The following is a 57,671-nucleotide window of genomic DNA, read 5'->3' as shown; positions in this document are numbered from 1 at the left end:
ACTCATACGTGCCGCCTTCACCATAACTCAGCATACGCACAGCCAAACTATCTTTCACCTCCTGAGACAAGGGATTCCAGAATATCTCCGGAGCCATCATAAACGACAAAGCTAGTCCACCCAATTCCACAAGCCGCTGTCCACCATTCTTTTTAGGAGGATTCATCGGTACATAGACAGGAGTGCCGGGCTGAAGCATCAATTCCAACTGTCGGCGATAATAATCCCCCAACAGTATTCCGTTCACCCTCAATTCCGGATCTTCCTTCAATAAAGGCCCCGCAAGAAACATCGTCCGGCATAAAGCCTCCAGACGGGCCACAGGTTCTTGAGAAGGCGTCCGAGGATAACTTTTTCCCGGCTGTTTTGGAAAATCCAAAGGATCTTCCGGTGACTTCACATAACTGAATGCCCCTTCCAACAAATAAAGAGCGGCCTCTTTCCAATGCTCCCGTGTCATACCCGTATAAGGACTCAAGCTCATATTCTTATTTTTCAACACAAAAACCGTCTCTGAGGTTTCGGTTGCACCAAGGCCAAAACATGATAAGCTCATCAGAGCAATTCCTATTATAAAAACATGTATTCTCATTTGATTAAATTTCAGATTACTTTCTTGATTTTATTTTTCTTCTTTCTCACAAGAATCTTTCCGAAAAGTAAAGGTAATATAAAAAATTTCTCCGACTCTATATTCCATTAAAAACAGAAAAATCAGAGAGTCATTTAAAATTTAGGATAGCCCTTCCGATTGTTGTTTTTATGGAATCTGTTTAGAATGAAAAAGTCGAAGTTCCCCTTCCATCCTGAGAAAAAAGAGAAACTTCAACTTTTTTATTTCACGGTCTTATCGAAATATTATAGTCATTATCAATATCCCGTATTCTGCTCAATCTTCGCATCCTTATTCAACTGAATTACACTCAATGGAATAGGAAGCAATACATTAAAATCTTTAAATCCCGTAATAACTTTTGACTCTGGAGCAGCAGGAACCACATCTCCATTTTTAGCTATACGTTCTTTCAAGGTATTTGTACGAACCAAAGTCATACGTCTATTCTCTTCACCAATCAATTCACGAGCACGTTCATCCAGAATAAAGTCAATATCAATTTGGTTTTCAGAAACTTTACCAGCATTAGGATTGCCTGAACTTGCACGATATTCCTTGAATGCACGATCACGCAATTTATTAATATCATCCGCAGCACCAGCTAAATTTCCTTGACGGAAACGTGCTTCTGCTCGTAACAAATAAGTCTCTCCTAAACGCATTATAGGCCAATCTTTTACTCCTGCATAACCAAAATCATCCGTTTCATCATAACAACCCCATTTGGTTGTATGCGGGAAGTAAACATTTAAAGAGTCACTTGGACCAGGAATAACTTGATCACCTGTACGAACAACCTTAGTTGATACTATATCAGGATTACTAATTTTCTGACCATCAACTTCTATTTCTTTCGGGATACTATAACCATTCGCATCTAAATACAAGGTTTCTTCATAACCCGGCCTATTATACCATAACACGCGACGAATATTAAAGTTAGAGTTACGAATATCTCCTTTTTCATATAACCCATACTTCATGAAGTTACTTAAACGCAAACGGCCATTTCCACGACCACCAATAGAATCGGCATTCTGCATTCCTGCATACTTATGGAAAGCAGGAGTCCAAACACGACGATGCTGTGGGTTATCAATTGTACCTCCAGTTACATTTCTATTATATTCCATTTCAAAAGTCCAAATTGCTTCTGTATTGCCCTCTGAACGGCGTTGATTATGCCAACGGAACATATCATGATAATAATCTCCTGCCTCACTTAAATACTTACCATATCGTGCTTCGATCAAGCGATAGGATGCATTAGCAATAATTGGGTCCAACGATTTTTCCGCTTTTTCAAAGAAAGAAGCATCTCTCATACCCATACGCAAATAGGCCTCTCCAGCTAACTGACGAGCGAAATCTTTATTAGCACGACTTTCTGTCACAGCTTTACCCATATCAGGTAAATTAGTCATCGCATACTGCAAATCACTATCTATTAACTCATCTACTTTAGCAACTTTTTCACGCGTATAATCAGTCTTTGGTATATTTGTTGTTTCTGTAACCAAAGGCACGTCTCCCCAAAGAGTCACTAATGTATTATAAGCATATGCCCGGAAAAACTTTGCTTCTGCAATCTTTGCCTTATCACCGTTTTCCCCCAGCATCTCAATTATTTGATTTGCTTCATTAATAAATTCATAACATTTCTCCCACAACCATGACACTCCTGCATTTTCATCTGTTAATTGTGCATATTGATAAAATGGCGTTTCTACTCCTTCCACATCACCAGCAGACGCAACATCGGTACCAATTTGAAAACAACTCAAAAAGCCTTGACGTCCAGAATATCCCCACAAGCTAGCATACGTATAATATAATCCTACCAAACGATTATCTACACTAGCTCCTTCAGGAGAATATTTTGAATACATTTCTTCATCCAAAAAACTGTCACTACAAGACATTGTTCCCATCGACAAAACTGACACTGCCAGCGTGCCGAATAATATATTTTTCAATTTCATATTTATTAAGATTAGAAGGTTACATTAATACCAAATACGTAACTCTTTGTCATTGGATAGTTACTAGAATCATAAACAGTCTCACCACGAGTTGCATCCCATGAGCTACTACCACGAGCTATCTGACGAGACTCTGGATCCCAACCAATCCATTTTGTAAAAGTAAACAGATTTCTTCCGCTAGCATACACAGTCAATCCTCCAATTCCCATTTTTTTAATGAGCTGTGCGGGGAAGTTATAACTTAATGTTACATCCTTTATACGTGTATAATTAGCTTTGCAAGGGAAACCATAACCATGAGGATTTGAGTTCTTGCTTAAAGAACGCCATTCATTACTTTTATTTTCAGGTGTCCAATAACCAATCTCAGTTGCAGTATTTCGACGTCCCATTTCATCGCCAGCCATACCAATCAACGTATTATTTTTCATGACTCCCTGAACTGTTTGTATGAATACACTTAAAGTTAAATCCTTCCATGTAAATGTATTAGTCAATCCACCAATCCATTTTGGAGTAGTCTGTCCTAAGACTGAGCGGTCATCATCTGTAATCTTACCATCTTTATTTAAATCCAACAGCTTCAAATCTCCAGCTTTAGCCACCGGATCCCACTTCAGGTGTTCTCCTGCAGCAATTTCCTCTTCTTGCCAGATACCAACTTTAGTAAAATCATAAATTACTCCAATAGGTTGTCCAATAAACCAACGGTTAGCTATATCATCTTTTCCGTCACCATACAAATCCTTGATTTCATTCTTATTCCAAGAAAATACTAAATTAGTACTCCAAGTAAAATCTTTTGTAACAATATTACGAGAATTCAATGTCAGCTCAATACCTTTGTTAGCTGTTTCACCCATATTGGCATATACCTTATTAAATCCACTAACCGTAGGGAGGTTACGCTGCATCAACAAATCGGTAGTCCGAGAAAAATAAACATCCAAATTACCAGTCAAGCGATTATTCCAGAGTCCAAAATCCAATCCGACATTAAATGTCTTAGTTGTTTCCCAACTCAAATCTGCGTTTCCCATAAATTCATCAGGATATAATGCAAGATTAGCACTACCTCCCATAGCCAGCATATTATTTACCATCTTCATACGTGAATAATACACGCCAATAGCTTCATTTCCTGATTTACCATACGAAAGACGAAGTTTCAAATTGTTTAACCAATTTTGTGCAGGCTGCATAAACTCTTCGTTTGTTACATTCCATCCCAAAGCCACTGACGGAAATACTCCATATTTATTATTATCTCCAAAAACAGAAGATCCATCACGACGAACTGTGGCTGTAAACAAATAACGACTATCGTAAGAATAATTCAAACGTCCCATCTGAGAAACAGTTGTATACAACTCCGTATAAGAAGCAACCGTAGGAGTTGAAGCACTGCCTATATTATGCCATGTTTGATCATCACTAGGGAAATTCGTTGCTTTAGCCTGAGCCCACTGATACTTTTTACGAGAAGCTGCATACAATCCTGTCAAATCAAAATGATGCTTATTAAAATCACGTGCATATGTCACGATATTTTCAATCGTATAACTTTGAGTTTCTTCATTCTTAATTTCAGCAGAACCAGTATTATTATTTACAGACTTTCCCTCATAATTATTATACCGTTTAGGCATATACGCAAACCCAGCATTCAATTTATACTTCAATCCTTTAAGAGGAGCCCACAGTTTCTCAAAATCTAAATCAGCATATCCATTCAAGTTAATATTCCACTGACGACGTTCTGGAGAAGTTGTAGTCCACATCAACGGGTTTGTAAATAAACTTTCAGAATACATCGGATAAATGCAATATGAGCCATCATCCTCATATACTTTTCCATAAGGGCTCATAGCTTCTGCCATCAACAAGCTGGCACGTCCTCCATCCCGATTATGAGATACAATATAAGAATTAGTTCCTACCTTCAAATAATTAGTAACATTTACATCTATATTTGTACGGATAGAATATCGCTTATAATTAAACCCTTTGATAATACCTTTCTGACTCATATAGTCAGCAGAGATATAATATTGCACATTTTCAGCTCCACCACCTACGCTAATGTTATGATCCTGAATAATACCTGTCTGAGATACGGCATCAATCCAATCTGTCTCATATCCATTCTCATAGTTCTCCACTTCATTCTGATTTTTTACAAAACCATTGAACAGAGTTTCTCCTGGATTTTGTGCAACATAGTCTTTATATCTCTGTAAAATCTGAGCGCCATCACCGAATTTCAACTTATGTGAAAAATCTTCAAAACCGACATAACCACTATAACGAATATTAGGCTTACCAGATTTACCACGTTTAGTTGTTATCAAAATAACACCATTTGCTCCGTTTGTACCATAAATAGCTGTAGCTGAAGCATCTTTCAGGATTTCCATTGATTCAATATCATTCGGATTAATATCATTCAATGTTCCACCTGACTTACTAATAGGCACACCATCTACCACAATATAAGGACCTGAATTGGCATTAATGGAGTTTTGCCCACGAACCAATGCATCCGGAGCATCACCAGGAATAGAAGATGTCTGTGTAATAGTTACGCCTGCGGTAGCTCCTTGAATAGCCTGCAACACATTTGTAACCGGCAATTTAGATAAACGATCTTTAGGTACAGAAGTTACAGAGCCTGTTACATCCGACTTTTTCTGGACACCGTATCCTACCACAACCACTTCATCCAAAGTTTCAGTATCTTCCTGCAAAGTTACTCCCATATTAGGACTAGCTTTCGTTTCCAATGTCTTATAGCCAATATAAGAAATCTGCAACACTGCATTAGAAGATACCGATAATGTAAATTTACCATCCAAATCAGTAATAGTACCATTGGTTGTACCTTTTTCCAATACACTGGCACCAATGATAGGTTCCCCACTTGAGTCTTTCACAATACCAGATACAGTTTGTTTCTGCTGTACATTCTGAACAGAATAGTTTTCACTTTCCGCCATCACAGCCAACGGATGGGTTGCTATAAAACCCGAACAAAGCAGTAAGGCAAACAAAGCCTTTCGATTGTTTTTAAACGAATCTACTTTCATGTTTTTCTACATTTTAAATTAGACTATTAAGGATGTTTCTTATTTCTATAATTTTAAATACAGAAACCTTCTATAACTTAAGTTCCAACTTTCTGATTGCAAATTTATGTAATCATATATAAAATAATAGATAAAAAATAAGCAATATAGGAAAAAATTTAAGCGCTTTTAATTTATCTACTTTACCCTCAAAAAAATCAAATCACAAATGATGAAGATATTCATGATAAACGTTCAATAAGTCCCAACAAACGCATGATAAAAAATTCGTCACAGCACAAAAAATTCGTCTGTTTCCAAGTTTTTGACAGATTTTTAATAGCTAGGCGAGCCCGAATATTGAGTTTATTGTATTTTTGTCTAAAAATCATAAGTTATGAAAAACTGTATTATTCTCTTTTTACTTCTTCTAGGATGGTGCCAGTCTACCTTTTCACAATCTCCATATACATTTAAAAGATTACATATGGCTGACGGTATGGTCAGTAACTATATTGTCGACATTATTCAAGACAAACAAGGATACGTATGGATGGCCTCTGAATCAGGTCTCTGCAAATTTGACGGAAAAGATTTCACCACATATGACATAGGAAATTCTGCCATTGGAAGCAATGCACAAAATATATTGTACTATAACGAAGCCAGCAATACGGTATGGGTAGGGACTCAACGTGATGGCATTAGCATTTTCGATTGTGAAAAACAAACTTTCACCCCCAATGGAGTACCTGGTATAATCACAAAAGATATAACTGACTTAAGTCCTGCCACCGACGGAGGAGTTTGGATTACTCATTATCACTCAGGAATAGACTATTACAGCAACAAAACTAAAAAAATAATTCATTATAGAACTAAAGACATTAAAGGGTTATCAGGAAATTTCCGATGTGCAACTGATGACGGAAATGGTCATCTCTATGTCGGCCTCCACAAGGGAGGATTAGCCGTTGTAGATATACAACAAAAAACTGCAAAAATCTACCAGCACAATCCTGGAAATCCATATAGCCTGCCCGACAATACAGTACGTTGCATATTCATCAGCCCCACCAATGCTATTTGGATTGGAACCGATAAAGGATTAACATTATTCAACCCAAATAAAGAGCAATTTATCACCTTCCAAAACCAGCAGGGCAACCCCTACTCTCTTTTATCCAATGAAATCAATGACATAGGTGAAAGCAAAGATGGCAGATTGTGGGTATGTGCCCACATGGGAGGAGTAAGTATACTTGACTTAAATGATAATGTGTTTACAAGCCCCGAAAATATGCATTTTCAAAACATACAAGTCACCAATGACTTACATGGCATATCATCTCCGAACGCCAGGTGTTTTCTACAAGATTCTTTCGGCAATATTTGGCTAGGGAATTATCGAGGAGGAGTGGATTTTCTCAGCTATAACCAACCTGTATTTCAGACATTAGCATATAATACCCTAAAAGATGGCGCCTTAACAGAAAAACAAGTATGGGGACTTACCATTGACAATGAATCACGCATCTGGCTGGGAGGAGAAAATGAAATCGCAATATTCAGTGCCAACATGAAGCTTCAAAAAATTTTGTCTCTTGCTGGTAAAGCCAATCCACACACACATGCCTCTGTCATATTTAAAGATAAAAAAGGAATTATCTGGTTGGGATTATACAAGGATGGAATTCTAACTTGTGACCCACGTACTCAAAAGATCACACGAATTGAGTTAGAGGATAAAACTGCTGATATTTGTTGTTTTTTTGAAGAAAACAATAAAATATGGATTGGTACCCAAAATGGATTGTATTCCTGGGAGAATGGGAAAATAATCGAAGAAAAAGAAATAAACAAACAACTCCCAGACATTATGATACACGGTATCCAACGGGACCGTCAAGGGAAATTATGGTTAGGTACATTCGGTAAAGGACTTAATGTATTTTCTCCAGAAGGAAAAAGAATTATGCACTTCGATACCTCCAATGGAATGGAGTCAAATGCAGTCAACTCATTGTATATGGATTCAAAAGGAAGACTATGGGTAGCTACACGTGCAGGCATCGTCCACATCAATGATACGAGCAACCCTAAACTTGAAATATACAATCACAAGCAAGGACTAATCGATGAAAATGTCAGAAGTATCATAGAAGATAAAAAAGGAAATATTTGGCTCAGTACAAACGGAGGAATTGCCCAATGGAAAAGTGATGAAAAAAGATTTCTGAACTATACCTGGCACCAAGGAGTACCCAGAGGAGACTTCATGGATGGTGCAGTATGCAAAGACGACAACGGTAATTTGTTTTTCGGCTCACAGAATGGGGCCTGCTACTTTAACCCTGAACACATTATAGAAAATGTACAGATTGCTCCTGTAAAAATTACAAATATTAAAAGTTACGATAACTCCAATCCAAGTAGCAAAGGAACGATTGTCCCAATTACCAATAACAAGGTAGAATTATCTCACCAAAATAGCACTTTTACCATCTCTTTCAGTGTAATGGACTTCTCACAAACTCCCCAAGTGGAATATGCTTATACTATGGAAGGATTAGGTAAAACATGGTTTGAAACAGGTGATGAGAATCGAATTACATTCCGAAATCTAGAACCTGGAGAATATACATTTAAAGTAAAAGCCAAAATGAGAAACCAGCCATGGGGCAACAAATTTACTTCTCTCCAAATTATTATCGCTCCCCCTATCTGGCTCACTTGGTATGCAAAATTACTTTATGCTATACTCATTATCCTTATATTATTTGGCGTCTTACGCTTCTATAAACGCAAACTAGCATTGGAAAGTCGTCTGAACCTAGAACATCACCAGCACGAAAATGATCAAAAGCTCAATAATGAACGACTGCGTTTCTATACTAATATCACACATGAGTTGCGCACTCCTTTAACCCTAATTCTCGGACCATTAGAGGACTTATTAGCCGATAAAACATTGTCTCCACGACAAGCCAATAAAATCAGTATCATCCGCGACAGTGCCAACCGATTGCTCAACCTTATCAATCAGATTCTGGAGTTCAGAAAAACGGAAACAGAAAACAGAAAGCTAAAGGTAGGCTATCATAACCTGGCACTATTAGTACAGGAAATAGGTATAAAATACAAGGAACTAAACCAAAATGCAGAAGTAAACATTCATATCCAAGTTGATACGCAAGATACGAAGCTTTACTATGACCATGAGATTATCACCATCATCATTGATAATCTCATGTCGAATGCTGTTAAATATACCCCAAAAGGCGATATAACACTCACTTTAGCCAGCAATGAAGAAAACGGAGTTAAATATACCACTATCAGTGTGGAAGATACCGGCCACGGAATCTCCAAGGAATCTTTAAACCATATCTTCGAACGATATTATCAAGGCAAAGGAAAATATCAGGCTTCAGGTTCAGGAATTGGTCTGGCACTGGTAAAATCCCTGGCAGATTTGCACCAGGCAACCATTGAAGTGGAAAGTGAAGTGGAAAAAGGAAGTAAATTCACTTTGAAACTAATTACAGAAAATACATACCCAAATGCAGAGCATCAAGTTGTCAAAGAAGTTCATAAATCAGAAGAAAATAATGAACAAACAATTTCAATAGAAACCGAAGACGGAAAACCTATCATTTTGATTGTAGAAGATAATCGGGACATACGCGAATATGTAAGAAGTTCATTTGAGGAAATGTATGAAGTACTGACAGCTGCAGATGGGAAAGAAGGATGGGACATCGCACAAAACCAAATTCCAAACATCATCATCAGTGACATCATGATGCCGGTAATGGACGGGATTGAGCTATGCCGCCATATCAAAGAAGATATGCGTACCAGTCATATTCCAGTCATTTTGCTTACAGCCAAAGATACACTTCAGGATAAGGAAGAGGGATATGCTGCAGGAGCCGATTCCTTCATCACGAAACCGTTTAGTGCCCGTTTGCTAAACAGCCGTATCAATAACATTTTGGAAAACCGACGCAAAACAGCAGGAGTCATCACCTCAATTCCTGAAACAGAAAGTGAACAAGAAAACATCGAAAATGAACGAAAGAACTTAAACAAACTGGACCAGGAGTTTTTAGACAAGGTGACTGCCATCATTGAAGAAAATCTATGTATGGAAAAAATGGATGTAGCGTTCATTGCCGATAAAATGTGCATGAGTCATTCTACTCTCTACCGAAAAATCAAAGGATTAACCGAAATGACCGTCAATGAGTATGTCCGGAAAATCAAGATGAAAAAAGGCATGGAACTCATCAACGAAGGAAAGTATTCGTTGGCTGAAATTTCTGATTTAACAGGTTTCAGCAGTGTAGCTTACTTCCGCCAATGCTTTAAAGATGAGTATGGAATGGCTCCCACTGAATATCTGAAGAGAAAACAGAACTAATTTTATCTCTATACACAATAAAACCATCAATGCCTGCCGAGAAATATTCTCAACAGGCATTGATGATTTTGATCATTTCTTATCAAAGAAATCGAGTGTCCAGCTATCCATCCATTCGATATAAGGCACTCCATTTTCAAACTGTATGGGCAACCAGATATAACGGGCATCACTCGGATGCTTAGGCCGCCAGATATCTGCCATAAAGATAAAGGCGTCTTTCTTTCCCGATACCGGAAGGACATAGGTACTCTGCCCGCCAAAAGTGATTTCTGATTTCTTCCCACGGCAAGGATTTGGATGTTGTGTCCAAGGTCCCCAAATACTGGGAGCAGAGAACATGCGTGCTTCATTAGGATCCCATCCGGTACAGCCGGAAGTAATCATCCAGTATGTACCGTCACTCTTCTTGAATATGGCAGGTGCTTCATTGTGCCCGGCTGGAGCCATACGCACATACTTACCAGTATGAGTCAGGTAATCATCGCTCAATTCTGCAATCTGTAGTGTCAGATTGTCTTCTGACGAGTAAATATGATAGGCTTTTACATCTTCATCCACAAAAAGCTGCATATCACGTGCCATTTGTCCACCTTGCAGGTCACGTTTCACAAACAAGCCTTTGTGAATCGCTTCATACCACATCGGTGTCCACCATTCCTTATATTTTTCTGCATCCAATGTATCCAGCATGGCACGTTGTGTTTCATTCATATCAAAAGGAAGCACTCCCGGATTAATACGTTCCGAACGAATATACTTGAACGGCCCGGTAGGAGAATCTGAGACGGCCACCGCTGAACGGGCCGCTGCATAGCCTTTTCCTTTCAATTCCAAGTGGAACCACATGACAAACTTCTCCGTCTTTTCATTATAGATTACTTTGGGACGTTCCATTACACATCCCTGTACGATGTCACTGGTAGAATCGTTCAACACTACAGGTAAAACGGCTCCTTCGTTGTTCCAGTCTGTCAGGTTCTTTGAAGAGTAACACATAATTCCCACCATAGCACTGCTGGTAGAATCGGATTTATTCTCGCCATACCAGTAGTAAGTACCATCATGATACAATATACCACCTCCGTGGGCATTTACATGTACCCCCTGATTGTCAGGCCAGATTTCACCACTACAAATTTCTTTGGGAGGTTCGGCTGTACATGCCGTTAGCAAAAGAAAACAAAGCACACCCAAAAGACTAATCGATCTCAGTCTCATACATCAAATTTATTATATCTTTATTACAACAATTACGACTGAGATTCAGGAAGCAATCCGAAATAAGCCCCAAAATCTCAGTCGTAGTTTATTATCCCTTATTTACAAAACTCAATAGTTTCTTAGAACAAATCCCATGTACGGATTTCATCTCTCCAATGATGATCTTTCGGGAAAGGCTTTTCTCCCCAAGCACGTACGCTGGTCCATTCTTGTGGTGCATCGGTCCAGAATGGATGAGAAGCCGGAAGTCCTAAAGGCAAGAATGATAAAGAAGTCATATACAAACTTCCGTTGTTGGTATACCAGTCGGCTACATTCGGCTGACGTCCGGTAAATCCGATAGTCAGGAAACCACCTTCATTGAAATTGTGTCCGCTGGCAAACATACGCTTCATCACTGCTGTCAGCGCACAACGAACCTGTGCATTAGTCACTCCTGCAGGCAGTTCCTGATACCATGCCATCAAAGCCAATGGCTGCATAGTAGCCATACGATAAGGAATGGAGCGACCGAATACGGGGAAGGTTCCTTCCGGAGAGATGAAACGTTCCAAAATCAAGCTGAATTTCTGCGCACGTTTCAAGGCACGGTCATAATATTTTCCGTAGGCAATCCGTGTATATGCCTTTGCATCCTTCATAGCCTGAAGGGTTTCCAAATACATCGGATGGAATACGTAACTACTATAATAATCGAACGCAAAGGAAGGACCGTCAGCATACCAGCCATCTCCTGTATACCATTCTTCTACCTTACGAATAGCTGAATTCACACGATATTCATCGAATGAAGCTCCAGCTTTTGCCAGGAAACTTTCAATGGTAGATGAGAACAACAGCCAGTTAGTATAAGGAGGATCAACCCGACGCAACTGCTGGAATTCTTCCACATAGCGTTTCTTCGTAGTCTCATCCAACGGCAACCAGAGTTGTGCGTATGCACGAAGGAAGCTTTCCGCAATATAAGCAGCATCCACCAACGCCTGTCCATGACCACGCCACAACAGATAGTCCGGACTTTGCGGATCAACTGCATTGGCATAACTCTTCAAAGCCATTTCACGAAGTTCCTTACGCATCTTTCCTTCTTCAGTGTCGTCATCCGGTAAAGTCAGCCAAGGAGCAATACCCGCCATCAAACGTCCGAATGTTTCCATATAAGTCACCCGTTTGTCACGGCCATCCCAGTTAGGACTTACTTCTACCAGCATGTTTTTCTGCAATTCGCCTTTTGACATGTTACTCAATACCGGATAAGCCATCTGATAAGCCAATTTGCACCAGTAAGCACGATCGGCACTCTGAGAAGCTTCCAAATAACGCACATACTCGCAAGCTGCCAGCAAGAAAGCTCCTACACCAAAATTAGCGGTAGACTTCGCATTTATTACCTGTCCGGGGATTGCTTTTTCACCGATAGGCTGTACATAACCTACCGTTCCGTCTTTCTGAAGTGCTTTCTTTGACAAATAGTTCCATGCCTTCTGCACCACCGGCATGTATATATCTTTTTCCAAATACCCATTGTTTATACCCCATAAGAATCCGTATGTAAACAGAGCTGTTCCACTGGTTTCCGGTCCCGGTGCAAATTCCGGATCCATCATGCTGCGTGTCCAGTAACCTTCAGGCTGCTGGATAGCTGCGACGGCTTTTGCCATCTTCTGAAATTTATCCACAAAGAACTGATGATGCTTATATTCTTCCGGCAAGTCCTTCAACACTTTAGCCAGCCCGGCTAATACCCAGGCATCACCTCTGGCCCAGAAATCCTTCTTACCGTTTACCGTCTTGTGCTTCGGATAAATGTATTTTGCATCACGGTAATAAAGATTCTCTTCCTTATCGAACATGATGCTGTCAGAATACTGCAAATAAGCATACAATTTATCCAGATACAGCGTGTTATGAGTCACCTTGTAAAGTTTTGTCATTACCGGCATCGCCATATACAGCGCATCACTCCACCACCAATAGTCATTCTGCGAAGTACTCATCTGATATTCCATGACCTCACGCGCACGTTTGATTTTCTTATCATCCGGAGCTAAATTGTACAAATCGGTATAAGTCTGGAAACAAATCTGGTAGTCACCAAAAAGGACATACTGATCCGACTCTCCGTAAGAATATTTCCACTCCGCACGGTTATCACTCTTCGCTCCCTTCCACTGGTTATAGTTTGCCCAAGTTTCAGAATAAGCACGATAAGTCTCATTTCCCGTCAGGAAATAGGCTTCCATATTACCCGTATGATATACAGCATTATCCCAGAATGAACGTACTTCCGGTGAATTTTCTGCCTGCCAATGCTGATTTACCTTATCAATCATTTTCCGAACCTCTGTCGCTTCGGAATCTTTGGCCCCAACCGACATCGGCAATACTCCGACAGCGCAAGCCAGTAACAATTTGAATACCTGTTTCATAGTTTTATTTTGAGATTAATTTATTTCCAATACATACACAGGGGTTGCCTCTGAGGCCTTGACTTTTTCCCCGTCTCCCTGATGTGTTTCCTGCACAAATACATGCAGTTTCCGATGTGTTTTCCACAACTCCGTATCATAGCTGGGCTCCCAGGCATCTACAGAGAAATCGGTCAGGTCTTTCACCTGCCATTTACCCGACTTCACATCATCTGTATAAGCCATAGAAACCTTACTGCCACGTTCTGCATCACGGAACACAAAATAAGCCTTCCCTTTATCTACCGCAATACGTGGGCGTGAAATCGGAATCATTTTTGTACCTCCACCTTTTAAAGAGAATCCCAGCGATCGATTCATAATCTGACGGTTCTGCCATCCCTTCCCGTCGTTCCACACCAGCCTATATTGAGGGACCTCACTGTCTGCATCTCTCCAGTAGGTCACAATATAAGGATGTCCTTCCGCATCGGTACTCATACTCGTCTGGTTAATCAATTCACTATTTTGAGGTATGCGACAAGCATATTCTGCATTATCCTTACAAATAGGCAAGGTATATTTCTCACCTGTTGATTTGTACCACGTCTTTCCCTCATCAGGAGAATATGCATAACAAAGGTCATGATTCGTTTCCACCATCCAGGTCTCACGCCATACCCATGACAAATGAATCACTCCAGCCTTATCCATATATAGTTGCCAGTAGGCATTCCGTTGATTTTCTCCGTCAATCAACACATCTTGTACACGTGTCCATTTCCTGCTCTTCAAATCATAACGATTCAATACCAAATTACCTCTTCCGGAAGCTCCTGAACGGTATACAAACAGCAAATCACCATCTGGCATCCGATAGAACTCCGGATACGTCACGTCGTCCTCATCCTTACCGGTCATCGCTTCTTTTTCTCCTAACGTCAAAGCACCGGGTGCCGTACTCTTGCAATAATTTAATTTGTTACCGTGATGGTCAAAAGAAAGATGCAGATAACCGTCCCCATCTACCATCATACTGATGACATTGTGTGCATCGGCCACATTTCCCTTATACTGACTGCGCTGTAGTGTCCAGTCAGTAGTTCCCAAAGCACGTTTACCTACGGTCAAATACCCGTCGGCATCATAATAAGATATGTATTGTACTTCCCCGTCCGTAACCAGCGAACTGTTACGGAATACGGTCGTATTGACGGAAGTCGAGCTATATCCGTCGCCCACCTTAACAAGGCGTTGTGCAGAGATTCCAGTCCAAATGAAAAAGCCTATAAAAAATAGCAAAATGCGCTTCATAGTTTATCAATTAAGTATACTTTGCAAAAGTAGAATTTTCAGGCAAAAAAAGGTATAAAAATTTCGTCAAGGAGGGATAAAAAACGGGCAAGGAAAGCCGAATGGATAAAATCCTGCCCTTTTTGACCAAATCGTCACATATTTCTATTCAAATGTTTGAGATACGGATACAAAAAACAGTCCGTATTCAAAGCATCTACTTCAATACGGACTGTTTCGCAAAAATAATATTTCTTACAGACAAGCTGGAAGTTCACTCAACTTCATACTATTGGAGCCCTTTATCAGCACGCAACAATGCTGAACAGGATGAGCAGCCAGCATAGCTTCTACCTCCTTCACGTTCTCATAATGTTCAAACGAAGCAGAGAGTCCGGCAAACTCCGGCCCAACTAAAATCACGCGTTCAAACTGACATTCGTTCAGGAAGTCCACTACTTTCTGATGCTCTTCCCGACTTCCTTCACCCAGCTCTTTCATAGCACCCAGGATAGCTACCTTGTGCTCGGCTTCCATCTGACGGAAGTTAAGCAGCGCTGCCATCATACTGGTAGGATTTGCATTATACGCATCCACAATCAGCGTATTGGATTCCGTCTGAACCAGCTGTGAACGATTGTTCTGAGGCACATAAGAAGAAAGTGCATGACAGATTTTTGTATCTTCCACGCCGAAATAACGACCAATAGCAACCGCTGCCAGTGCATTATCCAAATTATAGGCACCTATCAGGTGTGTCTTCACCTCGTGTAACGCACCTCCAGCCGCCCACTCAAAATGCAGGAACGGAGAACAAGAAAGCACTGCTCCACTTACATCCAGCCCCGAAGTCTGTCCGTAACGAACACAATTCAGTCCTTCTGCGATTTTATTCAGATGAGGATTCTCATTCTGAATGAAGATAGTGGCATTTCCTTTTTCCCGAAGATAATCATAAAGTTCTCCCTTGGTACGGATGACTCCTTCAAAAGAACCGAATCCTTCCAGATGCGCCTTTCCCACATTGGTAATAATACCGCAATCGGGCTCAGCAATATGAACCAGCGTCTTGATTTCACCCGGATGATTGGCTCCCATTTCAATGACAGCCACCTCATGTTCCGGCTTCAGGCGCAACAAGGTCAAGGGCACGCCAATATGGTTATTGAAATTTCCCTGTGTATAGAGCACATTGAATTTCTCTTTCAATACGGCCGCAATCAGTTCCTTCGTAGTGGTTTTTCCATTGGTACCGGTTACCCCCACCATACGAGTTCCTAACTTACGACGATGGTAATTGGCCAGCTGCTGCAACGTCTGAAGGCAATTTTCCACCAGCAAGATACGCGGATTCTCCGGGGATGCATACTGTGGTTCATCGACCACAGCATAACGGCATCCCTGTGCCAGCGACTGTGCAGCAAACGCATTGCCATTAAATGTTTCTCCTTTCAGGGCCAGAAACATAGAACCCTCCGGACAATGACGGCTGTCGGTCGTCAGTCCGTTACACTCCGTAAACCGGCTGTATAGTTCTTCAATATCCATATTCTTATTGTTCTGAGAAGCGCTTTGCCTGCTCTTCAATCAATGCCGCATCTTCAAAATAGTTGATTTTCATGGCACGGCGCACTTCATCCATGGTCTGAGCGGCAGCTTCACGAGCCACTTCACAACCTTTCTTCAACATATCATATACGGCAGGAATGTCTTTTTCAAACTCCTTACGACGTGTACGGATCGGTTCCAACACCTCTTCCATGACAGCTCCCAGGAACTTCTTCACCTTCATATCACCCAATCCACCGCGAGTGTAATGTGCTTTCAGCTCGTCCAGGTTAGCATATTCCGGTAAATAACGTCCGAAATGTTCTGTCTGACAGAAAGCATCCAGGTAAGTGAACACACAGTTACCTTCCAGTTTACCCGGATCGCTGACCTTGATATGTGTCGGGTCAGTGTACATGCTCTTCACTTTCTTCAATACCTCATCTGCCGAATCAGACAAATAGATACAGTTGCCCAGCGACTTACTCATCTTAGCCTTTCCATCTGTACCCGGCAAACGCAGACAAGCCGCATTGTCCGGAAGAAGGATTTCCGGTTCTACCAGTGTTTCGCCATAGATATGGTTGAAACGGCGTACAATTTCACGCGTCTGTTCAATCATCGGTTCCTGGTCTTCTCCCACCGGAACGGTAGTAGCCTTGAATGCCGCAATATCGGCAGCCTGGCTGATAGGATAAGTAAAGAAACCTACCGGAATACTTGTTTCGAAGTTACGCATCTGGATTTCAGTCTTCACCGTAGGATTACGCTGCAAGCGCGATACGGTTACCAAATCCATAAAATAGAAACTCAATTCATAGAGTTCCGGAATCTGCGACTGAATAAAGATGGTTGACTTTGCAGGGTCAAGTCCAGCAGCCAAGTAGTCCAAAGCCACTTCAATCACGTTCTGACGTACTTTTTCCGGGTTTTCAATATTATCCGTCAAAGCCTGTCCGTCAGCTTCGAACACAAATATCTTATCATACAAACCCGAATTCTGCAATTCCACACGTCGGCGCAATGAACCTACATAGTGGCCGATATGTAATTTTCCGGTCGGACGGTCACCGGTCAAGATAATCTTTTCCTTTTTCATAATATAAGCTATTGTTCATTTTTAAATTGCAGCAAAGATAGCGAAAGGTGAGCGAAGCTCCAAGCCAAAAGCTTGCTTTTGAGTGAAAGAGCTTTCGAACCGCATCCTATCTTCTCTAAAGATATATAAATCCTTTGTTTTCTTCAAAATAAATCGTTTCTTTGCAAGAGGTCTCTGCAGACAACCATCTGCCTGACAGGGACTACCTTTAACGATACCACAACAAATTATCTATAACCATGAAGAAAGAACTCAAAAAAGTCCTGGTTCTCGGATCAGGCGCACTGAAAATCGGGCAAGCCGGAGAATTCGACTACTCAGGTTCACAAGCACTGAAAGCCTTACGCGAAGAAGGCATCCGCTCGGTACTTATCAACCCTAATATTGCTACTATTCAGACTTCGGAAGGAATTGCCGACCAAGTATATTTCCTGCCCGTTACACCTTATTTCGTAACTGAAATTATTAAGAAAGAACATCCGGACGGCATTCTGCTGGCCTTTGGAGGACAAACGGCCCTGAACTGCGGTACGGAACTTTACCAGAAAGGTATATTGAAAGAATACGGTGTGGAAGTGTTAGGAACTTCCGTAGACGCCATTATGTATACAGAAGACCGCGACCTCTTTGTCAAGAAGTTGAACGAGAAATCTCTGAAAACTCCGGTCAGCCGTGCGGTAGAAAACATGAAAGACGCACTGGAAGCAGCACGTACCATCGGCTATCCGGTGATGATCCGTTCGGCTTACGCATTAGGAGGATTGGGAAGTGGTATCTGCCCCGATGAAGAAAAATTTATCGAACTGGCTGAAAGCGCCTTTACCTTCTCTCCACAGATTCTGGTGGAAGAATCACTGAAAGGCTGGAAAGAAATTGAATTCGAAGTGATTCGCGATGCCAACGACCACTGTTTCACCGTGGCCAGCATGGAAAACTTCGACCCGCTGGGTATTCATACCGGTGAATCTATCGTAGTGGCTCCTACCTGCTCACTAAGCGAAGAACAAGTAACCATGTTGCAGGATTTGTCCAAACAATGTATCCGCCATTTGAACATTGTGGGTGAATGTAACATTCAGTATGCTTTCAATGCCGAAACCAACGATTACCGCATCATCGAGGTAAACGCCCGCCTGAGCCGTTCTTCTGCACTGGCTTCCAAAGCAACCGGTTATCCGTTGGCTTTCGTTGCAGCCAAGATTGCCTTGGGCTATACCTTGGATGAAATCGGAGAAATGGGTACACCGAACTCTGCTTACGTAGCTCCGCAACTAGATTACCTGATTTGCAAGATTCCGCGTTGGGACCTCAACAAGTTTGCCGGAGTTTCTCACCGCATCGGTTCAAGCATGAAGTCTGTGGGTGAAATCATGTCTATCGGACGTACGTTTGAAGAAATCATCCAGAAAGGTCTTCGTATGATTGGACAGGGTATGCACGGATTTGTAGGCAATGACCATACCCGCTTCACCAACCTGGATGATGAACTGGCCAATCCGACTGACTTGCGTATCTTTGCCATTGCACAGGCACTGGAAGAAGGTTACTCTATCGAACGCATCTATGAACTGACCAAGATTGACCCGTGGTTTATCGGCAAACTGAAAAATATCGTAGACTACAAGCATAAACTGTCAACCTACAACTCGCTTGAAGAACTTCCGGCAGAGGTACTTCGTGAAGCAAAAGTGATGGGATTCTCTGACTTCCAGATTGCCCGCTTCGTACTGAAGCCTCAGCAGGGTAACATGGAAAAGGAAAATCTGGCCGTTCGTTCTTACCGTAAGAAATTAGGTATCCTTCCGGCCGTGAAACGCATCAATACCGTAGCTTCCGAACATCCGGAACTGACTAACTACTTGTACATGACGTATGCCGTAGAAGGATACGATGTCAACTATTACAAGAATGAAAAGTCAGTCATCGTGCTGGGTTCAGGAGCTTACCGCATCGGTTCATCTGTGGAATTTGACTGGTGCTCGGTAAATGCCATCCAGACAGCCCGCAAGTTAGGCTACAAGTCTATCATGATTAACTACAACCCGGAAACAGTTTCTACCGACTACGACGTGTGCGACCGCCTATACTTCGACGAATTGTCATTCGAACGCGTACTTGACGTCATCGACCTGGAACAGCCGCGCGGCGTCATCGTTTCTGTAGGTGGTCAGATTCCGAACAACCTGGCCATGAAACTCTATCGCCAGTCGGTTCCGGTATTGGGTACCTCTCCTATTTCTATTGACCGTGCTGAAAACCGCAACAAGTTCTCGGCTATGCTTGACCAGTTGGGCATCGACCAGCCGGCTTGGCAGGAACTGACCAGCCTGGACGATGTGAAAGACTTTGTCAAGAAAGTAGGTTATCCGGTATTGGTTCGTCCGTCATACGTACTGAGTGGTGCAGCCATGAACGTATGCTACGACCAGGAAGAACTGGAACGCTTCCTGCAAATGGCCAGCGAGGTATCAAAAGAATATCCGGTAGTTGTATCACAATTCATGCAGGAAACCAAGGAAATAGAATTCGATGCTGTGGCACAGAACGGTGAAATCGTGGAATATGCCATTTCAGAACACATCGAATTTGCCGGTGTACACTCTGGTGATGCGACACTTGTCTTCCCGGCACAGCACATCTATTTTGCTACTGCCCGCCAGATTAAGAAAATCAGCCGCAAGATTGCCAAAGAACTCAATATCTCCGGTCCGTTCAACATCCAGTTCCTGGCTAAGAACAACGATGTGAAGGTAATCGAATGTAACCTGCGTGCTTCACGTAGCTTCCCGTTTGTATCAAAAGTATTGAAACGCAACTTTATCGAGACGGCTACCCGCATCATGCTGGATGCTCCTTACGTACGTCCTGACAAGCTGGCGTTTGACATTGACTGGATTGGGGTAAAAGCTTCTCAGTTCTCATTCGCCCGTCTGCAGAATGCCGACCCAGTACTGGGAGTAGACATGTCATCTACCGGTGAAGTAGGTTGCTTGGGAGACGACTTCGATGAAGCATTGCTGAATGCCTTGATTGCAACCGGCTACAAGATTCCGAAACAGTCTGTTCTGTTCTCTTCCGGTGCTACCAAGTCGAAAGTCGATTTGCTGGATGCCAGCCAGATGCTTCACCAGAAAGGATACAACATCTATGCTACAGCTGGTACGGCTGCCTTCCTGAACTCTCACGGCATCACCACTACTCCGGTGTTTTGGCCAGATGAACGCCCGAATGCAGAAAACAATGTGATGAAGATGATTGCGGAACATAAGTTCGACTTAATTGTCAACATCCCGAAAAACCACACCAAACGGGAACTGACCAACGGTTACCGCATCCGTCGTGGTGCCATCGACCACAACATTCCGTTGATTACCAACGCACGTCTGGCCAAAGCGTTCATCGAAGCATTCTGCCACATGAACCAGAATGAAATCCAGATTAAGAGCTGGCAGGAATATAAATAAGGCATACCAAAGGTAGAAAATAAGAACATCAAAGCGCTTGAAACAAAACGCTTTGACGTTTAAATTAAAACGCAAGTGCGTTTGAAGTAAAATGCACTTGCGTTTCAACTAAAACGTCCTTGCGTTTTCCCTTAAACGCAAGGACGTTTTTTTCATATACCTTTTTCTTATTTCAAAGCGGCTTCTATATCAGCCATAAGTTCTTGAAAATCAGCCTTCGTATAACCTATTGAGGCATGAATCAGCTTACCGTCTTTTCCGAACAGGTACGCTCTGGGAATTGTCTGGTCGGCAAAAAGAGAGAAGACTTCCCGTTTAGGATCCGGATAGAGCGGGAAACTGAACTTCTTCCGTTCATTGTATTTTTTCAGTTCTGCATCCGTATGCTCCCGGCCGATAACTAACAGCTTGAAATCCTTGTTATCCTTGTATTTCGGCCACAAGGTTTTCTGAACCTCAGCCAGTTCTATCTGACAAGGACCGCACCACGTAGCAAACAAACTGACCAGCACTACCTTTCCTTTCAAATCGGCAGGTGTTACTTTACCATATATCTCCGAACTCAGGGTAATGGCAGGCATGGCATCACCCAAACTGATTTTTTCTTTCCCGGTGTCTTGTGCTGAAGCAGCCAGTACGCCCATCCAAATCAGACACAAAAGGCTCCAAATCCGTAAATTTTTCATTGTTCTTTCCTTTCTATAAAATGTTAAACCCTGACAAATATACCGTAAACCGCTGGAAAATCCGCCAAGGAATCTATCTTTGTAAATAGTTTTAACGAAAAACAAGAGCGCGTATGATGACATTTATCTCGTGTGCCAAGACCATGACCGCACGTAGCAAAACTCCATATCCAGAAACCACTACTCCTCATTTTCTGAAAGAGGCCCGCGAAAACGCCTTGTACATGACCCAGTTTACTGCCGAAGAACTGGCCCAGATGCTGAAAGTGAATCCGAAGTTAGCAGCCGAAAACTACCTGCGCTACCACGAGTTCCTTTCACCGGAAACTCCTGCCCTGCCGGCTCTTCTAGCCTACACAGGCATCGTGTTCAAGCGTATCCATCCGGCAGACTTTACCGCAGAAGATTTCCGGTATGCCCAGCAGCATTTGTTGATTACCTCTTTCTTATACGGATTGCTCCGCCCGCTGGACAGTATTCAGAATTACCGATTGGAAGGCAATGTACGATTGCCGGAACACGAGCGGAAAACCATGTTTGAATACTGGCGCCCTTTGTTGACGGACTATTTCATTGATGCCATCCGGCAACAAGGAGGCATTCTTGTCAACCTGGCCAGTGGTGAAATGAAAGACTTGTTCGACTGGGAAAAAGTCTGCCGGGAAGTACAGGTCGTTACGCCCGAGTTCTACACCCTGAAAAACGGGAAACCTACCACGGTAGTTATCTACGCCAAAATGTGCCGTGGCGAGATGACCCGCTTCATCCTGAAAAACCGGATAGTACATCCGGAACAACTGAAAGACTTTGAATGGGAAGGCTTTTCCTATCACGGAGAAGAAGACGGAAAAATGCATTTCATTCTCCAATAAAAAAGAGCGGTCTGCCGAGCCATTTCTCCCGACAGACCGCCATCAATCAAATGAAATCTATTTCTTATTCTTCAGCACCGTTACATTCAATATCCGTAGCCAAAGTTACGTAGTTCAATACAGATGTACCGTCTACCAATGCCTTTTCTGTTTCTGTAGTTTCAGTTGTCAAGCATTTTCCTTTACCAGAAATCAGGGCATTGTACATCTTCACTTGTGTACCGGCACGCAAGCGAACACCTTGTTTCTCACCGCCGTTACCAATCAAGGTCAGGTTAGCCAAAGTAGGACAAGCTACCGGAGTGGCTGCAAAGTTCTTACCATTGTTATCGCATTCCATCAAGCAGTCACAATCAAATCCGAGTGTTTCTTTTGCTTCCTGATAAGCTACCAGGAACTGACCACGTCCGTTCCATCCTTCAGTCCAGTCGAAAGAGTCATCGCTACAGTTGGTCACTACCATGTGTTTCACGTCAACGCTACCACCGAAGAATTCAAAACCGTCGTCAGAACCATTGTAAGCCTGTACGTATTCTACTGTAGTACCGTTACCTACGCCATAGAAAGAAATACCGTTTGCTTCATGTTCAGAGTCCAATGCATATCCGGTATTTTCCAGACGAATATATTTCAGTGTACCAGAGTTATCATTGTCAGCAGAACCTCCATAAGCTGCATTACCGATTTCAGATTTACCGGCACCACCTTCTGCATTGGTATGAGCTTTACCGCATATGTGCAGACCGCCCCATGCACCAGATTCTTTCTTATCTGAGGTCATGATAATCGGATTCTCTTTTGTTCCTACAGCTTCGATTTTAGCACCCTGCTGTACCAAGATATAATCTACTGACTCATCACCAGTCTTAGCTACGATTTTCACACCTTCCTGGATAGTCAGTGTAGCACCAGTCTTCACAATATAGTCACCGCTAAGTGCATATACTTTATTTGCTTCCAGTGTTTTATTTGTTGTCAGAGTACCTGTCAATGTTTCTACTGCGTTTGCGCTTGTTTCATCACCGTTACCGCTTGTACGAATCCATCCGGCTGTCCAGTCATTATTAGCAGGAACAGCACCGCGATATGCAGCTGCGTCAAAGAAATTATCTACCTTCGTCATGTCGGCTCCACCGTCAATCGTACCGACAAATTTGTTTGTAAATGTATTGCTGAAATTATAATTGATTGCGTTATTGTTTGCTGCAGTCAAGAACAACTCAGAAGAATACGCATCTGCAACAGGAGGTTCCGGATTCGGAGTGTTGTCATCTTCACTACAAGCAGTACACAAAGTCATAGCAGCGATTGCAGCCATCGACATAAATTTCAAGTTCATTGTTTTCATACTTTTCTCGTTAATAAAAAGTTTAGATAGTGTTCAATTTTTTCCTTTATGAATTTTTATAATGTATAGCTAAAACCTAACTCAAAGGTAGTTCCTCTTCCGTAGCGTTCCACTTCCAGCTTTCTGCCGTCTTTCACTTCCTGCTTGAACACGATGTCCTGGTTCAGCAAGTCGGTCATCTGCAACTTAAAGTTCCAGTGGTCATTCAGTTTGTAAGTGGCTACGAAATCCAGCGTATGCAAGTCTTCCTGTTTCACGTCGCCCAATCCGGAAATACCTACCGCATGAATGCGTGGTCCTTGCAGGTTATAGAGCAGCGTAGCAGTCAGCTGTGTATCGTTCTTAAACTTAGGAGCATAGCTGATATCCGCATTCACCAGGTAAGGAGAAGCACCCTGCAGGGAACGCTGTGCGTTGGTATAGGCTCCACCTTCCGGCAATTGTACGTTGGTGTACATGTAAGAAGCATTGGCTCCTACGCGGAAGTCGCGGAACAATTCTCTACGGAATTCCACTTCCACTCCGGCAGCCACACCCGTATCTGCATTCTGGAAAGAGTGAACAGCCGCACCACCCGACAAGGTCTGTGTACGTTCAATCGGGTCTTCCAGGATTTTCGCATAACCCGTAATAGAGAACATATTGTTGCTGTTCTGCTGGTCAAAGCGTTCATAGCGCAAGTCGATATTGTAGTTATATCCATTCTTCAATTCTGCATTACCTCGAATCATGGCTGCTCCATACGATTCCTGATAGAGGAAAGGAGCCATTTCAATGAATGACGGACGCGTTACCGTACGTGAGAACGAGAAGCGCAGGCTGTTGGCATCGTTCACTGTATATTTCAAGTTCATGGCCGGAAAGAAGTCATGACAGTTCACCTCATTCCGTTTGGCTTCACCTCCGTCTGTCGCATAATTTACCCACTGGTGACTGTATTCATAACGCACTCCGATATTCACCAGGAAATTGGCCGTCGGATAATATTCCGCATCAATAAATCCGGCATAGATGGAGTGTCCGGCATCATACTGGTCTTTCGGCTGCTGGTCACGGATTATAGCAATGTCTCCATTGGCAATATTATCATATCCCATAAAGCTGGAAGTCCGGTAAATATCCTCTATTTCAGGATTGAAACGGCTTACATCATAGTAGAAACGGGTAGAACGGAACGTACGGCTCTTGTCTTTGTAAGTAGCTCCCATGCGTATCAGGTTATTGTCACCATAGCGATAAGAGCTTCGCAAATCGCCCACCCATTCTTCTTCATTCAGCGAGCCGAAATAACGCATATTCTCCTGCTTGTTCAGGTCGAACAGTTCCAGAGAGTTACCAGCCTTTTCAAACATCACCTGTCTGCGGTCAGGCTCCTCACTGGAAGTCTTGCTATAAGAACCGCTCCAGTTCAAATCCCACTGCTGTCCAAACTCATGGTGTCCATTCAGCTGATGATTTTGAAGGGTATAAATATGAGTTACAGAGTTGTTACCTATCAGTTCATTGTCTTCATAGTCTTCTCCTTGTCGCAACATGTAGGTATTCTCCGCGTTACGTGCATAGAAGAAGGTGTACCCAATACGGTCGGCCTCTCTAAGTGTATAAGCCAGGTTACCAAGTCCTGCCAGTTTCAGTTCCTGACGGTAACTGTCGTAATTAAACTGGTCGAGAGTCGTACCTCCGGCTTCAAGTGTGCGATAAAAAGCATCTTTTGTGGTTTCATTGGTATTGCTTGCACTCAACGCGGCCAACAGACTCAGATTCTGTCCATTTACATCCCAGTTCTTTCCGCCGGCTATATTACCGCCAAATTCCGGAAGACTTGTACTCTTATTCACATCGAAGGTTGTATGAAAAGGATTTTCCTTCGCAATGGCAGTTGAAAAATCCGCCTTAGGCATGTCAATGTATTTCTGATTAATGCCCGGATTACGGAACAAGGAATACTGCTGATCCATTTTATAGAAATCCTGGAAAATTGTATTGAACCGACCTCCTGTATTGAAACCGATGGAGAAAAAGTCTTTTCCGGTATTTTCTTTGGTACTGATGTCAATGTGTGCTCCTGAATAATCTGCAAAAGTTCCAGCTTCATATACCTTACTGACCGTTATGTTCCGTACCGTACTTGAAGGAAACAAATCCAAAGGAATCAGTTTGTTATCCGGATTCGGGGAAGCAATCGGCAGTCCGTTCAAGGTAGTCGTACTATATCGGTCACCCAATCCGCGCACAATCAGCTGTCCTGCACTGGCAATCGAGATACCGGTTATTTTCTTCACGCCTTCCTGTACATTACTGATACCTTTCACGCTCATTTCTTTTGCCCCAAGGTTTTCAATAGCTACAGTGGCTTTCTGGCGTTCCATGCTCAACGCACGTTCCCCTTCCAGGTTTTTACGTGCAACAACGGAGACTTCACTCAAGGCTTGTGCATCGCTTTCCATCTCAAAGTTCAGCACCACATCTTTGCCTTTTGCTTTTACAGCCCCAGCCTTAATGTCGGTGTATCCCACGTATTTCACCACAAGGTCATATACTCCACCGGGGACATCCAAAATATAATTTCCGTCAAGATCGGCTACAGCCCCTACTGTACTTCCAAGCACTTGTACGGTAGCTCCCGTCAATGGTTCTTTAGTCTGCTTGTCTACAATGGTACCTTTTATAGTCTCTGCTACCATCGGCATAGTAGAACAAGCTAAGAAACCTGAAACAAAAACAATCTCCTTAAAACCTAATCTCATAATCTATTCATGCATTTCTTTTTTCCGTTGCAAAGATGGAGTGTTTATGTTACAGCAGAACTTCATGAGATGTACATTTCATTTACGCAAAGATTACGTTTGTATTTCTGATTTGAGAAATCAAAAGAATACTTCATATCTTCTTTTTCTCCCCAATTATATAAGGTATAATCATAGTTTTTCCTATTTTTGTACAGACCAAAATAAATAAGATTATGTATCCTTTGAAATTCAAACCTATTTTAAAATCGACCCTTTGGGGAGGAGAGCGTATTATTCCTTTTAAACAACTGGACTGTCAGCAGGAACAAGTGGGAGAAAGCTGGGAAATCTCAGACGTACCGGGCGACGAATCTGTAGTAGCAGAAGGTGCAGATGCCGGCAAGAACCTGACTCAGCTGATGGAAGAATATAAAGGAAAGCTGGTAGGAGAAGAAAACTACAAGCGATTCCAGGGCAAGTTCCCTTTGCTTATCAAGTTTATTGACGCCAAGCAGGATTTGTCTATTCAGGTACACCCTGACGATGAACTGGCCATGAAGCGCCACCAGTCTATGGGTAAAACAGAAATGTGGTATATCATCGACAATACCGGCGGACAGGCACACCTGTATTCAGGTTTGAAAAAACAGATTACTCCGCAGGAATATGCCGACATGATTGAAAACAATACAATTTGTGATGCCCTCGACAAATATGACGTACAGCCGGGCGATGTATTCTTCTTGCCGGCAGGACGTATCCACAGTATCGGAGCCGGATGTTTCCTGGCAGAAATACAGCAGACTTCCAACATCACGTACCGTATTTACGACTTCAACCGCAGAGACAAGAACGGTAACTTGCGTGAACTGCATACGGAACTTTCAAAAGATGCCATCGACTATACTGTATCTGATGATTATCGTACGCACTATGAACCGCGTAAAGACGAACCAGTGGAACTGGTAAGCTGTCCGTACTTCACCACTTCTGTTTATAACCTGACAGAAACCATGAACATGGACTATAGCGAACTGGATTCGTTTGTCATTTACATCTGCATGAAGGGAGCCTGCACCGTTACTGACAACGAAGGCAACCGCATCAGCGTAAAAGCAGGTGAATCAGTATTGTTCCCGGCTACTACCCAGAACCTGGAAGTTGTACCGGAAGGAGAAGTATCTTTCCTGGAAACTTACGTATAATCTGATTTGATTTATACTTATTGCTGAGTCCTTTTCTTTTGTCCTGTTTCAGGCAGAGAAAGGGACTCAGTCATTTTTTACAAAAGCATTAGGTGATACGCCTGTAATCTGGCGGAACACACGATTGAAATGGTTGGGAGTGGCAAAACCTACTTCGTATGCAATCTGCTGCATGGTCCTTCCCCCATCGGCAAAAAGCTCGATAGCCCGCATGATTCTCAGATTGTTCACATAATAGCTGAAACGTATACCCGACTCATTGAACAAACGACTCAGGTTGCGCACAGAGAATCCGAAACGAGCAGCCAGTTGCGGCATCTTCAAATTCTCATGCAAATGCTCCTGCAGATAGGCCAGAATAGGATGCAAACGTGCATCATTGGGAATGGCCAGCATCTTCAACAAGAAGCCCATATCCTGGCTGATGGAAGGCAGCAGTTTGAAAAAGCTGAGTGCAAAGGCATACAAATCGGGAGAATCAGCCTGTTCTATCTCCGTCCCCTTGGAAGCAATAAATTTCAAGTTCTCTGCAATGAAGGAGTTGGTATGATAAATGGAGAATTCTTTCAAGGCGGTATCCTTGTCATCCGCATCCAGCGACAGATAGAAAATAACCAGTGACACCTGCCGGTTCTTGCTGGACAATTCATGCTCCGTACAGCCGGGTATCCAAGCGATGTGCTTCTCTGGCACAAAATAGCTTGTGGAACCTATCTGTACATGCAACGTGCCGGAAAGGGTATAGATAATCTGGCACTTTTCATGTGCATGGCCCGGCAATTTAATTTCTTCCCATCCGGTTTTCTTGATACGGATGGTCTCCTTACTCGTCTGCTTTATCAGCGAAATATAGCTTTCCTGTTCCTGATTCATTCTCTGAGGATGGCTTAAAATGGTAATCTTTTTGCATAAACCGCAAATTCAGCCTAAAAATAATGGTTTAATTTTGCACAGCCAAATAAAATGGCTAAAGGTATTTTCAACACAAAAAGAATAATGGGTAAAAGATTAGTTTCAACTATTGGAGTTCTTTCTTTTTTTATTTACACAGCCGCCGCACAAGAACAAGTGATAACCATTGAGGACTTGTTTCAACTGGCTGACCAAAACAGCAAAAGCATCCAGCTTCATTCGCTGGCCATTGACGAAACAACACAGGCAGTAAAAGTGGCTAAAAATGCCAAACTGCCCTCCATTCGGGCACAAGTGGACCTCAACTACATTGGCGACGGCTGCATGACAGACCGGGATTTCAGTAACGGCATACATGCCGACATGCCGCATTTCGGCAATTCTTTTGTACTCAAGGCCTCACAGACTATCTACGCCGGAGGAAGTATCAACGCCAACATCCAGAAAGCGAAACTGCAACAGCAACTGGCACAACAGACTTATCAAAACAACCAGCAGGATTTGCGCTTCATGCTGTTGGGATATTACCTTGATTTGTTCCAGCTGAGAAATCAACAGACGGTCTACGAGAAGAACATTGAGCAGACACATCTATTGGTGAAGGATATGCGGGCAGCCTATCAACAGGGTACGGCACTGAAGAGTGACATTACCCGTTATGAACTACAGTTGCAGAATCTGCAATTAGGCCTGACTTCTACTATCAACAGGCTCAATGTCTTGAACCACAAGCTGACGACTACTATCGGACTGGACCCTTCGATACATATTGTACCCGACTCCACGGCACTGTTCCGTATCAATGTGGACAAACAGCATGAAGCGACCTGGATGGAAGCTTCTCAGGAATCTCCTGAACTCCAGCAGGCACACACGGAAATCAAGCTGACCCACAACCAGCAGAACCTGATTCGTTCGGAACGCAGACCTCACATCAGTCTGACGGCAACTAATGAGTTTAATGGGCCGATTCTGATAGAAGTTCCGCCATTGAACAACAACTTCAACTACTGGTTTGCCGGAGTAGGTATCTCGTACAATCTGGATGCTTTGTTCAAAAGCAAGAAGAAGCTGAAACAGGCACGGATAGCCACCTCAAAAGCAGAAAAGAATTACCAGCTGGTCAAGGAAGAAATAGAGAACAAGGTACACGAAGCGTACGTAAACCTGAATGAAGCTTACGTTAGACTGAATACCCAGCAAAAAAGCGTACAGCTGACGCATGAAAACTTCCGCATCGTGCGGCAACGTTACTTGAACGGCCTGTCACTGATTACCGATATGCTGGATGCCAGCAACATGCAGCTGGATATGGAATTGCAGCTGGCCAACTACCAGATAGGTATATTGTATCAATATTACCTGCTGAAAAAAATTACGGGAACACTTTAATGAAATGCATATTTACACAAAAACGAAAAAATATATGATGCGAAACAAAAAAAGAGCTATTTCTAATTTCTTTATACTGCTGGTCCTCGTAGCCGGTATCAGCTGGGTTTGCGGCAAATTTATCCATTTAGGTAATGTGGAATATACAGACAATGCCCAGGTGAAGCAACACCTGACTCCTGTCAGCACACGGGTACAGGGCTTCATCAAAAAAATCTGTTTTGAGGAATATCAGACTGTGAAAAAAGGAGATACCCTGGCCATCATAGAAGATACGGAATACCGTCTGAAAGTGGCACAAGCCGAAGCCGACTATCGCAATGCACTGGCCGGAAAGAGTGCCATGCATACCACTATCAACACCACACAGAACAACATCCTCGTAACGGATGCAGCCATTGATGAGCAGCGTATTCGTCTGCAAAATGCTCAGACGGATTACAAACGTTATCAGGAATTGCTGAAAGAAGAAGCCGTTACCCCTCAGCAATTCGACCGGGTAAAAACGGATTACGAAGCGACACAGGCACGCTATGAACAGCTGTTACGCCAGAAGCAATCGACTTTGCTCCAGAAGCAGGAACAGACCCAGCGCCTGGAACAGAATGAATCGGCCATCAAACTGGCAGAGGCAGCGCTCAACCTGGCCAAACTAAACCTCTCTTATACAGTGATTCTGGCTACTACAGACGGGGTGACCGGACGAAAAAACATCCATGAAGGAGAGTTAGTTCAGCCCGGACAAGCCTTAGTAACTCTGGTAGATGGTACGGAGAAATGGGTCATTGCCAACTACAAAGAAACTCAGACTACCGACATGAAGAGAAATCAGCTGGTGGAAGTAAGAGTAGATGCTATTCCTGATGTGAAGTTTGAGGGACGTATTGCTTCTATTTCGGATGCTACCGGAGCTTCCTATTCACTTATTCCACAAAATAACTCGGCGGGCAACTTCGTAAAGGTAGAACAGCGCATCCCAGTCCGTATCGAGTTTACGGAAAACAACCGCCCGGAAGATTTGCAACGCTTGAGAGCCGGAATGAATGTAGAATGTTACGTTAAACAGTAAACACGAAAATGGCTGAACCACGTCCTCAGATTCCTTACTTCAAAGAATTCTTACCGACTCCGGTCTGCATCGGCCTGTCGCTCTTCTTTGCCATGGTCTTTCAGTTTAACGGAGGAGTTTTCCTGCCAGCTGCTACCCAGATGTCGAGTGCATTAGGATGTATCCAGGAAGATGTAACCATGGCAGCCTATGCCTCTTTCATCGGTATGACCGTTATATTTCCGATACTGTTCCGTCTGAAATCCCGGTTTACCACCCGGTCTATTTTCATGACGGTATGCCCGGTACTCATTCTCTGCAACCTGATTACCATGCATACAGACAACATCTTTCTTATGATTTGTGTATGCTTCGTATCGGGATTCTTCCGCATGTGGGGCACCTTCGAGTGTTTCTCCAATACCCGTCTGAGCATCACACCTTCCGGAAATTTCTCGGTGTTCTATCCCGTTATCTATATCATCGTACTTGAAAGTATACAGTTGTCCGGACTGGTCACCATGCACATCAACGACTGGGCCAACTGGCAATACATGCACTGGTTTGTCATCGGCATGCTGATGGTGGTATGGATTTGCGTCATGTGCCTGACACGGACTATCCGACTGGGTAAAAAGATTCCCTTATATGGCATAGACTGGATAGGCCTCCTCTTATGGACAGGCATGCTGTTTGCAATTGTTTTTATCTGTATCTATGGAGACTTTTACGACTGGCTGGACAGCGTACAAATTCGCTCCTGCATTGTAATAGCCGTAGTGTCCTTGTTGATAAACATCAACCGGATGACTTCCATACGGCATCCGTATATAGACCCGCAGGTATTCCGCTACAAGAAATTCCCCGTAGTGTTGTTCCTGTTCTTGATGCTTTGTCTGTTTCTCACCACCTCCTCCGTGCTGCAAAATGCATTCATGACCTCCATCTTACAGTACGATACGCTAAACGCCATTTCATTGAACTGGTGTGTATTTGCAGGAATCCTGGCTGGAGCAGGTATCGTATTCTTCCGGCAAGCAGTATTAAAAAAAGGATATAAACTATTGATCTCTGTCGGATTTACACTGATAGTCATGTACCAGTATTACATGTATTTTCTGATATACCCTGATTTGAATATTGAAAGTTTGTATCTGCCCAACTTTTTAAAAGGCATCGGTCATGGAGTGCTTTATATTTCGCTGACCATTTATGTAGCGAAGCATATACCCTTCAAGCATTTCTTCCAGTCTTTGTGCGTACTCAGCTTCATTCGTACCAGCATTGCAACCCCTCTGGGAGCAGCCATATTGAACCGTTGGATGAAACACCTGCAACGCGACAACTGGGGGTTATTAAGCAGAAACATGGACAACCTGCACGAGTGGATGCCGGATGTATCAGTCATACAACTCTATAATGAAGTAAACACCCAGACCATGCTGACCAGCCTGAAAGAGTTGTTCGGCTGGGTATGTCTGTTAGGTACTGTTTTTCTTGTAATCGTGCTCAGCTACCGAATCTGGCGCGACCGCCACTTGGCAGCTCTCAAAATGCTGCATAGCCTGCCCATAAAGAAACGGTACAGGCCATCCAGCGTACATAGAATCTCTAAAAATTAAAATTTATAGCCAGCAGTGAAGAAGAATGCCAAGTTACGTGTCTTTGAATTGCTGGCTAATTTGCAGCATCCAAATTCTCCGTCAAGTCCTACTGTCCAGCGTTTAAAGTCGAGTGCTACACCCGCCATCACACCGGCATCAAAACGGCGCAGCCCTGAGACGATTTCTCCTTCAATCTTTGATTCACCGAAAGTGTTATAAGAAACAGTCAAGTCATCAATGTCAATATTCCACTTGCCGTTTACCCCATAAGCCAAATAAGGACCTGCCGTAAACACCATATCAAAATTAGCAGCCGTGCCTACATGAAAAGCAGCCAGCAAAGGCATCTCAAAATAGTTCTGGTTTACGTGCATATCCACCACATTCTTCGTATTAGCCCCTACATAATCCACGTCTATGCTTGCTCCTTTCGAAGCCCAGTATAATCCGGTCTGGAATGATACCAGTCCACTCAAAGGTACATCAATTCCTACTCCAACCTTCTGGTTAAACAATGGAGAAGAGTCTCCGGCATCCTTTCCCATCCAGGTACTCATACCCAGTCCAAGTTCCATACTCCAGGTTACTTTTGTCTGTGCGGCCATTGTCAAAGCTACGAACAAACCTGCCACTATGCATGCAATCTTTTTCATAAGCTCAAATAATAGATGAATTACACAAATTTAAAAAGATAAAGCGGAGAAACAAATAAAAAGGGAGCAAAAAAGAAGTTTTCACCTCTTTTTGCTCCCTATCTATTAATTATTCAATCGTTCTTATTAGAATTCGTACTCAATACCAATGGAGATATTTTCGCCATCCAAGCCAACGCCGAATCCATTTTCTTCTCCACGATAATAGTCGTCACGATAACCAGCAAAACCTACTTTAGTAATAAAGCTGAAATTATCATTCAATTTTACAGCCAATCCCGGTTTCACTCCGATTTCAAAACCGTTTACAGACTCTGCATGTTTCTCTTTATAAGTAGAAAATCCAAATCCCATATCCAAGAACAAACGTACAATCTTGTTTTCATAGAAAGAGTAACGTGCATACGGAGCCAAAGCAAATGCATTCGTGCTTATTGCATCTTCACCATCATAACCTTTATGCGCATAAGCCAATTCCACACCTACGGCCCATTTCTCACTCAGATTATAACCTACATCCGGTGTAATAGAGAATGAAGTCTTATCTACATCATTGTTTCTCCACAAGCTGATACCACCACCTAAATAAATACCTTCCTGTGCGCTGGCTGTGATGGCAGCCATTACAATTACTACGAGTAAAAATAATTTTCTCATAATCTTCTTTTTTTAGTTTTACAAATATATTAACAACTGAATACAGTTTTTTGTTCACTTTTATCCCTGTTTGTGTCTGTTGGCTCTCCGGCGGCGATATTCCGCTTTCATTTTGGCAGAGCCAGAACCATGCAAACCCGTAATGTAGGTTTTCTTTTTAGCTTTGGTCTTTACTTTCTCTTCTTTCTTTTTTCCGTCAGAAGACTTCCCGCCTCTGAACACAATTCCTTCTGTCAATATCTTTTCAATATCCATATTCTTTCATTTTTTAGGAGATAATTTCACATGTTTTCCTGCTTTCGTACATACCAGCGTACGCTTCAATGGAACACGGGTAGACATATTAAATAATAATCCGGGATTAAAATGTTGTCCGTTGGCCCTAAGTTCAAAATGCAGATGCTCTGTCGTAGCACGTCCGGTACGCCCGGTCAATGCAATTACCTGACCCGACTTAACCGAATCACCTGGTGCAACAAAGTTCTTGGAATTATGACTGTACACGGTTTCCAATCCATTAAAATGCCGCACCACAATCACCTTTCCATATCCACCGTAACTTTTGGCCATGCGTACCACACCGTCGAACACACAAAGAATGGAATCATTGGCCTTGGTCTTTATATCTGCTCCCGAATGTCCACCACGGCTTCCATAAGCAGAAATTACCTTTCCTCCGGGAAGTGGGAAGCAGAACTGCGAATCAGCCAGACACTCCAGATGTATCTCCACGCTATTTCCCTTTGAGAACAATCCCGGTGTATGCACCCTGACATGACTACGCTCCATGTGCGTAAATCCTGTTTTCACAGGTTCATCAGCCTGCATATTTCCCATACAAAGCAACAACAGTCCAAGTATTACAATCAAGCGATTCATTCTATTCAAAATAATAAAGTTCTACATCCTGGGCATCCGCAAATTCTTTCAGCAGGTTCACCATATAGTGTACGTCTTCCTCCAGCCCTTCACTACCACTATATGCATTCATGATAGCCAACAGATGAGTAGTTTCCGATGAAATCTTTGTCCGTTCATTATCGCTTGTCGGTGTACCTACACCTCCCACGGCATCACGATATACGGGCATTCCCTCAATGTTCAATTCTCCACGCCCAATACCTTCGTAAGGCTCACCTGCCTTTCCGATACCTAATACCAGCTTGTCTCCTTGAATCTTATCCCGGTCAAAGCCACCGATGGAATGCCCACTATTGATGGACGCCAAGTTAATCAAATCGACCAGCGTATCTATCTGATAAAGTGAAAGTCCTCTTAACAAGCGGCGGCATAAAGCTTCTGAAGAAGGACGGTAACGGCTGGGATCTTTCCCACATTTCTTATAAGCCTGACGAGTAGCCTGAATGGCAGGCATCTCTTTAATAGAATCAATGGTATATTTCTGACGGTAAAGTTCCGTAAACTCACCGATACGTTCCCACAGTTCTTCACTATATGGAGAATTTTTTACCGTCGCAAATACAGCGGCTCCACGAAACTGCGGCCAAGCCTGCCGTAATTCCTCTGATACTTCAATTTTCAAATCCATTTCGCTATTTTCTTAAATGGTTCTACATCCGCATAATCCCCGACAAAATACGCCCGGAACGAATGCCCAGCCGACGTGCCGAGAAGAAATCCGTATAATTCTGATAGGTACAAATCCCTGCGACTTCCACATTCTCCTTCTTTACGCCTTTAGACAGCAACTGCATCCGGTTGGCTTCCCAAAGGTCGAGGTGCCACTTCTCATCTCTGCGGGCGATGCAAGGCATATCAAATCCGGCTGCTTCAAAGGCTTCATACACCTCATCTCCCACTTCAAAAGCATCCAGAGAGATACCCGGCCCTATATAAGCCTGTACATCTTCTCCCTTCGTACCATAAAGTTCCGCCATCTTGTCCAACGTCTTTTCCACGATGCGCTTCACTGTTCCCCGCCATCCGGCATGTATCGCCGCAATCACTTTCTGTCGAGTATCATAGCAAAGCACCGGGATACAATCGGCAGTAGAAATGCAAAGACAGACCTGCTTCATGTCGCTGACCATCGCATCCACTCCTTCCAGTTGCTTCAATTGTTCCTCTGAAGAGAGCCGTAAAAAAGCCTCATCCACGACCTTCACCACCGTATCGTGTGTTTGATGAGGTACAACCAGCATCCGGGGATGCACAGGTAACAACGAACACAGCAGTTCCCGGTTCCGTTCCACCTTATCCGGCGCATCACCACAATAATGATTGCAGTTAAACGAAGCATAATTCCCCTTACTACAACCACCATAACGTGTAGTAGAGAAACAAAAAATGTCGGTGTGCGGACTTTTCGGGCCGTACACCAACATTCTTTTATCATCAGTCAGATTATTCATTACTTTTGTGGTTCGTCCTCCCAGTCTTCCTCTTCGTACTCGTAGTCAAAGTCATCATCCTCATCCACATCCTCATATTCATAGTCAAAGTCTTCGTCTTCGCCCATATCTTCCAGCTCCTTGCGAAGCTTGGTCATATCTTTCGGACGATGTACGATGGCTTCCCGACGTACTGCTTCCAACTGGTTACTGTCTTTATTCAGTTCGGCCCAGAGTAAGTCTTTCAACTGCTGGATACCCATTCCAGACACCGAAGAAATAAAGACATGAGGTATATCTTCAGGCAATGTAGGTTCCAGCATCTGCATCAGTTCCTCGTCCAGCATGTCACATTTCGTAATGGCCAACACCCGCTGCTTGTCCAGCATCTCCGGATTAAAGGTAGCCAGTTCATTCAACAGAATCTCATACTCCTTACGTATGTCATCCGTATCGCCCGGTACCATAAACAGCAGCAATGAGTTGCGCTCAATGTGACGCAAGAACCGCAGTCCCAGTCCCTTTCCTTCACTGGCTCCTTCAATGATACCCGGAATATCCGCCATCACGAAAGACTTCCCTTCGTGATAAGACACAATTCCCAGGTTCGGTTCCAGCGTGGTAAAAGGATAATTGGCAATTTTCGGACGTGCGGCAGAAACCGAAGACAGCAAAGTGGATTTTCCGGCATTCGGAAAACCTACCAGACCTACATCCGCCAATAATTTCAATTCCAAAATCACCGTCATCTCCTGCATCGGTTCACCCGGTTGGGCAAAACGAGGTGCCTGACGGGTCGCTGTACGGAAATGCCAGTTTCCCAATCCTCCGCGTCCGCCTTTCAGCAAGATGACTTCCTGTCCGTGCTCCGTTACGTCGCACACATATTCCCCTGTTTCGGCATTATATACTACCGTTCCACAAGGCACTTCAATGACTTTATCTGCCCCGTCCTTTCCGAAACTCTTGTTTTTCGAGCCGTTACCTCCGTGTTCCGCAAACACATGACGGTCGTACTTCAGGTGCAGCAATGTCCAGTAATTGCGGTTTCCCCGCAAAATCACATGACCTCCTCTACCACCGTCGCCACCGTCCGGACCTCCGTTGGGCATATACTTCTCACGGCGCATGTGCACCGAGCCACGGCCTCCCTTTCCGGAGCGGCAGTAGATTTTTACATAATCAACAAAATTCGATTCAGCCATAAATTCAAGTTTAAGAACTGGCAGACCGTCACCGGCCCGCCAGTTTTTTTTATTATTTAAAGTTTATCAATAGCCGCGCAAATATCAGCGAAGATACCGTCCATAGTACCCAATCCCTGAATGTGGCAATATTTACCGTCGTTCTTGTACCAGTCAATCAACGGAGCAGTCTGAGAGTGGTATACCACCAGACGCTTCTTGATAGTTTCTTCATTGTCGTCAGCACGACCAGATTCCTGTCCACGTTTGATCAGACGAGTCATCAGTTCATCTTCAGGAACTTCCAGGTCAAGCATGATAGAAACTTCTTGTCCGCGTACCTTCAACATTTCTTTCAAAGCCTCAGCCTGAGCGATTGTACGAGGGAATCCATCGAAAATCACACCTTTGCTATCCTTGAAGCTGTCGAATACGCTAGCCAGAATATCAATCATCAACGCATCCGGAATCAACTGACCATTGTCGATATAACCTTTTGCTGTTTTACCCAGTTCCGTGCCGTTCTTGATTTCTGCACGCAATACATCTCCCGTAGAAATATGGTTCAAGCCATATTTTTCCACAATACGAGCACTCTGAGTTCCTTTACCTGAACCCGGAGCACCAAAAATTACAATATTCAACATGTTGTCTTATAATAAATAAAAAAATTATTCCACCACTGTATAGATGTCACGATAGTTCCGTCCGAAGCCATCGTAATCTAGTCCGTAGCCCACGATAAAATCATTCGGAATATTCATCGCCACATAGTTTATATCCAAATCTACCTGCAACTTATCCGGTTTCACCAGCAGCGTAGCAATACGGATTTCTTTCGGATTGCGTGCTTTCAGGGTTTCCAGCAAACGCTGCATGGTCAGCCCCGTGTCCACAATATCCTCCACAATTACCACCGTACGTCCTGAAATGTCTTCATTCAGTCCTACCAGTTCTTTCACCTTTCCTGTAGAAGCCGTTCCCGCATACGAAGCCAGCTTCACAAAAGAAATCTCACATGGAATCGTCAGATGTTTCATCAAATCGGCCGTAAACATGAACGAGCCGTTCAACACACTCAAAAACAACGGATTTTCACCCTCCAAGTCATGATTGATTTCATTGGCCACACGTGCCACCTCCTTCAGGATATCCGCCTCTGGGATAAACGTTTTGAAACGCTTGTCTTTAATCTGAATCGTATCCATGTTATAATCTAGTTTTAGAAATTGTGCAAATTTACGGATTTTCCCTAAAACCTCCACACTTCCCCCTGAGTATTTAAAGATATTTTCAATAGAATATATATCCCATTCGAGGCTTTTTTCGTACTTTTACCGACAAAATAGCTATTTTATATATACAATGAAAATTTTAAGTTGTACACAACAAAAAGAGGCAGATGCATATACCATCGCCCACGAATCTATATTGTCAATCAACCTCATGGAAAAAGCTGCCGGTCTGTTGGCACAAGCTATCAGCGAGCGATATGACAAGTCACACCGTCTTGTCGTATTTGCCGGTCCGGGCAACAATGGGGGCGACGCACTGGCTGTAGCCCGCATCCTCTTCCTGAAAAACTATCCGGTAGAAGTCTATTTGTTCAACGTAAAAGGTACCCTTTCTGAAGAATGCCTCACCAACATCCAGCGCCTGAAAGAAAGCGGATTTGCCAACTACACCGAAGTCAGCAACCAGTTCGACCCGCCTCATCTGGGCAGTCACGACGTAGTAATCGACGGTCTGTTCGGTTCTGGACTTCAAAAACCGCTGAGCGGAGGATTTGCAGCCGTAGTACAATACATCAATGCTTCTCCTGCCCAGGTGGTATCCATCGACATTCCTTCCGGACTGATGGGAGAAGACAATACCCATAACATCCGACAAAACATCATCAAGGCCGACCTGACCCTGAGCATCCAGATGCCCAAACTCTCCTTCCTCTTTGCCGAAAACGCAGATGTGGTAGGCGAATGGCAGTTGCTCGACATCGGTATAAGCCGTGAATTCATCGAATCAGCCAAGACGAACTATTACATCACCGAAGCCAGCGAAATGCGTGCGCTCATCAAGCCAAGAAAGAAATTTGCCCATAAAGGCATGTTCGGCCACGGCCTGCTGATAGCCGGTTCATACGGTATGGGAGGTGCCGCCCTGTTAGCTTCACGTGCCTGCCTGCGTTCGGGCATCGGACTACTCACCGTACACACCCCAGTATGCAACCATGACCTGCTACAGAGCAATGTGCCTGAAGCCATGGTGCAGGATGACGTACACGACCGCTGCTTTGCCGAAGCTGCCGACCTCGACAACTTCCAGGCCGTAGCCATCGGCCCGGGATTAGGACAGGAAGAAATCACGGTGCAGGCGCTGTTCGACCAGGTAAGCAACTGCTATATTCCTTTGGTTCTGGATGCAGATGCACTCAACATCTTCAGCAGCTACCGTAACTACCTGACCCGTATTCCTCGCCACAGCATTCTTACTCCACATATCAAGGAACTGGAACGCATCATCGGACGCTGCAGCAACAGCTACGAGCGTTTGTCAAAGGCGAAAGAACTGGCGGCCCACCTGCAATGCTACATCGTACTGAAAGGAGCATGGACGGCTGTCATTACCCCTGACGGAGTAACTTACTTCAACCCTACAGGCAATCCGGGTATGGCCACTGCCGGAAGTGGCGACGTTCTTACCGGTGTCATCCTGTCACTGCTCTCACAAGGCTACACACACGAAGAAGCCTGCCGCTTAGGCGTCTATGTACACGGTCTGGCCGGTGACATCGCCTGCCAGCAAAAGGGAGTAATCGGTATGACCTCCGGTGACATTGCAGACGCATTGCCGGCCGCATGGAAACAACTAATGGAAACTAAATGACAGACAATATGAAAAAAGGAATCATTGCATTGGGACTGCTGGCCTCTCTGAGTGCCTACTCCCAAGAAAGCTATGTGCCACAGGCAGGCGAGGGCATCGTGTACTTCCTGCCTAAGACCAAAGTAGCCATTGACATCATTGCCACCAAGGTAGACTACCAGCCGGGCGATTTCAGCCTGTACGCCAGCCGCTACCTGCGTCTGAACAATATCAGTTCACAGCCTGAAAGCCATTGGGAAATCAAGGATATTCAAGTCCGCCTTGTAGGAGTGCCCGACTCTACGAAAGCCTACATCATGAAGTTGAAAGATAAGAGTATGGCATCCAATGTAGAACTGACCGACAAAGGGATTGTAAAAGCCATCAATACGACCTCTACCGAAAAAGAATCTCTCCCTGACTACAAGTTAGAGAAGCCACAGTCCCATGAGAATGCCCGCAAATACATGACAGAAGACATCCTCATGGCTGGTTCCAGCGCAAAAATGGCAGAACTGACCGCCCGCGAAATCTATAACATACGCGACAGCAAGAACACCATCCTGCGCGGTCAGGCAGAAACCATGCCAAAGGACGGAGCTTCTCTTCAACTGGTTATTGACCAGCTGAACAAACAAGAAAAGGCCCTGATGCAAGCTTTTACCGGTACTACCGACCGCACAGATAAAGTCTTTACGATATTGGTAGAGCCCAATAACGATGCACAAGAGCAAGTTGCCGCTCGTTTCTCCACCCAGTTAGGAGTACTTCCGACCGACAATCTGGCTGGTGACCCGATTTATGTTTCCATCCGCAACACTTCTACCCTTCCCATGCCGGAAGAAGATAAGAAAAAGAAAAAAGCAGATGGTGCCATCTACAATGTACCGGGTAAAGGAAATGTCACAGTAACTTATCAGGGTAAAAAACTTTTCAACGACGAAATGGCATTCACCCAGTTTGGCTACACCGAAGTACTGGTAGACGGCTTGTTCGACAAGAAAGTAAACACCCGCGTGATTTTCAATTCCACTACCGGTGGTATTTTAAAGATTGACAAAGACTAAGACATTGAATTTATAAAAATAAAAAGGTCGTTCCTCACTCATTAGAAGAACGACCTTTAATATTTTCAGTATTTAGCCTTATTTCTGTTTCACCAGCTTCATATACACAGGAAGTCCGTTTCGCAACAAACAAGACACTTCCGTATTTCCATTCTCCATTGTCTTTAAGAACACACCAGGCACATTTCCATCCATCTGCCAGATACCTTTCAGTTCAATAAATGCAGGGGTAGGAATCTCCTTCCAGTTCTTCTTGTCCAGCATTTTAGGACGCAAGTTCGGATTGGCCATACCCAACGACAGACTACCATCCGTATTCTTTTGTTCTATCAGTAACAGTTCCGTAGCTGAAGAAACTACCTCACCGGCTGTCAATCCTTTCGCAGGAGCAAAGAATGAATAGGCCAGCACATTCTTCGGTGCATATTTAATAATGTGCAAGGAATCCTGCATTTCCACTACCGAGAATAGTTCTCCTTTTGTCTGACGGTCGGCCACATTCTTCATCTTAGCTTCATCCGCTGCCGGAACTACTACAAAAGAATAAGACTTCTTCTCCGGTTTCACACCGTGGTTCATATACGCTTTTGCCACCACTTCTTTAGCCGGTTTGCCAGCCATACCTACAGAAGAAGGCGTCTCCTGTTCGTCATAAATCACTGTGAGTTCATCATGACCTGCCGGAATAAAGAAGCCGGTTGAAACAGGATTAATCATCGTCACAGATTCTGAAGAGGCATAATTCTGGCGATTTCCCTTCGTTACCTCCTGTCCGTTCACTGTCAACTTATTGTACTGCTTACTTACTACCGACTGGAATAAGTTCGTAGCCGTAATCATATTGTCTGCATAATCACCCTTTGCAGAAATACCATTTCCAATACTGAACAACATACCGTCGATAGCCAACACCGACTTACAGAAAGTAAGATTGGTAGGAGTAAATCGCTGGCTTCCCCAACGGTCATCCTGATCAAAAGCGGTAGCAAAGAGTCCGTAATCCTTCATAGATACAGCCCCGGCAAAATTGCTCGTTCTAGCCTTCTGGTCAAAACGATCCTTATCGTTCTTATAAGGCATCATTTCCGCCCAGTCGGTATAATGCACTGTCGTACTTCCCGGCATCATGTTCCAGTCCCATCCGGCACCCTTGTTCTCATTGTTAGAAGGATAACCTGTAGGCACCAACCCTCCGTCGTACAGAATCTCCAGCGTACCGTGACTCTGGTAACGTCCGAAACGATTGGTCTTGTTATAAATTTCACTTCCCCACAACATAGCCGTAGGCGACTTCATCACAGCCACCCATCCCGGCTGGCGATACACTCCTGCCGAGCTGTAGTTATACTGATAAAATCCGTTAGCATCAGCAGCCGGTACCGGATACTTATCCGTCTTAAAGAAGTAATTATAATAAGCAGCCAGTTCCTTATCTAAATCCGTGCCTGTGGCATCCGCTCCAATCTCAATCAACTGTTCGAACAGTTTCTGCGTAAAGGGTACTTCAATACTATAGAAAGGATGGCGTCCTGCCATACTGTTGGCATAAATCCGGTTCTTGTCACCTTCTGTACGCACAGCAGTCATGTAAATCGTTACGACAGCCTTTTTCAGTCTTTCGTACGATTTAGGGTCAATCTTGAAGGAAGTCCCCTTGAAACGATAGAAGTATTCCACCCACGTTTTGTAAGAATACATGTATCCGTTATAGTGCGCATTGTGGTGGAAACCTGTACCGTCCGGCTTCAGGATATCCTTATTGCCCACATTATAGCGCGTACATACCCGCAGGAAGCCGGAGAGCAACTGCAAGTCCTGCACAGCCTGCTGGTCATTCGGGTTAGCCAGTGCCAGATTAAACACGTATGGCACAATGTTGAAAATATAGTCCGAACTAATCCAGTTCAAGATGGCCTTATCCCCTTGACGAATCACATCCACTTCCAGAAGCTTCTGTACGGCTGCAATCATTTTAGCCTTACGTACCTCATCACACACCGGAATGGCACTCATCAAATCAGTAGGAATCTTTCGTACATCACTATAATTGCTATATACCAACTTAGGCATACGAAGGAAAAAATTGTGTGTAAACAGATAATCCAGATATAAATCCAAATCACCTTTGGCTGATTTACCGTATTTCTGCACACCGTATGACAGCGCACGTACCGTTTTTGCCACATCTCTCAGATGCTGGTTCATCACTTTCTCGCCCCATAAATCTGCTCCTGTCACGGTATAATCTCCCGTACGCTGCAGCATCAGCATCTTTAGCCCCATCTGGGCAGCCTTCAGCTCACTCTCAGAAGCCTTCGGTTCCGGAAACTTATATTTCTTACGGAACTCTGCAAGTTCTTTCAGCTTCGTTGCGTCCGCATCCTGATTCACTGTCTGCTGTACTGCCGCATCTGTCGTCATGTTACCGGCTGCATGCACAGCCGGAGTACACATTCCACACAAAAAAAGTAAATAAAGGTTTCGCGTTAAGTTCATGATATTTAAAGTTTATAATTATTTCAAAGCCTTCAACCAAGCTGGAACACTACCCAAACGGCGTTCCAATTGTGCCTCATAAAGCGACTGAGGTTCTACCGGCATGCCATTACTTTCATCCAGCTTCACCTGCTCTTGTACAAACTTGACAGGATCACCATGGAATCCTACAATAACCGGCGGTAAAATTTTCCAATATTTCCAACCCGTACGCCACCAGTCAAACTCCCCATTCGCCGGCAGTGTGCCATTGCCATTCAGTTTTGTATTCGTAGAGAACATATTCCAGATGGTCAGGTCATTCAAATGATTCGGCACTTGATTGGCGTCTCCGCCCTGTCTGGACTGCACAAAACCACCTGTACAATTATCTATCAGTGTAGCACGAGGCTGAGTGGCATGCGATTCAAAGCAAGCATCATCTCCCCACGTAACCTTCCAGATAACAGCCCCCATACTGGGTTTTGATACACCGCAGGCATGATACTGCCCGGTATTACTCTGGAACGTAGGATATTCATCCGCCAGCGGACCGTCCGTACAATCACGCACCGCACCGATAAATACCCGGCTGGAACCTTGGGAACGGATAGCTGCATGACCGCGATTTCCAGTAATATTAATCTTATAAGCAGAAAAATTCGCACTCGAAATAATTGAAGCTGCCTCGCTCACATTCTCAAAATTCACACGCCGCATCCATGAATTGACAACGCGCATAAAAGCAATCGGTTTGTAAGCCCCATCGTCAATCCAGCTACGATGATGTTGAAAATCATCTACCGCATGCCCTACAAATGTCAAATCCTCTACTCCCACATTCTCATAATACGAATATTTACGCAGTTTCCAGTTCCATTGTGCATCCACCTCATGCATAATCGGTTCTTTAAAGGTAATTTCATCCCCGCTGATGTTCACAATCTGATGATAATCCTCCACCTGTACTCCTTCTGTCGAGATATTGGTCATCGTCGATTCCCAGGCATACGGCAACAGCTCCTGTTTCACCAGTTCCGGACTATTATCGTGCAAATACAAGCACACCCATTCACCTACTTTAAAATTCGATGCCCCGGCCACTTTTACCTTAAAGGTACCTTTCCCGGCATTTCCCGTCACTTCATATTCAGCTCCCAGCCATGCATTATGCTTGATGTTAATCATCACCGGAGAAGAATACATCACCTCCGTATCGGTTGGCAAATTCGGAGTATCCATTTTAATGAACGTTTTGTCGGGCCCGTCTCCTTTTATTACAAAGTTCCCACCATAGATAATGATAGACGAGCTCGTATTATTCCCTTTTCCATCGTACGCGGGGTTTTCAACATCTTGTCTCAGCGTATTATCCTCCTCATTATGCAGCACATATTCTCCTGCCGGAAAGTAGAACACCACTCCTGCATTGTCATTTGAATACGATTTGCTTTCGTCGTCAATGCGTACCAACTTTTTTTCTTTCAGCAATTTCAAAAATGCCTCCCGTGCAGTCAAATCAGGATGGGCATCCATATATTCCTTCACATTAATCGTTTTATACCCTAATGCAAATCCATCGGGAGCTTCCACCTCTCCATGCTTGTAACCAGCATAAGAAAAATCCAGCAACACATTATCGGCCGAACCTGCCACAAATTTGTTCCAGGCATCCGTGGTACCTTTTCCCTGCACTTGTGTATTAATTTTCTTCTCTCCACAACGCAAAGATATAGTCAATGTTCCCGCATCCTCATCTGCCGAACATCCGGCAAAAGGAGAAAAAGCTGCAGCCGGTTCCTTTTCTACATCCCATACCTGACGGGTGCCTATTTGTATCCACTGAGAACCGTTATAAGAAACCTCCCAGAGGTTTTTTCCTCCCACCCGGAACTGAGGAGTAAAAACACCTTTCCCTGCCGAACTTAAAGCCGCCGCCAACTGTCCGTCTGCAGTGGTCAGGTTTTCGGTTTTTCCATCCAGTTCACACACCCAATAACCATCTGCATCAATACCCACTAATGGGACGGAGTTCTTCTTTACCTGTTCCTCCTCTGCATACACGGTGAGCACATGTCCGTTATCCAATTCTACCAGATAACGTCCGTTGCTTTCTTTCATACAAGTAAGTACCTTCACTTTTCCCTCAGCAATCTGCTGCATATCAGCCACATCACGGTTCATCTGAACAATTACATCACTCACTGTCGGTGTATTATCTCCTTCCGTGCTTCCGTTACCTTCATTACCTTCCTCACCTGCCGGATTTTCATCCGTACATGCACATACCATCCCTATCGCCATTATCGCCCAGAAAAGCAACAATCTGCCAGTCAAGAATCTTAAACAAGTTTTTTTCATTCAAATCCAGTTCTTATTATTTTCTTACAACTATATGGCAAAACTACCCCGTAATAGCAATGCATCTACTACGGGGCAGTATTTCCCATATTATGATTATTTCAAGGATTTCAACCAAGCCGGCACATATCCCAAGCGATTCTGAAGCTGCGCCTCATACAATGACTCTGGAGTAACCTTTACCCCTGTACTTTCTTCGTATGTCAGCTGACCTTCTTCTTGTGAGAAAGTAACGGCTTGCCCATGTGTACCTACCACTATAGGAGGATAAATTTTCCACCAGATACTTCCGGCATCCCACCATTTAAAGTCAGAAGCAAAGTTAATACCCTTCTCATCAATTGTACCCGTCACATACAAATTCCACAAAGTAAGGTCTGACAAATGATTCGGTGCTTCATTTTCTGCTCCACCGGCATGATAGCGTACCAGTCCCCCTCGGCAATTATCAAACAACGTAGCACGAGGCTGAGTGGCATGTGACTCAAAGCAGGCATCCTGTCCCCAGTTACAGTTCCAGACTACAGTTCCTATACTGGGTTTTGACACGCCACAACCGTGCCACTGCCCATGTCCGCGTGAATCCGCACTTTCGTCTTGTACCTTTCCGATAAATACCCGGCTGGAACCTTGCGCACGTACGGCAGAATGGCCTCTATTACCGGTTATCGTAATATTATAGGCAGAACAGTTGGCCGATTCTCCAAAGGTAATTGCCTCACTCACACTCTCAAAACTTACATTGCGTACCCATGAATTCACCACGCGGTTCAACTGCAAAGGTACGTATCCACTGTCATACAGCCAAGCTTTCGATTCATCCTGGCCTTCTCCATGATGGTAATAAGGAGTAATGGCCTTACCGACAAAGCTCAAATCTTCTACACCGACATTTTCAAAATATTTATAATCACGGATAATCCATCCTCCATCATAATCATTGTAGGCCGTATTTACTTCATGCATAATCGGCTCATAGAAAGTCACCACATTCCCATCAATAGATTTAATCTGATGGAATTCCATGACATTCACGCCTTTCCCATTTTCATTTTTGCCTGACAATCCCGGCTGTTGTGCAACTGACCAATCTGTTTTCATCTGACCATACATAGGGCCAACCTCTTTTGCCAAAAGTTCTTCATTTCCGCTTCGTAAACGAAGTTGTACCCATTTGCCGACCGACAGATCGTTAGCCACTCCCACTTTTACGCTAAAACTACCCTTAGCTGCATTCTCCACTACAGTTGCCAAAATCTTGGAATTATCAATATTTGTCGGGCTATTAGTATGTTTAATTGTCAGCAATGGAGCAGTCGTCGATTCACTCGTTCCAATCGGATTGTTCATCAACAGACGAGTCTTGCCTTCCCCATCACCTTTTATCACAAAATTACCTCCATAGATTTCAGGAAACTTATCCGTATCTCCTTCCGGCTGCAAATCATAATCACCAGCCGGGAAATAAATCACGATTTTTGCAGTAGCGTTTGTATTCGAATTATCCGTCTTTCCAGGACATTTACGTACCAATTTATTTTCATACAGAATCAGATTCAACGCTTCACGGGCAGACAGGTTATCATTTTCCATACGTTCCTTCACGTTTATCACCTTGTATCCCCAAGCAAAACCATCTGCAGGGGCACTTTCTCCGTGATTGTATCCAGCATACGAATAATCCAGCAATACATTATCTTCACTCTTCATGAAGAACTTCTTCCATGCCTGAGCCGATGAAGAAACCGTAGCATCTATTGAAAGAACCATTTCACCTCCAGATAAAGCCAGTGACAATGTTCCATCTTCATTTTCCGTGACGGATTTAAACAAAGAATAGCTGGCCGCCGTTTTTCCTTCCAGTGAAGGAGCCGGAGTGTCCGACAGTTTTTTCCAATGCGCTCCGTTCAGAGACATCTGCCAACAGCCATCTTCCCCTAAGGCCAGTTGAGGGGTAAATGTACCCTTTCCTAAGCTCTTACGTGCCGGAACGGGATTACCGGAGAGGTCTGTCAATGTCTGTTTTTCACCTCCCAGCTGATATTCCCAATATCCATCCTCATTAATCGCAAAGGCTGGAATATCAGTATCGGTTTCTGCCTGTAAAGCCGCATTTACAATTTTCCCGTCACTTAACTCCAACGTATAGTTATGTTGTTCATCCGAGGTATAATCCACCACTTCCACTTCGCCATCCACCATCAGCTGAAGGGCAGCAATATCTGAATTATACTGCGCTAATTGTTCTGCCAGTTCAGCCGGCTGTTCCGGTATCTCTGTCGGAGCAGGAGGGTTCACGGTTTCCTCGTCCGAACATGCTGTGATTGCAAATAAACAGCAACAGAACAATGCATTCTTCCAATATTGTAAGTTCATAGTATTATCTGTTTAAATGTATCCGCCATCCGATGCAGCATCGGATGGCGGAAAACTGCTTTTCTGTTTTTATTATTCTATGGTTGCACCGTAGCCTGCTTTTAAGGAGACAAATTCACCCTTTTCCCAATCAACTATCTGTAATGGTGACTCTTCTTCCTGAGGAATTTTTGCATTGTAATCTCCTGAAGGCTTCATTGAATCACCATGGAAAACATTCCATGCAGTAGCATTCTCTTCCACAGCGTTATAAGCTACATTTGACTCAAAAGCATCATTTGAAGCAGGGAATGTACTCCCTTCAAGTGCACAAATTAAGTATGATGTATTATAAGTCGTAGCACTAATATTACTATAAAATATATTATACCGCACACTCCAATCTCCTGTCAGTTTTGCTTTTATCCCTTGAGAATTCTGTATATAGTTACAGAATGTATTATTCTCAAGTTTTATTGTTGTTTCTGCTGTTCCAATGACAACAAAGAATTGACCTCTGACTCTAGTATCCTCAGATTGACTATAAAAAATATTATTCGAAATATTTGCATTTCCTACTGTCTGTCCTCCAGTGGAATAAAAGAAATTACACGCAGGTATATCTCCACTTGATAATGCTCCTAAAAATTTGACTTTATTTTTGAGAAACTGAAAATCATGAATTACCGAAGGCTCACTTGCTGTTGCGTTAGAACTAGCAAAGTTATTTTTAAGTTCTATTTTACATTGTTCAAAGATAACTTTATTTACGTTTGAACCTTTATTTGCATGGAAAAGATACATACCATCACGTACAAATTTCACATTCTTGCATAACAAATTTTGAGTACCAGCACGCAAATAACTATTATTACCAGTAAAAGTAACCGTAGGCGGATTGTTCGGATCATCTCCAACTATAACCAATGCTTCATTTCCACTAATTTCTAAAATAGAGGATATGGTAATTGTTGCTCCACCCTTTATAAAATGCACACCAGATTTTGTGATGGTACCTCCATTTTCAATCAAATTCCCACTATTTGCCAATGTTGGATAAGTTTCACTATTTACCAGCTCATCGCCAATATAAAAACCTCCTTGCTCATATTCCGCCTTCCAGCTCGTTATCACTTTCTTAGAACGTACCTTAATCTGGTCAATCGCCCAATACACTCCTTTATTCACCTGCAAAATAATGACACCTTCCGCTCCATCTTGATTCGGAGGGGTAACAGACAAAGTAGTCGGATTCGAATTATCTATTGATGCAGTTACAGTCCAACCTTCCGGTGCACTTATCAACACCGCTTCTCCTTTCAAATCGATAGAAGTAGTCTCTCCTGTAGTCGGCACAATCCAAAATCCTTCTTCCAGAGCAGGTTCCGTAATGGCACATGCCAGACCTGAAACGATAGGAATTTCATATTTCGTACCACTACCCGTTAAAGTAATTTCGAATTTATCTCCTGTCGCATTAGGGGCAGCCGATGCTATCGGACCAGCTACAGAAGAACTTCCACTTGCAGAAGCATATACACGAGTTCCTTGCTGGCTCTTTACTTCTTCCCAAGTCAGCTCATCGTCATAGCTTACTTCCCAGTAGTATTTGCCTTCCGACTCCATGGTCAGACGGAACTGGGGAGTAACCCCCGGTTCACCATCTACAGCCAGTGCACGGTGTTCCGTTTCCACACCGCCAATCACCCAATTACCGTCAGTAGAAATACTCACTTCCTGATACACATCCGTAGCTCCTATTTTCCCCTGAGTCAGCGTGATTGTATTTCCATCACTTAGCGTCAAAGTATAGCTTCCATCCTCATTTTCTGTATAACTTTGGATGGTCTTGTTCCCATCCAAAGCCACACGTATCATGTTCATGCTTTCATTCAACCGATCGACCTTTGCTTCCATGGCAGTTACACGATCTTTCAAGGCATCAATGTCTCTTTCCAGATCATCGGTCTTACATGCTCCTAATGATAGTACCATCAGGGCCACACCTATATATTTATAGATTTTCATAATGTACATCTTGTTTTGTTAACCTATTGTTCATACTCTTAACTAACTGTCACGTTTACCGTAACCAGCTTACAGTAGCCTTCTGCCGAGAAGACTTTCAGATACAACGTATAAGAACCTGAAAGGCCAGCTGGAGCTGTCACTTTCAAATTCGTTTCAGTCACTTCCACCTGCAACGGAGTTGATTCAATTACAATCTCCTTTACATTGGTCTGCTGAATAGCGACTGAAACAGATTGCCCAGCCTGGACAGACAAATCATACCCATCCGTCAAGGTCAAACCAAAAGAATCTTCAACTCCCACAGGAACCGTTACTGATTCTCCCGTAGAAGCCACTACAAATGTCATTGACTTGCCATCCTCACTAACCGTTACAGACTGAAAAATACTAGGTAACATCATGTCCGGACTTGCTATAGGAGTAGTTCCTCCAAGACGTTCCCAAGTGGCACCTCCATCCATAGAAACCTGCCAGTAACCTTCTGCATCGACACTAATCTGAGGAGTTACCCCATTTTTCCCATCTACCGGCCACGCAGTAATTGAATTTCCGGCATCATCTGTCAGGACATAGTCCGCACCGTCCTGCGTATAATGCCACGTGCCATCATCTGCAATATACATTTGCGGCATTTCGTTATCCGGATTTCCGCTGTAAACCGTCACAGCCGTTCCATCGCTCAAAGTGAGCACATAATTTCCGGTCTTTTCATCACGACTATAGTCTTTGATGTAAACCTGCCCCAAAACCATGTCCTGATAAGCAACAATCTGCTTGTTATATGCATCTATCTGTGCATCCAATGCATCCAGACGCGAATTCAGGTCGTTAATGTCATTGCGAATTTCATCACGGTCATCGCACGATGAGAACGCGATAAAAGACAGACATGTAATAAATAGATATAGTAATTTTTTCATGATATTAAAAATTTAGCGTTGTTGTGCACCATAATTTGCATATTCTGCAGTCGGAATAAATACTCCATTCTCCAAATCAAATGTAGCTCCAGCACTTACATCAAATGGATCGGAAGAGGCTGCTTCTACTTTTGTCTGAGTATAACCAGAAGGAACCCCAGACCAATAACTGATTGTAATTTCTTTATCTTTATCGAATTTTAGAAGATTCTCAAAAGTAACTACTGAAGGGGTCTTCGAATGTACATTCAGTAAAGTTGTATTCCTTGCTGTTGCAGAATTACTCCACAACAGAAGATTTCGGAATGTAACTGCACCTTCTATGCGACCGCGTACCATGGATTGTGAGGCACAAAGGAAATTAATAAATGTATTATTTTCTATTGTTACAGTATTTGCAGCATTGTAAATTCCAGCGGTATCATTATTTCCCAAAAATAGAATGGTAGCATTTATTGTATAATTATTCGTTGTTGAGTAAAATACATTATTTATTATGGAAACATCCGCACTCAAATTTCTACTATACAGAACATTCTCAAATGTACCAGAAAAATTAAACAACCGAGAAGCCTGATAATCTGCTGTTTGGTTAAATGCAAAACGATTTCCTTCCAAATATATATTACCAATTGAATTATCATCACCTTTAAATGCATTCAAAAAATTCTTTCCTGAGGCTATTGTAACCTTACATCCATCCAATACCAAATTTTTCAATGTGATACCTGTTGCATCTATTTGCATAAACGGATTTTTCTCATTCTTAAATATCACATTTTGAGCAATAAATTCACCCGCTGTTCCTGTAGCATTAAACAAATTTGTATTATCAACAACAACCGGTTCACCCTTCGGATTATCTGAAATTAATACCAATTTATTAAAGTCAGTTGAAGAGATAACAGCTTCCATACCCTGAGGAATAAAATAAACGCCATCCGCAGAGATTGTTGCTTCAGCAGTTGAAAGCAGTTTTCCATCCGGGTAAGTCGCCTTATTTATAGTCACATTACCCACAGTAATGTCACCTCCCTGATCATACACCTGCTTGAAATAGCTGGTCACAGCTTCCCGAACCTTCACCTTTGCTACAGCCCAGTACATTCCTTTATTCACCTGTACCACCACTTCATCCGTATTATTGGCAGTAGCACGACTTTTCAAGCCGGCAGAAGCAGTTGACTTTTTCACTGTCAAAGTAGCTTTACCGTCAGTCAAAGTTTCAGAAATGCTGGCCTCCCATCCGTGAGGAGCAATCACAAACCAATGGTCACCTTTTATCTCTACTTCAGCAGAAGATTCATCTACACCAATTTCCCAATAACCATCCGCCATATCTTCTTCCGGTACATTGATCACGCATGACAGGTCTGAGATGATAGGGATGCGAACTTCATCTGTAGGATCTTGCCCGTCACCATTTGTATAATAGGTCAGCACAAACTCATTTTCCTCTACCTCTGCATCCTTAAAAAGGTTATCCTTGGCTAATTCACCATCAACTTCGGTTACATACACTTTATTATCTTCTGCATCAGTTACAGGCTGCCAAGGCTCAGAGTCGCCAAATCTTACTTGCCAATAATACTGTCGTGTAGAATTATCCAATGCTATGTTAAATTCAGGCTTATCTCCATCAACACTACTATCAGCACCCACTGCATTATAAGGAGTATCACTGCCATTCAGCATCCACTTGCCCGTTTCCGGATTAACCCCCAGCTGAGGAGTCGTAACCGTACCTTTTGAACCAATTGCAAGTGTCAATACATTCCCGTCATTAAACTTGGCAGTAAAAGTAGTTCCATCATTTACCAATACCTCAGAAATAGAATAAGCCGGAACTTCGGTAAAAGTACCGTCGCCATTATCTATCGTCTGACAGACCAATACTTTAGAGAAGAATGCAATATTCTCATTCAGTAATTTTACTTGTTCTTCAAGCAGAGTCACTCTATCTTTGAGAGCATTCACATCGTCCTTCAAATCCTCCTGCTTACAACCCGTCACAGCCAATACCATGAGAGCCAAAAGGATATATGATTTTATGTATTTCATAACGCAATTCATAATTTAAAGTTAATCTGTCACATTGACAACCACAGTATATACCTGTGAATCGTCATGCTTATAGTTCGCATTTGTAATCAAGAAAGTTGCTCTGTAAGTACCCACATTTTTATAGGTATAGCTATATGAACGAATGTCTTGCGACAAGTTCTTGATGCTTACCCCCTGATCAGGTTCACATGAGGTAATCTTAATAGGGTCAGACACCAGCCAGGCAGTTTTCCACGAATAAGCACTTCCCGTACTGTGAATATAGAATCCTCCATTTGCCACATTGTTCATGTTCCACATCCCTGAAACATTTGCTGTTACTGTGCCATACGCTAAATCATCAGGTAAATAGCTTGAAACGCTAGTCCAATCGTTACCTTTATATCCCTTATCATCGTCTTTAATTGACTGGTTATAGAGATTTTCATGATTGAAGTTCAACGCAGTAAACATGAATTCACCTGCATATTGATGCGTCACATTGTTATTGCGAAGCAGATTCTCTATATTCATAGAGTCAAAATAATATTTCAACTGAGTAGTAGCATTCTTTCCATTAACGCTAGGATTAGGTCTTTCCTCTTTGTTATAAGCTATCGCTATAACCAAATTCTTACCTACAAAATCCTTTACATCCAACTCACAAGACTTTGCCACAGTTATATTCGTTCCAAGATTATCGTACTCAGCTTTAGGACAAATTTCCTTCCACTTTCCCGCTTTCCAGAAATCAACAACCAGCGTAGAATCAGCATCAAAATTATCTTTTGATAAACCGGGGAAACCTTCTACCCCATTTTCCGGATCGGAAAAAGCATAAAAGACATCAATACAATTAGTATAACGCCCTGTTGACTCTGCGTATGAAGTACCTTCCTGATAGATATTAAATTTTAACTTTGAAGAAACAATATCTGATTCTTCATTTTCCACACGTTGACGGTAAATATACTGATGTCCAAGTTCTCCACTATAAAAAGTTATGAAATCAGGTTCTCCCGCAAAAGAGAACTCTACCGGAGTTCCTTTTTTTACAGTAATTATACTCCCTTCGGCAGTAACAGTCTCTGATGTCACCACGCTTACGTTTACTTCGTCCAGTCCTTCGGTCATCTCCTTTGTACAAGACGCAAAAGCCAACGTAGAAAGCAACAATATATATAATTTTGAAGTTTTCATTTACCAATAATTAAATTTTCATTAATACATTTATCATTACCAACCCGGATTGTTGCTTGTGATTGCCTTATTCACAGCCATTTCCGCATCAGGTATAGGGAAATAATTATAAGTAGAAGATACCTGGAAATAAGTATACACATTTGAAGGGCCCTGATTCCATTCCCCTCCTGCACGAGCGTAATCAATAAGCTCATTCATATCCTCTACAAAGTCTCCCCAACGAATCAAGTCAAAATGACGAGTATATTCAAAGCAAAGTTCACGACCGCGCTCATCTTTCACCATCTGGCGGAACTCATCTTTGTTTAAAGCTCCCTTTACAATTGTACTTGCTCCAGCACGCTCTCTCACCTTATTCAGATAATCATAAGCGGCATCCGGTCCGTTCAATTCATTTTCAGCTTCCGCTACCATCAGCAGCACATCAGAATAACGTAAAATTGGGAAATTAATAGCAGTATTATTCTTATCTTTCTTATCGGCCTCATATTCACGACGGTATTTAGAACATGCACGAGCTATATTCGTCGTAAATTTACTATTATAGTCATAATCTCCTTCCTTGGGTTCTGTTGTTCCAGAAGCCCAATCTTTTTTCCCATAAGAATAAGATCTGTTATTATCATGAGCAAGGACAGCATCCCGGAAACCCAGTTCATAAAATTTACGTCCCGTCACACCGGTATTTTTGCCATCTTTTTCCATATAAACAAAAGGAGCAATATTCCACAAGAAACGACTATCCTTCAATTTAATAGTCTTGCAAGCCTCACCTTCTGCTTTTTCTGTTTTATCACCTGTATTCCAATTTACATGAAGAGACATCAGTCTCTCACTACTTGGTTCTTCAATACAATACAAGCGATACAATTTAGGAGTTGCAAACATAAACTCATACGAATATCCCGGATCTGCTGCACCTACTATATCTGAATTAGATGACATATCAGGAGCTGCCAAACCAATAATATTACCAATACGTCCTTCTGCCTTTACATCCGTAGTGTTATTACCGGAAAATTCAGCTTCCCAAATGCTCTCATTAGCTGTGGAATTATAACGATCAGAACATAAATCAATGAAGTAATCCCAATAATCCTTTGCTAAGTCATGTCCTTGATTTGTACAGACTTTCAACGCATAATCTTTTGCAGCCTGATAATAATCCTTTTTTTCAGCATCTGTAGCTGCACGGTTATCGCGATGATATTCTCCTGCACGGAACAGATATACACGCGCCAAAATACCCCATGCGGCTGATTTTGACACACGACCAGGCTTATAATTCAGTTTTGCAGCTGTCAACAAGCCTCCAGTCTTTTCATCTGAAACTTCCTGCATCTCCTTAATAATGAAATCATAAATTTCCTGCTTGTCTGTACGAGGAATATCCAATCCTACCACATCTTTCGTAGATTCTGTTTTAAAAGGCACGTCCCCCCAGCACTGCACTAAGTTAAAATAATAGAACGCACGCAAAAATCTTGCTTCCGCTGTATACTGAGCTTTCAAACCAGAATCAATATCAGAAACCTTATCAATATTTTCCAAAAAAATGTTCGCACGGTTAATGCCGGAATACAAAGTATACCAGAATCCTGTTACTGCCGCATCACTGGTAGTAGCATTATTACAAATCAGTCCTTTAGTGGCAGGTGCACGTCCTGAACCTCCATAGTGAGACAAATCATCACCTCCCACAAGATACATATAGTCTGCTCCATAGAACGTAGACTGACCTAACTCTGCATAAATTCCGGTCAAAAAAGAGTTGGCCTCATCTGCCGTATTAAAATAGTCTGACAGTGTAAGCTGGTAAGGCTCTTTATCCAGAAAATTACAGGATGTCAGTGCACCGCCAAACAATAAAGTAAAAATCGTATATTTTAATGCTTTCATAATTAATCCCTTAAAACTTTGTAAACTCTTATTAGAAACCTAGGTTAACACCAAAACTGATAGAATAAGCTCTCGGATAAGAAGAGAAGTCAAGTCCCGGAGTCAACGCACTGTTACGAACCGACACTTCCGGATCATAACCAGAGTAGCTGGTCCATGTCCACAAATTCTGCGCAGCAATGTAAACTCTTGCATTGCTTAACTTAGCCTTTGCAATCAACGTTTTTGGGAAAGTGTAACCCAATGTCACTGTTTTCAAACGTAAGAAGGAACCGTCTTCTACAATTCGGGAAGAAATCACACGATTTGAAGCAGAAGTAGTTGCTGCCGGAATGTCACTGTCCGGGTTTTCCGGTGTCCAGCGACCGGCATAGCTGGCATACTGGTTCAGCTCGCGCGACTTGTTGTTCGAGCTTTCAAAGAACAGACGGTTGGCATTCATAATGTCATTACCGTATGACCACTGGAAAAATACACTTAAGTCAAATCCTTTGTAAGTAAAGTTATTAGTGAAACCACCTGTGTGAATCGGTAAGCCACGGCCTATAATCGTACGGTCGTTGGAATCAATGATTCCGTCACCGTTCACGTCCTTATATTTAGGCATACCCGGTTGTGTATTGGTTTCTGTAGAATAATATGGAACCCCTTTCTTTAATGTATAGGTATCACCAGATTTATTAAAA

Annotated in this window: 39 protein-coding genes (2 of these 39 running past the window's edge); 9 read left to right on the top strand and 30 right to left on the bottom strand. The window is 43.0% G+C overall.

The window, feature by feature from the left end; all coding sequences use genetic code 11:
- From DXD04_RS02225 to DXD04_RS02215, 3 genes are all read right to left on the bottom strand, one after another.
- On the bottom strand, positions 1-484 hold the 5' end (the start) of the coding sequence (locus DXD04_RS02225; protein ID WP_181977441.1) for a DUF2264 domain-containing protein. Its footprint begins 1,397 nt before the window's first position; only the first 484 of its 1,881 coding nucleotides appear in the window; its start codon is at positions 482-484; the stop codon falls past the left edge of the window.
- Positions 485-870: 386 nt separating this feature from the next.
- On the bottom strand, positions 871-2,598 hold the full coding sequence (locus tag DXD04_RS02220; RefSeq protein WP_117670466.1) for a RagB/SusD family nutrient uptake outer membrane protein: 1,728 nt from the start codon (positions 2,596-2,598) through the stop codon (positions 871-873).
- Between the two features lie 11 nt (positions 2,599-2,609).
- On the bottom strand, positions 2,610-5,687 hold the full coding sequence (locus DXD04_RS02215) for a SusC/RagA family TonB-linked outer membrane protein (protein WP_117670464.1): 3,078 nt from the start codon (positions 5,685-5,687) through the stop codon (positions 2,610-2,612).
- A gap of 376 nt (positions 5,688-6,063) precedes the next feature.
- Between DXD04_RS02215 and DXD04_RS02210 the strand changes: the two genes are divergently transcribed.
- Entirely contained in the window at positions 6,064-10,092 is a 4,029-nt protein-coding gene (locus DXD04_RS02210) for a two-component regulator propeller domain-containing protein (protein ID WP_259299494.1), read from the top strand.
- Between the two features lie 72 nt (positions 10,093-10,164).
- Here the strand turns inward: DXD04_RS02210 and DXD04_RS02205 are convergent, their stop codons facing one another.
- The 5 genes from DXD04_RS02205 to trpS all read right to left on the bottom strand — a co-directional run bounded on the left by DXD04_RS02205 (position 10,165) and on the right by trpS (position 17,664).
- Positions 10,165-11,313 (bottom strand): glycoside hydrolase family 43 protein, encoded by a 1,149-nt coding sequence (locus DXD04_RS02205; RefSeq protein ID WP_117670460.1) that lies wholly within the window; start codon positions 11,311-11,313, stop codon positions 10,165-10,167.
- A gap of 122 nt (positions 11,314-11,435) precedes the next feature.
- The gene (locus DXD04_RS17035; protein ID WP_117670458.1) at positions 11,436-13,745 is read right to left on the bottom strand and encodes a DUF2264 domain-containing protein; all 2,310 of its coding nucleotides are present in this window, start codon (positions 13,743-13,745) and stop codon (positions 11,436-11,438) included.
- Between the two features lie 15 nt (positions 13,746-13,760).
- Positions 13,761-15,038, bottom strand: coding sequence for an alpha-l-rhamnosidase (locus tag DXD04_RS02195; protein WP_117670456.1), 1,278 nt, complete (start codon positions 15,036-15,038; stop codon positions 13,761-13,763).
- A gap of 234 nt (positions 15,039-15,272) precedes the next feature.
- Positions 15,273-16,565 carry a UDP-N-acetylmuramoyl-tripeptide--D-alanyl-D-alanine ligase gene (locus DXD04_RS02190; protein ID WP_117670454.1) on the bottom strand — a complete coding sequence of 431 codons (1,293 nt, stop codon included), beginning with the start codon at positions 16,563-16,565 and terminating at the stop codon, positions 15,273-15,275.
- 4 nt (positions 16,566-16,569) lie between these two features.
- Positions 16,570-17,664 (bottom strand): tryptophan--tRNA ligase, encoded by a 1,095-nt coding sequence (gene trpS / locus DXD04_RS02185; protein WP_007559732.1) that lies wholly within the window; start codon positions 17,662-17,664, stop codon positions 16,570-16,572.
- Between the two features lie 239 nt (positions 17,665-17,903).
- Between trpS and carB the strand changes: the two genes are divergently transcribed.
- Positions 17,904-21,128: a carbamoyl-phosphate synthase (glutamine-hydrolyzing) large subunit gene (carB, locus tag DXD04_RS02180; RefSeq protein WP_117670452.1), complete on the top strand. Its 3,225-nt coding sequence runs from the start codon at positions 17,904-17,906 to the stop codon at positions 21,126-21,128.
- Between the two features lie 167 nt (positions 21,129-21,295).
- Here carB and DXD04_RS02175 read toward each other — a convergent pair whose 3' ends face one another.
- Positions 21,296-21,814 carry a TlpA family protein disulfide reductase gene (locus DXD04_RS02175; protein WP_117670450.1) on the bottom strand — a complete coding sequence of 173 codons (519 nt, stop codon included), beginning with the start codon at positions 21,812-21,814 and terminating at the stop codon, positions 21,296-21,298.
- Between the two features lie 113 nt (positions 21,815-21,927).
- Here DXD04_RS02175 and DXD04_RS02170 point away from each other — a divergent pair, with 113 nt between their 5' ends.
- A complete protein-coding gene (locus DXD04_RS02170) occupies positions 21,928-22,686 on the top strand; it encodes a YaaA family protein (RefSeq protein ID WP_117670448.1) in 759 nt (252 codons plus the stop codon).
- Between the two features lie 64 nt (positions 22,687-22,750).
- Here the strand turns inward: DXD04_RS02170 and DXD04_RS02165 are convergent, their stop codons facing one another.
- Together DXD04_RS02165 and DXD04_RS02160 are read right to left on the bottom strand one after the other, a co-directional pair.
- Entirely contained in the window at positions 22,751-24,034 is a 1,284-nt protein-coding gene (locus DXD04_RS02165; protein ID WP_117670446.1) for a hypothetical protein, read from the bottom strand.
- A 56-nt stretch (positions 24,035-24,090) separates the two neighbouring features.
- Complete coding sequence (locus tag DXD04_RS02160) at positions 24,091-26,781, bottom strand: TonB-dependent receptor (RefSeq protein WP_117670444.1); 2,691 nt, start codon at positions 26,779-26,781, stop codon at positions 24,091-24,093.
- A gap of 215 nt (positions 26,782-26,996) precedes the next feature.
- On the opposite strand from DXD04_RS02160, the gene DXD04_RS02155 reads away from it, so the two are divergent.
- The gene (locus DXD04_RS02155) at positions 26,997-27,968 is read left to right on the top strand and encodes a type I phosphomannose isomerase catalytic subunit (protein ID WP_117670442.1); all 972 of its coding nucleotides are present in this window, start codon (positions 26,997-26,999) and stop codon (positions 27,966-27,968) included.
- Positions 27,969-28,034: 66 nt separating this feature from the next.
- Here the strand turns inward: DXD04_RS02155 and DXD04_RS02150 are convergent, their stop codons facing one another.
- Positions 28,035-28,841, bottom strand: coding sequence for an AraC family transcriptional regulator (locus tag DXD04_RS02150; protein ID WP_117670440.1), 807 nt, complete (start codon positions 28,839-28,841; stop codon positions 28,035-28,037).
- A 123-nt stretch (positions 28,842-28,964) separates the two neighbouring features.
- Between DXD04_RS02150 and DXD04_RS02145 the strand changes: the two genes are divergently transcribed.
- Genes DXD04_RS02145 through DXD04_RS02135 form a run of 3 tightly spaced genes read left to right on the top strand, consistent with a single transcriptional unit; the run spans position 28,965 to position 32,942 of the window.
- Positions 28,965-30,272, top strand: coding sequence for a TolC family protein (locus DXD04_RS02145; protein WP_259299493.1), 1,308 nt, complete (start codon positions 28,965-28,967; stop codon positions 30,270-30,272).
- A gap of 34 nt (positions 30,273-30,306) precedes the next feature.
- A complete protein-coding gene (locus DXD04_RS02140; RefSeq protein ID WP_117670436.1) occupies positions 30,307-31,341 on the top strand; it encodes an HlyD family secretion protein in 1,035 nt (344 codons plus the stop codon).
- A gap of 8 nt (positions 31,342-31,349) precedes the next feature.
- The gene (locus tag DXD04_RS02135) at positions 31,350-32,942 is read left to right on the top strand and encodes an efflux MFS transporter permease (RefSeq protein WP_117670433.1); all 1,593 of its coding nucleotides are present in this window, start codon (positions 31,350-31,352) and stop codon (positions 32,940-32,942) included.
- On the opposite strand, the gene DXD04_RS02130 is transcribed toward DXD04_RS02135, so the two are convergent.
- The 9 genes from DXD04_RS02130 to hpt all read right to left on the bottom strand — a co-directional run bounded on the left by DXD04_RS02130 (position 32,939) and on the right by hpt (position 38,977).
- Positions 32,939-33,577: a porin family protein gene (locus DXD04_RS02130; protein WP_117670431.1), complete on the bottom strand. Its 639-nt coding sequence runs from the start codon at positions 33,575-33,577 to the stop codon at positions 32,939-32,941. The two genes, DXD04_RS02135 and DXD04_RS02130, sit on opposite strands and share 4 nt — an antisense overlap.
- A 126-nt stretch (positions 33,578-33,703) precedes the next feature.
- Positions 33,704-34,234 carry an outer membrane beta-barrel protein gene (locus tag DXD04_RS02125; RefSeq protein ID WP_117670429.1) on the bottom strand — a complete coding sequence of 177 codons (531 nt, stop codon included), beginning with the start codon at positions 34,232-34,234 and terminating at the stop codon, positions 33,704-33,706.
- A 60-nt stretch (positions 34,235-34,294) separates the two neighbouring features.
- Positions 34,295-34,489 (bottom strand): hypothetical protein, encoded by a 195-nt coding sequence (locus tag DXD04_RS02120; RefSeq protein WP_007559749.1) that lies wholly within the window; start codon positions 34,487-34,489, stop codon positions 34,295-34,297.
- A gap of 6 nt (positions 34,490-34,495) precedes the next feature.
- The gene (locus DXD04_RS02115; protein ID WP_259299497.1) at positions 34,496-35,113 is read right to left on the bottom strand and encodes a M23 family metallopeptidase; all 618 of its coding nucleotides are present in this window, start codon (positions 35,111-35,113) and stop codon (positions 34,496-34,498) included.
- A 1-nt stretch (position 35,114) separates the two neighbouring features.
- A complete protein-coding gene (locus tag DXD04_RS02110; RefSeq protein WP_117670512.1) occupies positions 35,115-35,777 on the bottom strand; it encodes a B3/B4 domain-containing protein in 663 nt (220 codons plus the stop codon).
- A 28-nt stretch (positions 35,778-35,805) separates the two neighbouring features.
- Positions 35,806-36,606, bottom strand: coding sequence for a peptidoglycan editing factor PgeF (gene pgeF, locus DXD04_RS02105; protein ID WP_117670427.1), 801 nt, complete (start codon positions 36,604-36,606; stop codon positions 35,806-35,808).
- The gene (obgE, locus tag DXD04_RS02100) at positions 36,606-37,790 is read right to left on the bottom strand and encodes a GTPase ObgE (protein ID WP_022054084.1); all 1,185 of its coding nucleotides are present in this window, start codon (positions 37,788-37,790) and stop codon (positions 36,606-36,608) included. Before obgE ends, pgeF begins: the two co-directional genes overlap by 1 nt.
- A gap of 56 nt (positions 37,791-37,846) precedes the next feature.
- A complete protein-coding gene (locus DXD04_RS02095) occupies positions 37,847-38,416 on the bottom strand; it encodes an adenylate kinase (protein ID WP_007559755.1) in 570 nt (189 codons plus the stop codon).
- A gap of 24 nt (positions 38,417-38,440) precedes the next feature.
- Positions 38,441-38,977 carry a hypoxanthine phosphoribosyltransferase gene (gene hpt / locus DXD04_RS02090; RefSeq protein WP_117670425.1) on the bottom strand — a complete coding sequence of 179 codons (537 nt, stop codon included), beginning with the start codon at positions 38,975-38,977 and terminating at the stop codon, positions 38,441-38,443.
- A 157-nt stretch (positions 38,978-39,134) separates the two neighbouring features.
- Between hpt and DXD04_RS02085 the strand changes: the two genes are divergently transcribed.
- Together DXD04_RS02085 and DXD04_RS02080 are read left to right on the top strand one after the other, a co-directional pair.
- The gene (locus DXD04_RS02085) at positions 39,135-40,652 is read left to right on the top strand and encodes an NAD(P)H-hydrate dehydratase (protein ID WP_117670423.1); all 1,518 of its coding nucleotides are present in this window, start codon (positions 39,135-39,137) and stop codon (positions 40,650-40,652) included.
- Between the two features lie 8 nt (positions 40,653-40,660).
- Positions 40,661-41,698, top strand: coding sequence for a DUF4831 family protein (locus DXD04_RS02080; protein ID WP_117670510.1), 1,038 nt, complete (start codon positions 40,661-40,663; stop codon positions 41,696-41,698).
- 78 nt (positions 41,699-41,776) lie between these two features.
- Here DXD04_RS02080 and DXD04_RS02075 read toward each other — a convergent pair whose 3' ends face one another.
- The 9 genes from DXD04_RS02075 to DXD04_RS02035 form a co-directional block, all read right to left on the bottom strand.
- Positions 41,777-44,194 (bottom strand): polysaccharide lyase family 8 super-sandwich domain-containing protein, encoded by a 2,418-nt coding sequence (locus DXD04_RS02075; protein ID WP_117670421.1) that lies wholly within the window; start codon positions 44,192-44,194, stop codon positions 41,777-41,779.
- Positions 44,195-44,212: 18 nt separating this feature from the next.
- Positions 44,213-46,534: a DUF4955 domain-containing protein gene (locus DXD04_RS02070; protein WP_259299492.1), complete on the bottom strand. Its 2,322-nt coding sequence runs from the start codon at positions 46,532-46,534 to the stop codon at positions 44,213-44,215.
- A 96-nt stretch (positions 46,535-46,630) separates the two neighbouring features.
- A complete protein-coding gene (locus DXD04_RS02065) occupies positions 46,631-48,910 on the bottom strand; it encodes a DUF4955 domain-containing protein (RefSeq protein ID WP_117670417.1) in 2,280 nt (759 codons plus the stop codon).
- Between the two features lie 72 nt (positions 48,911-48,982).
- Positions 48,983-50,884: a PL29 family lyase N-terminal domain-containing protein gene (locus tag DXD04_RS02060; RefSeq protein WP_185149760.1), complete on the bottom strand. Its 1,902-nt coding sequence runs from the start codon at positions 50,882-50,884 to the stop codon at positions 48,983-48,985.
- A 71-nt stretch (positions 50,885-50,955) separates the two neighbouring features.
- Positions 50,956-51,840: a PL29 family lyase N-terminal domain-containing protein gene (locus DXD04_RS02055; RefSeq protein ID WP_117670413.1), complete on the bottom strand. Its 885-nt coding sequence runs from the start codon at positions 51,838-51,840 to the stop codon at positions 50,956-50,958.
- 12 nt (positions 51,841-51,852) lie between these two features.
- Positions 51,853-53,901, bottom strand: a complete 2,049-nt coding sequence (locus DXD04_RS02050) for a PL29 family lyase N-terminal domain-containing protein (RefSeq protein WP_181977439.1) — start codon at positions 53,899-53,901, stop codon at positions 51,853-51,855.
- Between the two features lie 21 nt (positions 53,902-53,922).
- Complete coding sequence (locus DXD04_RS02045; RefSeq protein WP_117670409.1) at positions 53,923-55,083, bottom strand: DUF5017 domain-containing protein; 1,161 nt, start codon at positions 55,081-55,083, stop codon at positions 53,923-53,925.
- A 36-nt stretch (positions 55,084-55,119) separates the two neighbouring features.
- Complete coding sequence (locus DXD04_RS02040) at positions 55,120-56,985, bottom strand: RagB/SusD family nutrient uptake outer membrane protein (RefSeq protein ID WP_117670407.1); 1,866 nt, start codon at positions 56,983-56,985, stop codon at positions 55,120-55,122.
- A gap of 31 nt (positions 56,986-57,016) precedes the next feature.
- On the bottom strand, positions 57,017-57,671 hold the final stretch of the coding sequence (locus DXD04_RS02035; RefSeq protein ID WP_117670405.1) for a SusC/RagA family TonB-linked outer membrane protein. The gene runs 2,552 nt beyond the window's last position; the window shows 655 of its 3,207 coding nt (coding positions 2,553-3,207); the start codon falls outside the window, past its right edge; the stop codon is at positions 57,017-57,019.

This window comes from Phocaeicola plebeius (assembly GCF_003437535.1).
In the GTDB taxonomy this organism is placed as follows: Bacteria; Bacteroidota; Bacteroidia; order Bacteroidales; family Bacteroidaceae; genus Phocaeicola; species Phocaeicola plebeius_A.
Note: the sequence above shows the minus strand (reverse complement) of the source record. Positions and strands in the feature narration are given on the sequence as shown.

Coding starts and splice junctions, on each gene's coding strand:
- DXD04_RS02095 (WP_007559755.1), bottom strand. CDS start 38,416: ATGTTGAATATTGTAATTTTTGGTGCTCCGGGTTCAGGTAAAGGAACT.
- DXD04_RS02050 (WP_181977439.1), bottom strand. CDS start 53,901: ATGAAATACATAAAATCATATATCCTTTTGGCTCTCATGGTATTGGCT.
- DXD04_RS02205 (WP_117670460.1), bottom strand. CDS start 11,313: ATGAGACTGAGATCGATTAGTCTTTTGGGTGTGCTTTGTTTTCTTTTG.
- DXD04_RS02080 (WP_117670510.1), top strand. CDS start 40,661: ATGAAAAAAGGAATCATTGCATTGGGACTGCTGGCCTCTCTGAGTGCC.
- DXD04_RS02170 (WP_117670448.1), top strand. CDS start 21,928: ATGATGACATTTATCTCGTGTGCCAAGACCATGACCGCACGTAGCAAA.
- DXD04_RS02125 (WP_117670429.1), bottom strand. CDS start 34,234: ATGAGAAAATTATTTTTACTCGTAGTAATTGTAATGGCTGCCATCACA.
- carB (WP_117670452.1), top strand. CDS start 17,904: ATGAAGAAAGAACTCAAAAAAGTCCTGGTTCTCGGATCAGGCGCACTG.
- DXD04_RS02150 (WP_117670440.1), bottom strand. CDS start 28,841: ATGAATCAGGAACAGGAAAGCTATATTTCGCTGATAAAGCAGACGAGT.
- DXD04_RS17035 (WP_117670458.1), bottom strand. CDS start 13,745: ATGAAACAGGTATTCAAATTGTTACTGGCTTGCGCTGTCGGAGTATTG.
- DXD04_RS02065 (WP_117670417.1), bottom strand. CDS start 48,910: ATGAACTTACAATATTGGAAGAATGCATTGTTCTGTTGCTGTTTATTT.
- DXD04_RS02045 (WP_117670409.1), bottom strand. CDS start 55,083: ATGAAAACTTCAAAATTATATATATTGTTGCTTTCTACGTTGGCTTTT.
- DXD04_RS02190 (WP_117670454.1), bottom strand. CDS start 16,565: ATGGATATTGAAGAACTATACAGCCGGTTTACGGAGTGTAACGGACTG.
- DXD04_RS02175 (WP_117670450.1), bottom strand. CDS start 21,814: ATGAAAAATTTACGGATTTGGAGCCTTTTGTGTCTGATTTGGATGGGC.
- DXD04_RS02220 (WP_117670466.1), bottom strand. CDS start 2,598: ATGAAATTGAAAAATATATTATTCGGCACGCTGGCAGTGTCAGTTTTG.
- hpt (WP_117670425.1), bottom strand. CDS start 38,977: ATGGATACGATTCAGATTAAAGACAAGCGTTTCAAAACGTTTATCCCA.
- DXD04_RS02145 (WP_259299493.1), top strand. CDS start 28,965: ATGGGTAAAAGATTAGTTTCAACTATTGGAGTTCTTTCTTTTTTTATT.
- obgE (WP_022054084.1), bottom strand. CDS start 37,790: ATGGCTGAATCGAATTTTGTTGATTATGTAAAAATCTACTGCCGCTCC.
- DXD04_RS02195 (WP_117670456.1), bottom strand. CDS start 15,038: ATGAAGCGCATTTTGCTATTTTTTATAGGCTTTTTCATTTGGACTGGA.
- DXD04_RS02130 (WP_117670431.1), bottom strand. CDS start 33,577: ATGAAAAAGATTGCATGCATAGTGGCAGGTTTGTTCGTAGCTTTGACA.
- DXD04_RS02165 (WP_117670446.1), bottom strand. CDS start 24,034: ATGAAAACAATGAACTTGAAATTTATGTCGATGGCTGCAATCGCTGCT.
- DXD04_RS02085 (WP_117670423.1), top strand. CDS start 39,135: ATGAAAATTTTAAGTTGTACACAACAAAAAGAGGCAGATGCATATACC.
- DXD04_RS02155 (WP_117670442.1), top strand. CDS start 26,997: ATGTATCCTTTGAAATTCAAACCTATTTTAAAATCGACCCTTTGGGGA.
- trpS (WP_007559732.1), bottom strand. CDS start 17,664: ATGAAAAAGGAAAAGATTATCTTGACCGGTGACCGTCCGACCGGAAAA.
- DXD04_RS02160 (WP_117670444.1), bottom strand. CDS start 26,781: ATGAGATTAGGTTTTAAGGAGATTGTTTTTGTTTCAGGTTTCTTAGCT.
- pgeF (WP_117670427.1), bottom strand. CDS start 36,606: ATGAATAATCTGACTGATGATAAAAGAATGTTGGTGTACGGCCCGAAA.
- DXD04_RS02215 (WP_117670464.1), bottom strand. CDS start 5,687: ATGAAAGTAGATTCGTTTAAAAACAATCGAAAGGCTTTGTTTGCCTTA.
- DXD04_RS02040 (WP_117670407.1), bottom strand. CDS start 56,985: ATGAAAGCATTAAAATATACGATTTTTACTTTATTGTTTGGCGGTGCA.
- DXD04_RS02075 (WP_117670421.1), bottom strand. CDS start 44,194: ATGAACTTAACGCGAAACCTTTATTTACTTTTTTTGTGTGGAATGTGT.
- DXD04_RS02140 (WP_117670436.1), top strand. CDS start 30,307: ATGATGCGAAACAAAAAAAGAGCTATTTCTAATTTCTTTATACTGCTG.
- DXD04_RS02120 (WP_007559749.1), bottom strand. CDS start 34,489: ATGGATATTGAAAAGATATTGACAGAAGGAATTGTGTTCAGAGGCGGG.
- DXD04_RS02115 (WP_259299497.1), bottom strand. CDS start 35,113: ATGAATCGCTTGATTGTAATACTTGGACTGTTGTTGCTTTGTATGGGA.
- DXD04_RS02060 (WP_185149760.1), bottom strand. CDS start 50,884: ATGGTACTATCATTAGGAGCATGTAAGACCGATGATCTGGAAAGAGAC.
- DXD04_RS02210 (WP_259299494.1), top strand. CDS start 6,064: ATGAAAAACTGTATTATTCTCTTTTTACTTCTTCTAGGATGGTGCCAG.
- DXD04_RS02135 (WP_117670433.1), top strand. CDS start 31,350: ATGGCTGAACCACGTCCTCAGATTCCTTACTTCAAAGAATTCTTACCG.
- DXD04_RS02070 (WP_259299492.1), bottom strand. CDS start 46,534: ATGAAAAAAACTTGTTTAAGATTCTTGACTGGCAGATTGTTGCTTTTC.
- DXD04_RS02055 (WP_117670413.1), bottom strand. CDS start 51,840: ATGAAAAAATTACTATATCTATTTATTACATGTCTGTCTTTTATCGCG.